Source organism: Clostridium gelidum (assembly GCF_019977655.1).
GTDB classification, from domain to species: domain Bacteria; phylum Bacillota; class Clostridia; order Clostridiales; family Clostridiaceae; genus Clostridium; species Clostridium gelidum.
In genome coordinates this window covers 3,872,549-3,930,219 of record NZ_AP024849.1, presented here as the reverse complement: position 1 = coordinate 3,930,219, position 57,671 = coordinate 3,872,549, and the positions used below count along the sequence as shown (strand labels likewise).

At 29.0% G+C, this 57,671-nt stretch carries 54 protein-coding genes, 1 other RNA gene and 1 riboswitch (1 of these 56 cut by a window edge); of the genes, 44 read left to right on the top strand and 11 right to left on the bottom strand.

Translation table 11 applies throughout. From position 1 onward, the window contains the following. Positions 1-75: 75 nt before the first annotated feature. Together psyc5s11_RS18085 and psyc5s11_RS18080 are read left to right on the top strand one after the other, a co-directional pair. Positions 76-906 (top strand): methyl-accepting chemotaxis protein, encoded by an 831-nt coding sequence (locus psyc5s11_RS18085; protein WP_224033878.1) that lies wholly within the window; start codon positions 76-78, stop codon positions 904-906. Positions 907-1,211: 305 nt separating this feature from the next. Further along, positions 1,212-2,513 (top strand): hypothetical protein, encoded by a 1,302-nt coding sequence (locus psyc5s11_RS18080; protein WP_224033877.1) that lies wholly within the window; start codon positions 1,212-1,214, stop codon positions 2,511-2,513. Positions 2,514-2,587: 74 nt separating this feature from the next. On the opposite strand, the gene psyc5s11_RS18075 is transcribed toward psyc5s11_RS18080, so the two are convergent. Next, positions 2,588-3,445 carry a YitT family protein gene (locus tag psyc5s11_RS18075; protein ID WP_224033876.1) on the bottom strand — a complete coding sequence of 286 codons (858 nt, stop codon included), beginning with the start codon at positions 3,443-3,445 and terminating at the stop codon, positions 2,588-2,590. 222 nt (positions 3,446-3,667) lie between these two features. On the opposite strand from psyc5s11_RS18075, the gene psyc5s11_RS18070 reads away from it, so the two are divergent. After that, positions 3,668-4,222: a hypothetical protein gene (locus psyc5s11_RS18070; protein ID WP_224033875.1), complete on the top strand. Its 555-nt coding sequence runs from the start codon at positions 3,668-3,670 to the stop codon at positions 4,220-4,222. Beyond that, the gene (locus psyc5s11_RS18065; RefSeq protein ID WP_224033874.1) at positions 4,197-5,861 is read left to right on the top strand and encodes a B12-binding domain-containing radical SAM protein; all 1,665 of its coding nucleotides are present in this window, start codon (positions 4,197-4,199) and stop codon (positions 5,859-5,861) included. The genes psyc5s11_RS18070 and psyc5s11_RS18065 overlap by 26 nt, the downstream gene beginning before the upstream one ends. Before the next feature lie 218 nt (positions 5,862-6,079). On the opposite strand, the gene psyc5s11_RS18060 is transcribed toward psyc5s11_RS18065, so the two are convergent. Next, entirely contained in the window at positions 6,080-6,454 is a 375-nt protein-coding gene (locus psyc5s11_RS18060; protein WP_224033873.1) for a pyridoxamine 5'-phosphate oxidase family protein, read from the bottom strand. 232 nt (positions 6,455-6,686) lie between these two features. On the opposite strand from psyc5s11_RS18060, the gene psyc5s11_RS18055 reads away from it, so the two are divergent. Then, a complete protein-coding gene (locus psyc5s11_RS18055) occupies positions 6,687-7,190 on the top strand; it encodes an RrF2 family transcriptional regulator (RefSeq protein ID WP_224033872.1) in 504 nt (167 codons plus the stop codon). 285 nt (positions 7,191-7,475) lie between these two features. Here the strand turns inward: psyc5s11_RS18055 and psyc5s11_RS18050 are convergent, their stop codons facing one another. Next, on the bottom strand, positions 7,476-8,498 hold the full coding sequence (locus psyc5s11_RS18050; RefSeq protein ID WP_224033871.1) for a spermine/spermidine synthase domain-containing protein: 1,023 nt from the start codon (positions 8,496-8,498) through the stop codon (positions 7,476-7,478). A 277-nt stretch (positions 8,499-8,775) separates the two neighbouring features. Here psyc5s11_RS18050 and psyc5s11_RS18045 point away from each other — a divergent pair, with 277 nt between their 5' ends. The 12 genes from psyc5s11_RS18045 to psyc5s11_RS17990 all read left to right on the top strand — a co-directional run bounded on the left by psyc5s11_RS18045 (position 8,776) and on the right by psyc5s11_RS17990 (position 21,877). Next, positions 8,776-9,102: an ATPase gene (locus psyc5s11_RS18045; RefSeq protein WP_224033870.1), complete on the top strand. Its 327-nt coding sequence runs from the start codon at positions 8,776-8,778 to the stop codon at positions 9,100-9,102. After that, positions 9,089-11,041 carry a V-type ATP synthase subunit I gene (locus psyc5s11_RS18040; RefSeq protein WP_224033869.1) on the top strand — a complete coding sequence of 651 codons (1,953 nt, stop codon included), beginning with the start codon at positions 9,089-9,091 and terminating at the stop codon, positions 11,039-11,041. Before psyc5s11_RS18045 ends, psyc5s11_RS18040 begins: the two co-directional genes overlap by 14 nt. Positions 11,042-11,054: 13 nt before the next feature. Further along, complete coding sequence (locus tag psyc5s11_RS18035) at positions 11,055-11,543, top strand: V-type ATP synthase subunit K (protein ID WP_224033868.1); 489 nt, start codon at positions 11,055-11,057, stop codon at positions 11,541-11,543. Between the two features lie 84 nt (positions 11,544-11,627). Further along, a complete protein-coding gene (locus tag psyc5s11_RS18030) occupies positions 11,628-12,218 on the top strand; it encodes a V-type ATP synthase subunit E (RefSeq protein ID WP_224033867.1) in 591 nt (196 codons plus the stop codon). Positions 12,219-12,230: 12 nt separating this feature from the next. After that, positions 12,231-13,232: a V-type ATP synthase subunit C gene (locus tag psyc5s11_RS18025; RefSeq protein ID WP_224033866.1), complete on the top strand. Its 1,002-nt coding sequence runs from the start codon at positions 12,231-12,233 to the stop codon at positions 13,230-13,232. Further along, positions 13,225-13,536 (top strand): V-type ATP synthase subunit F, encoded by a 312-nt coding sequence (locus psyc5s11_RS18020; protein ID WP_224033865.1) that lies wholly within the window; start codon positions 13,225-13,227, stop codon positions 13,534-13,536. The genes psyc5s11_RS18025 and psyc5s11_RS18020 overlap by 8 nt, the downstream gene beginning before the upstream one ends. Before the next feature lie 18 nt (positions 13,537-13,554). Beyond that, positions 13,555-15,333, top strand: a complete 1,779-nt coding sequence (locus psyc5s11_RS18015; RefSeq protein ID WP_224033864.1) for a V-type ATP synthase subunit A — start codon at positions 13,555-13,557, stop codon at positions 15,331-15,333. Then, complete coding sequence (locus psyc5s11_RS18010) at positions 15,326-16,705, top strand: V-type ATP synthase subunit B (RefSeq protein WP_224033863.1); 1,380 nt, start codon at positions 15,326-15,328, stop codon at positions 16,703-16,705. The genes psyc5s11_RS18015 and psyc5s11_RS18010 overlap by 8 nt, the downstream gene beginning before the upstream one ends. A gap of 3 nt (positions 16,706-16,708) precedes the next feature. Then, positions 16,709-17,350: a V-type ATP synthase subunit D gene (locus psyc5s11_RS18005; RefSeq protein WP_224033862.1), complete on the top strand. Its 642-nt coding sequence runs from the start codon at positions 16,709-16,711 to the stop codon at positions 17,348-17,350. 209 nt (positions 17,351-17,559) lie between these two features. Continuing rightward, positions 17,560-18,528, top strand: coding sequence for an MraY family glycosyltransferase (locus psyc5s11_RS18000; protein WP_224033861.1), 969 nt, complete (start codon positions 17,560-17,562; stop codon positions 18,526-18,528). 78 nt (positions 18,529-18,606) lie between these two features. After that, a riboswitch (SAM riboswitch) is annotated at positions 18,607-18,718 on the top strand. An 80-nt stretch (positions 18,719-18,798) separates the two neighbouring features. Continuing rightward, a complete protein-coding gene (locus psyc5s11_RS17995) occupies positions 18,799-19,482 on the top strand; it encodes a vitamin B12 dependent-methionine synthase activation domain-containing protein (RefSeq protein ID WP_224033860.1) in 684 nt (227 codons plus the stop codon). Further along, positions 19,472-21,877, top strand: coding sequence for a homocysteine S-methyltransferase family protein (locus psyc5s11_RS17990; RefSeq protein WP_224038222.1), 2,406 nt, complete (start codon positions 19,472-19,474; stop codon positions 21,875-21,877). Before psyc5s11_RS17995 ends, psyc5s11_RS17990 begins: the two co-directional genes overlap by 11 nt. 150 nt (positions 21,878-22,027) lie before the next feature. Here the strand turns inward: psyc5s11_RS17990 and psyc5s11_RS17985 are convergent, their stop codons facing one another. Further along, entirely contained in the window at positions 22,028-22,834 is an 807-nt protein-coding gene (locus psyc5s11_RS17985; protein WP_224033859.1) for an MBL fold metallo-hydrolase, read from the bottom strand. Between the two features lie 268 nt (positions 22,835-23,102). Here psyc5s11_RS17985 and psyc5s11_RS17980 point away from each other — a divergent pair, with 268 nt between their 5' ends. From psyc5s11_RS17980 to psyc5s11_RS17950, 7 genes are all read left to right on the top strand, one after another. Beyond that, on the top strand, positions 23,103-23,657 hold the full coding sequence (locus tag psyc5s11_RS17980; RefSeq protein ID WP_224033858.1) for an ECF transporter S component: 555 nt from the start codon (positions 23,103-23,105) through the stop codon (positions 23,655-23,657). Between the two features lie 267 nt (positions 23,658-23,924). Then, positions 23,925-24,170 (top strand): DUF1292 domain-containing protein, encoded by a 246-nt coding sequence (locus psyc5s11_RS17975; RefSeq protein WP_224033857.1) that lies wholly within the window; start codon positions 23,925-23,927, stop codon positions 24,168-24,170. A 15-nt stretch (positions 24,171-24,185) separates the two neighbouring features. Next, a complete protein-coding gene (locus psyc5s11_RS17970; RefSeq protein WP_224033856.1) occupies positions 24,186-24,584 on the top strand; it encodes a hypothetical protein in 399 nt (132 codons plus the stop codon). 58 nt (positions 24,585-24,642) lie between these two features. Further along, a non-coding RNA gene (gene ssrS, locus psyc5s11_RS17965) (6S RNA) lies at positions 24,643-24,835 on the top strand. 713 nt (positions 24,836-25,548) lie between these two features. Beyond that, entirely contained in the window at positions 25,549-25,746 is a 198-nt protein-coding gene (locus tag psyc5s11_RS17960) for a DUF896 domain-containing protein (RefSeq protein ID WP_224033855.1), read from the top strand. A 6-nt stretch (positions 25,747-25,752) separates the two neighbouring features. Further along, entirely contained in the window at positions 25,753-26,664 is a 912-nt protein-coding gene (hprK, locus tag psyc5s11_RS17955; protein ID WP_224033854.1) for an HPr(Ser) kinase/phosphatase, read from the top strand. 30 nt (positions 26,665-26,694) lie between these two features. Beyond that, positions 26,695-28,092: an aminopeptidase gene (locus psyc5s11_RS17950; RefSeq protein ID WP_224033853.1), complete on the top strand. Its 1,398-nt coding sequence runs from the start codon at positions 26,695-26,697 to the stop codon at positions 28,090-28,092. A 250-nt stretch (positions 28,093-28,342) separates the two neighbouring features. On the opposite strand, the gene psyc5s11_RS17945 is transcribed toward psyc5s11_RS17950, so the two are convergent. The 3 genes from psyc5s11_RS17945 to psyc5s11_RS17935 form a co-directional block, all read right to left on the bottom strand. Beyond that, positions 28,343-29,194: a PHP domain-containing protein gene (locus psyc5s11_RS17945; protein ID WP_224033852.1), complete on the bottom strand. Its 852-nt coding sequence runs from the start codon at positions 29,192-29,194 to the stop codon at positions 28,343-28,345. A gap of 268 nt (positions 29,195-29,462) precedes the next feature. Further along, a complete protein-coding gene (locus psyc5s11_RS17940) occupies positions 29,463-29,906 on the bottom strand; it encodes a hypothetical protein (RefSeq protein ID WP_224033851.1) in 444 nt (147 codons plus the stop codon). Between the two features lie 226 nt (positions 29,907-30,132). Beyond that, positions 30,133-30,567, bottom strand: coding sequence for an Lrp/AsnC family transcriptional regulator (locus tag psyc5s11_RS17935; protein WP_224033850.1), 435 nt, complete (start codon positions 30,565-30,567; stop codon positions 30,133-30,135). 650 nt (positions 30,568-31,217) lie between these two features. Between psyc5s11_RS17935 and psyc5s11_RS17930 the strand changes: the two genes are divergently transcribed. After that, positions 31,218-32,648, top strand: a complete 1,431-nt coding sequence (locus psyc5s11_RS17930) for an aspartate ammonia-lyase (protein ID WP_224033849.1) — start codon at positions 31,218-31,220, stop codon at positions 32,646-32,648. Positions 32,649-32,743: 95 nt separating this feature from the next. Here psyc5s11_RS17930 and psyc5s11_RS17925 read toward each other — a convergent pair whose 3' ends face one another. Continuing rightward, positions 32,744-34,870 (bottom strand): methyl-accepting chemotaxis protein, encoded by a 2,127-nt coding sequence (locus tag psyc5s11_RS17925; protein ID WP_224033848.1) that lies wholly within the window; start codon positions 34,868-34,870, stop codon positions 32,744-32,746. A 518-nt stretch (positions 34,871-35,388) separates the two neighbouring features. On the opposite strand from psyc5s11_RS17925, the gene psyc5s11_RS17920 reads away from it, so the two are divergent. The 12 genes from psyc5s11_RS17920 to psyc5s11_RS17865 all read left to right on the top strand — a co-directional run bounded on the left by psyc5s11_RS17920 (position 35,389) and on the right by psyc5s11_RS17865 (position 48,243). Further along, positions 35,389-36,519 carry an iron-containing alcohol dehydrogenase gene (locus psyc5s11_RS17920; protein ID WP_224033847.1) on the top strand — a complete coding sequence of 377 codons (1,131 nt, stop codon included), beginning with the start codon at positions 35,389-35,391 and terminating at the stop codon, positions 36,517-36,519. Between the two features lie 61 nt (positions 36,520-36,580). Beyond that, the gene (locus psyc5s11_RS17915) at positions 36,581-36,862 is read left to right on the top strand and encodes a TIGR04076 family protein (RefSeq protein WP_224033846.1); all 282 of its coding nucleotides are present in this window, start codon (positions 36,581-36,583) and stop codon (positions 36,860-36,862) included. A gap of 262 nt (positions 36,863-37,124) precedes the next feature. Further along, a complete protein-coding gene (locus tag psyc5s11_RS17910) occupies positions 37,125-38,348 on the top strand; it encodes a PucR family transcriptional regulator (RefSeq protein ID WP_224033845.1) in 1,224 nt (407 codons plus the stop codon). A gap of 279 nt (positions 38,349-38,627) precedes the next feature. Further along, positions 38,628-38,966, top strand: coding sequence for a P-II family nitrogen regulator (locus tag psyc5s11_RS17905; RefSeq protein ID WP_224033844.1), 339 nt, complete (start codon positions 38,628-38,630; stop codon positions 38,964-38,966). Between the two features lie 121 nt (positions 38,967-39,087). Continuing rightward, a complete protein-coding gene (locus psyc5s11_RS17900) occupies positions 39,088-40,206 on the top strand; it encodes an ABC transporter ATP-binding protein (protein ID WP_224033843.1) in 1,119 nt (372 codons plus the stop codon). After that, a complete protein-coding gene (locus psyc5s11_RS17895) occupies positions 40,203-41,114 on the top strand; it encodes an ABC transporter permease (protein WP_224033842.1) in 912 nt (303 codons plus the stop codon). Before psyc5s11_RS17900 ends, psyc5s11_RS17895 begins: the two co-directional genes overlap by 4 nt. Continuing rightward, positions 41,115-41,924 (top strand): ABC transporter permease, encoded by an 810-nt coding sequence (locus psyc5s11_RS17890; RefSeq protein WP_224033841.1) that lies wholly within the window; start codon positions 41,115-41,117, stop codon positions 41,922-41,924. Between the two features lie 40 nt (positions 41,925-41,964). Continuing rightward, positions 41,965-43,026 carry a polyamine ABC transporter substrate-binding protein gene (locus psyc5s11_RS17885; RefSeq protein ID WP_224033840.1) on the top strand — a complete coding sequence of 354 codons (1,062 nt, stop codon included), beginning with the start codon at positions 41,965-41,967 and terminating at the stop codon, positions 43,024-43,026. Positions 43,027-43,223: 197 nt separating this feature from the next. Then, the gene (locus tag psyc5s11_RS17880; RefSeq protein ID WP_224033839.1) at positions 43,224-44,444 is read left to right on the top strand and encodes a PucR family transcriptional regulator; all 1,221 of its coding nucleotides are present in this window, start codon (positions 43,224-43,226) and stop codon (positions 44,442-44,444) included. 281 nt (positions 44,445-44,725) lie between these two features. Continuing rightward, a complete protein-coding gene (gabT, locus tag psyc5s11_RS17875; RefSeq protein ID WP_224033838.1) occupies positions 44,726-46,066 on the top strand; it encodes a 4-aminobutyrate--2-oxoglutarate transaminase in 1,341 nt (446 codons plus the stop codon). 309 nt (positions 46,067-46,375) lie between these two features. Beyond that, positions 46,376-47,311, top strand: coding sequence for a M14 family metallopeptidase (locus psyc5s11_RS17870; RefSeq protein WP_224033837.1), 936 nt, complete (start codon positions 46,376-46,378; stop codon positions 47,309-47,311). Continuing rightward, positions 47,308-48,243, top strand: coding sequence for a M14 family metallopeptidase (locus tag psyc5s11_RS17865; protein ID WP_224033836.1), 936 nt, complete (start codon positions 47,308-47,310; stop codon positions 48,241-48,243). The genes psyc5s11_RS17870 and psyc5s11_RS17865 overlap by 4 nt, the downstream gene beginning before the upstream one ends. Before the next feature lie 106 nt (positions 48,244-48,349). Here psyc5s11_RS17865 and psyc5s11_RS17860 read toward each other — a convergent pair whose 3' ends face one another. The 3 genes from psyc5s11_RS17860 to modA form a co-directional block, all read right to left on the bottom strand. Beyond that, complete coding sequence (locus tag psyc5s11_RS17860; RefSeq protein ID WP_224033835.1) at positions 48,350-49,396, bottom strand: sulfate/molybdate ABC transporter ATP-binding protein; 1,047 nt, start codon at positions 49,394-49,396, stop codon at positions 48,350-48,352. Then, positions 49,396-50,073: a molybdate ABC transporter permease subunit gene (modB, locus tag psyc5s11_RS17855; protein WP_375541962.1), complete on the bottom strand. Its 678-nt coding sequence runs from the start codon at positions 50,071-50,073 to the stop codon at positions 49,396-49,398. The genes psyc5s11_RS17860 and modB overlap by 1 nt, the downstream gene beginning before the upstream one ends. A gap of 276 nt (positions 50,074-50,349) precedes the next feature. Then, positions 50,350-51,165 (bottom strand): molybdate ABC transporter substrate-binding protein, encoded by an 816-nt coding sequence (modA, locus tag psyc5s11_RS17850; RefSeq protein ID WP_224033834.1) that lies wholly within the window; start codon positions 51,163-51,165, stop codon positions 50,350-50,352. Positions 51,166-51,479: 314 nt separating this feature from the next. Between modA and psyc5s11_RS17845 the strand changes: the two genes are divergently transcribed. From psyc5s11_RS17845 to psyc5s11_RS17815, 7 genes are all read left to right on the top strand, one after another. Beyond that, on the top strand, positions 51,480-51,686 hold the full coding sequence (locus psyc5s11_RS17845) for a TOBE domain-containing protein (RefSeq protein WP_224033833.1): 207 nt from the start codon (positions 51,480-51,482) through the stop codon (positions 51,684-51,686). Between the two features lie 574 nt (positions 51,687-52,260). Next, positions 52,261-53,277 (top strand): FecCD family ABC transporter permease, encoded by a 1,017-nt coding sequence (locus tag psyc5s11_RS17840; RefSeq protein ID WP_224038220.1) that lies wholly within the window; start codon positions 52,261-52,263, stop codon positions 53,275-53,277. Further along, the gene (locus psyc5s11_RS17835; protein ID WP_224033832.1) at positions 53,274-54,056 is read left to right on the top strand and encodes an ABC transporter ATP-binding protein; all 783 of its coding nucleotides are present in this window, start codon (positions 53,274-53,276) and stop codon (positions 54,054-54,056) included. The genes psyc5s11_RS17840 and psyc5s11_RS17835 overlap by 4 nt, the downstream gene beginning before the upstream one ends. Before the next feature lie 94 nt (positions 54,057-54,150). Further along, positions 54,151-55,236: an ABC transporter substrate-binding protein gene (locus tag psyc5s11_RS17830; protein ID WP_224033831.1), complete on the top strand. Its 1,086-nt coding sequence runs from the start codon at positions 54,151-54,153 to the stop codon at positions 55,234-55,236. A gap of 51 nt (positions 55,237-55,287) precedes the next feature. After that, complete coding sequence (locus psyc5s11_RS17825) at positions 55,288-56,070, top strand: class I SAM-dependent methyltransferase (RefSeq protein ID WP_224033830.1); 783 nt, start codon at positions 55,288-55,290, stop codon at positions 56,068-56,070. A gap of 19 nt (positions 56,071-56,089) precedes the next feature. Then, a complete protein-coding gene (locus psyc5s11_RS17820) occupies positions 56,090-56,716 on the top strand; it encodes a class I SAM-dependent methyltransferase (RefSeq protein ID WP_224033829.1) in 627 nt (208 codons plus the stop codon). A 41-nt stretch (positions 56,717-56,757) separates the two neighbouring features. Beyond that, positions 56,758-57,671, top strand: partial view of an ATP-binding cassette domain-containing protein gene (locus tag psyc5s11_RS17815; protein WP_224033828.1) — the 5' portion only. It continues 613 nt past the right edge of the window; 914 of the gene's 1,527 nt are visible here — the first part of the coding sequence; its start codon is at positions 56,758-56,760; its stop codon lies beyond the right edge, outside the window.

Sequence of the window (57,671 nt, the reverse complement as noted above, 5' to 3'; positions counted from 1 at the left end):
GATAACTAAAAAAAGATATAATTATATATAACCTAAATTATAAAATAAAGATAGTATTATAAGGAGGAGAAGATATTGAATAAAATTTCGGACAATGATATGATAAATTTTTTCTACAATGCAATACCATCTATAGAAGTTCTTTTTGATGAGGATATATCAATGGCATTAACTGATACTGAAAAATATATATATACAAAATATAGTGAAAATCTAGTATTAAGCGCAAAAGAAGGTGAGTTAATTCCTGAGGGAGGAGCTATAATTGAGGTACTAAGAACTGGAAAGAATATAATAAAAGAAGTACCAGAACATGTATATGGAACTGCGTTTAAATCATTTGCAATTCCAATAAAAGAAGAAAATAAGATTGTTGGTGTTTTTGTAGTAGCAAAAAGTTTAGCTAAGAAAAATACTGTAATGAATATTACAAAAAATTTGTCGGAATCTCTTTCTCAAATATCAATAGGTATTAATGAAGTTGCTCAAGGAGTACAGGAATTAGCCACTATGAATCAAGAGTTGTTGATGGAAACTAAAGAGGCTAACGAAAGAACAGCAGATACTGATGAGATATTGACATTTATTCAAGGGGTTTCTTCACAAACTAATCTTTTGGGATTGAATGCTGCAATTGAAGCAGCAAGAGCTGGAGAAGCAGGAAGAGGATTTAATGTTGTTGCACAAGAAATTAGAAAATTATCTAATTCTTCAAATGAATCTATTAAAAAGATTGATTCTGTTATAAAGCATATTTCATCATCAATAAATAGTATAAATAGTAGTTTAACCAAATCAAATGATGTTTCTCAAAATCAATCAGCTGCATTAGAAGAGATAGCGGCAGCTATTTCGGAATTAAATTCTACAGCTAAAACATTAGGTGAATTAGCGAATAAGTTATAATTAAATTTAGGTATAGATAAGTGTTGCATATGGATAAAAGTTAATAATAAATATAAAGTATAGAGGATAATAATTTACTGAAAGCAATGTAAATTATTATCCTCTATATTGTTTGGCGCTTCGCCTGGCACAAAATATACTCAGAAGCTTTGGCTTGCTATTTTATTTCAACCCCCTAAGCAAGAGTTTTAAAGAGAGGTATTATTTAATCATCTTTAGAATATAAATTTAATAGAGAAATTATAGCTCATACATAATATATATATTAAGTTACTTTTTAATTAAAATAGTAAGGGGAGAGTGAAGTGAAAAGGTTTCTAAAATTCTTAATTATTTCAATTGTAATTGTTGTTTTAGCCTTTGGAGTATTCAAATTTTCTAATCAATATAAAATGAGTATTTTGAAAAATAATATTAGTTGGAGTGTGGCGTGCAAGAATTGTAAGGATTCTGTAGCTTTTGATAAAGATGGAAATAATAATACGTATATTGCTTATGATAATTATATTAAGGCTATTAAAGATGATGGAAGAGAAGAAATACTACTACAAAATAAAGAATTAAAAATAGAAAATGTAATCTTTTATAAAAATAAATTATATTTTATTTCTAAAGATAATTTGTATAAGTTTGATTTAGAAAATAGAAATTTAAAATCAATTTTAGGAAACATACCTTCTGAAGGAAAGTATTTAGATAGAAATTTAATTATAAAAGATTCAAAGTTACTTTTATCTATAGGAAGTGTTACTAATTCAGGGATAGCTTCATATGAAAATGACTATTCTTTAGATAAAATTCCTTATGATAAAAGTTCAATAGATATAACATTAAATGGATTTAATTATGGGGAAAAGAAAACAGGTGCATTTATGCCTTATGGAAATTCGTCTGAAGAAGGACAAAGGGTAAGAGCAGAAAATTTAGCAAATGCCTGCGTAGTTGAAATAAATTTAGATGATAATAGGGCATTGTTATATGCTTCAGGAATAAGAAATATTAAAGGTTGGGACTTAGATAGTGAAGGGAAATTAATTGGAATTGTTGGAGGCATGGAGAACAATAGCGACAGACCAATAAATAGAGATTTTGATTATCTGTATAAAATAGATAAAGGAAAGTGGTATGGCTGGCCAGACTTTAGTGGTGGTGACCCTATAAATTCACCTAGATTTAAAGGTGAAAAATTGGTTTCAACACTTATTGCAAATCCTCCAAATAAAATTGTTTCTGCTCCTATTCACCAATATTCAGATGTTGGAGTCATAAAGTATTTGGCTATAGATAAAGAAGGAAGAATATTAGATAAGAATACAAAAGTTTATTTTGATAGCAAAGAAAATGTTATAGCAGCAATAAACACTGACAGTATTATAGCTGATTTATTAAAATTAAAAGATCAAAGCAAGGTAAGTGGAATAAGATATTCAGAAGGTGACATTTATATATTAGATAGTGGAATAGGTTGCATTTATAAATTGCAGTCAAATAATCTTAATGCAAAATTTAATCTTCCAAGGTCAATCTGGATATTTATAGGCGTGTTTTTATTTATATTAACTTGTTTAGTAACAATGAAAGTCTATTTAAAAAATAAAAAGCTATGAAGAAAATCATACTGAGTGACATTATAAGACACTTACATTTCTGTAAGTGTCTTATATAAATTTTATAGTAAATGTTAATGTATTGCTTTTTTTGCATACTTTTTACCAGTACCTTCAACGCTTGTGATTGTAATTAGAGCATGTTCATCAAAATCAGATACAATATTTTTTAATTTTGCCACCTCGAGCCTTGATATAACTACATAGATAACATCTGTTTCATAACCACTATAAGCACCTTTTCCATCTAATAAAGTAATTCCTCTGCCAAGCCTATCCATTATTGCTTTAGAAATATCACTATTCTTATCAGAAACAATAATTACCGCTTTTGATTCTTCAAGACCTTCAACAGTTATATCTATAGTCTTAAATGCAATAAAATATGCTATTAAAGAATACATGGCCCTATCCCAACCAAATAAAAAACCTGAAATTCCTAATATAAAGAAATTAATAAACATAACTATTTCTCCAATAGAAAATGCACTTTTTTTTTCTAGAAGAATAGCAACAATTTCTGTTCCATCCAAAGAACCACCATTTCTTATAATTAAACCTACACCCACTCCTAATATAATGCCTCCAAATATAGTGGCTAGAAGTGTATCTTGTGTTACACCTGAAACCGGATGTAGTAAAGTTACACCTATTGAAAAACATATTACTGAAAATATAGTTGAAAGAGCAAAGGTCTTACCTATTTGTCTGTAACCTATAATTACAAAAGGTAAATTTAATACCACTATAAATACCCCTAATTGAATACTGGTTAAGTGACTTGCCATTATTGATATTCCAGTTATTCCACCATCAATTATATTATTAGGTATTAAAAATATTTCAAGAGCCATTGCTGCTAAAATTGAGCCTAATATCATAAAGAAGACTCTACTAAGTTTAATTAAAATTTTGTTGCTTTTTTTTGTCATCTAATTCCTCCCTTGTTTAAATAAGATATTTAATACGTTGTTAAATGTATATCACTTAAATTATAACATGGAGTCAAACACTATATTTCTACTAATTCAAATGTTTTCACTTTATTAACTTTTCGAGATATATTCATTATTATGGAAATAAATGTTAAAATATATTTATAAAGTAATTTTTGGATATGAGCTAAATTTAATTAATAAGATGGAGGGGACGTTATGGGGAAAACATTAGTAATTGATTTGGAAGATGTTATTTTGGAAGGAGATATATTAGATGTTGGAGAAAAAAACTTTGGGATTATATATAATATATCAAAGGAAGCGGAGGACGAATTATCTTTAGATTATGTATCTAGTGATACTAAGATAGAATTGAAAGAACGAAAATATGATGCATGCACATTTTTCTTTGATTTAAACAAGATATGGACTAGCATAGAAAAAGAAAAATTAATTAAGGAAATAAGTTCATATTTAAAAGAATTTGGCGAAATATTTATTTGGGATATAAATAAGGAAAGGGGAAAGGTGTTTAATAATAAAATAAAGGTTATATTGCCTAATGAGAAAATTAAAGAATTTACATTTAGAAATTTAAATGTCCTTTTAAGCTCAAATATTGAAGAAATAAAAAAAATCCTTGAAAAATATTTCGAAATAGAGGAAACTAAAGCATGGGAAGATGTTTTTTTTATAAAAGGCAAAAAAATAGGCACAAAAGTTAACGAAGAGGAGAAAATTAAATATGAAGGTACTGATTACAGCAATTGATTCTAAATTTATTCACAGCAATTTAGCTGTTAGATATTTGAAGAATTTTACAAAGGATCTTGATTATGAAGCTAAGATAAAAGAATTAACTATAAATGATAGAGAAGAAAGAATATTAGAAGAAATAATTAAAGAAAAGCCAGATATTGTTGCATTTTCAACTTATATTTGGAATGTTGAACTTATTTCAAGAGTTTCTAATTTAATAAAACGAGTAAATCCCAAAATAGAAATTCTTTATGGTGGACCAGAAGTTTCTTTTGATTCAAGAACTTTTCTTAATAACAATGTAGGAGAATATGTTATTGAGGGGGAAGGCGAAAAAAGTTATAGAGATTTTATTTTATATAAACTAGGAAAAATAAAATTAGAAAATGTTAAGGGGCTTCATTATAAAGTTGACAACGTAGTTTATTCTAATGAAAAGCGACCACTTATGTCTATGGATGAAATAGCATTTCCCTATGAAGAAGATGAAGATCTAAGTAATAAAATTGTATATTATGAAGCTTCAAGGGGTTGCCCGTTTAATTGTAAATATTGCCTTTCATCTACAAGTCATGGAGTTAGATTTTTAGATATTGATAGAGTTTTAAATGACTTAATGTATTTTATAAATAAAAAAGTTAGATTAGTCAAATTTGTTGATCGTACATTTAATTGCAATTCTAAATTTGCTATGGCAATATGGGACTTCTTAATAAAACAAGATACAAATACTCAATTTCATTTTGAAATATCAGCAGATATATTAAAGGATGAAGAAATAAAACTTTTAGCAAATGCTCCAAAGGGGAGATTTAGATTTGAAGTTGGAGTACAAACAACAAATGATGATGTTTTAAAAAATATAAATAGATTTGTTAATTTTAGTGATATAAAAGAAAAAGTTTTAGAAATTGAGTCATTAAAAAATATAGACCAGCATTTAGATTTGATAGCAGGACTTCCAGGAGAAGATTATGACTCTTTTAAAAAGTCTTTTAATGATATGTATGAAATAAAACCAGAGGAAATCCAACTTGGCTTTTTAAAACTATTAAAAGGTTCTTCTATGAGAGAAGAATCAGATAAATACGGAATGGAATATTCACCATATCCACCATATGAAATTTTGAAAACAGATAAGCTCTCATATGAAGAGCTGTTAAAGCTTAAAAAAGTAGAAGAGATGGTAGATAAATATTATAATTCTCTAAAATTTAATTACATAATTAAATATTTTGAGGGAAAATTTGAGAAACCTTTTGATTTTTATTATAGTTTAGGAATGTTCTTTGAAAATAAAGGATACTTTAATAGAAATATTGGGAATGCAGAGTATTATAAAGTATTTTTAGATTTTAATGAAACTGTATTAAATGATAGTAATAAATATTTAAATGAAATAGTTAGATTTAATTATTTAATATTTAACAAAAAACGTGGATTACCAGAGTTTTTAAGAAGTGATATGGAAAAAGAAGAAGAAAAGAGCATTAAAGAAAAACTAAGAGAACAATATTCATTTAAAGAATATCATTTGGAAAAATTCGGTATCAATTTAGAAAAGTATATTTCAAGCAATGAGACAATAGAAGAAGATTCATATTATGTGTTTAACAATAATAATGAGTATGTTTATTTGCAGAATATATAAAGTTTCACTTATATATTCAAGGGGCACAATGTCCAGGAGTGTGCAGCCGCTATCTCACAATTGAAGAAAAGCAGATATGCCAAATTTTAAATTTGGCATAGTCGCTTTAATTTCTTTAATATTGTTGAAAAAATCTTTAAGATATACGATGATTAATATTTTATTATATTTCAAAGTTTTTTTGACAGAGCGTTAGATTAGTTAATAAAATACAAAATTTAAAGCATTTGCTTTGCTGATGTAACTGTTATCTCTAAAACCCTAGTTAAAAAAGAAAACTTTTTCTTCATCATATCAAATTCTGAACCTGATGCGAGGTATTTTGCAGTACCTTCAATGGCGAAGCCTGTTCCTTGGTAATCTTTATAACCTAAAACTTCTTTACTACCTAAAGCAATCTTTACTTTATTATTTTGATTTACATTTTTTTCTGTTCTATTCATTGCATATGCAGGAATTAAAATTCTTTCATCAGATGTTACAACTAAATATGAGTTCCAAGTGTTAACCATATGTGGTTCATCTACCCCCCATGATACTATTGAAACCACACCTTCTTTTTTTATTACATCAAAAAACTTATCTGTAAGCATTATATATTTCCTCCTAAAAATTTATTAAACAATACATATAATTATTGTGGATAATGAATATCGTGGATAAGCATTGTCTATAATTATTATATGTTGGCTTTTTAGAAAAGTCAATAACTAATAAGTATATTAAGGATAAATATTATCTATAATTAAATCGTATATATTGACTAATAAAAAATAATGAAGTATTATGTGGAAAGATTATCTTGTTACAAGGAGGTTGATTGTATTGCAATTTTCCATAGGAGTAGAGTATGCATTACATTGTTTATTATATATGGTGGATATTCCATCAGGAAAGGCTGTTGGAATTAAAGATTTAGCTGCATTTCAAGGAGTTTCAGAAACTTATTTATCAAAAGTATATACAAAATTAAGGAAAGCAGAGATTGTGAAGTCAATTCCAGGTGTTAATGGGGGATATGAGTTAGCACGTCTTCCTAAAAACATAACATTTTGGGATATAGTCGAGGCAGTAGAGGGGACGACCCCGTTATTTCAATGTGCAGAGATTAGGCAAAAAGAGATATTATTAGATAAAAATAACTTACCTGATACATATACAAAATGTCCTTGCTTAATAAAAGTTGTAATGTTAGAAGCGGAAGACCAGATGAGACAGTATTTGAATAATAAGACTTTAGGATGGCTACATGAACAAGTTAGTAATAAGATTCCCAAAGAGCATGGAAAAGCAACAATTGAATGGTTCAATAATATTAAATTACGATAAATTTAAGATGCTTAAGGTATTTGATAGCAGGACTTCCAGGAGAAGATTATGAATATTTAAAGAAGTCCTTTAATGAAGTTTTAATAAGACTCTGTTAGACAAAATGTTGATATGGGTATCTATATTTATATAAACAACTTTCTTTATTTGTGCATTAGTAGAATTTTGTGAATTATGCGTAATTGCAGAAAATTAACACCCTGGCATATAAATATTAATGGCCAAGGTGTTTTTTTCACAGGATAAGGAGTTCTAAGTGCTAAAGAACTGAGAACCCTCTTTATTCTATTGTCCGAGTATCTCTCTCAAAACATCTTTATCATGTATGAGATTAAGCAATTCATCTTCCGTTCTTATGACGTCATTTCTTGTTTTGAAGTACCTGTTTACTTTTTTTGCGAATTTCTTAGAATCTACGTCAATGGAAGAGATAAAATCGATTATGTCTTTGCCTTCATACACGGTATAAAGGTATGGGGCTATAATGTATTTAAGGTCGTAGAGCATGGAGTCTTCTATCCAAAAGTCCATATGAGGGAAGTTTATCTTCTTCTCCATAAGTTTTGTGTAAAATTCTAAACCATCTTCAGTAGATTCCCAAAAGTCCACATACACATAATCGAACTGGTTCAGGAACTCTTCATTGTAGTAGTCAAAAGCATTGCCATGAATGACTTCAAGTTTCTTATCAGTTTTAAACTGCGGTCTGATGTACTTTTCAAACAAATCGATGACGTCCTGGTTTAATTCAACTATGGTTACACTTTCTACCTCGTCTTTTAGTAGCCAAAGATATGGGAGGACACCGATGCCAAGTCCCATAGTCATACATTTCCCATGCCCTTTTTCAATTCCATCTCCCATGCTTTCTATTTCACTGATGGCAGGGGACATCCATACTTTATTACTGCCTTCTTTTAGGACTGGCAAATCAATGTCTGTGTCAAAGTATCCGATGGGATGTTGGTGGAACAGGTATTTTCCCATGGGTTTATGGAAGTTCATAGGAATTAAAGTTCTTTTCTTAATGGTGGCTTTCTCATACCTGACGGTCTCGGAATACACGCTGTCAAGTTTGATTTCCTTATAATACGGATTCTCAGTTAGGATTTTCAAATCGTATTTCAACCCATCATAAGGAACATGGTATTTTTTTAGTATTTTTATCAGTTCTTTTTCTTTCTGCGGAGTAAGAACCTTCTCCGTATAATCAAGAATAGATGTGATGTAGTCATTCACATCCACCATGGATAGTATAAGATTCTTCATTGCTATATCTAGTTCTGTATTTCTTTCAAATTTAATCATGTATTACCTCGAATCTACGTAAATTATAATAAATACGTTTATTTTTGATAATACCATAATTTCCACAATTTTTACAAGTATCAATTATTGCCCAAAAGTTATATTCTTGACTGAATAGTTACTAAAATAAATCGATTTTCATCTTAAGGTTTAAAATATTGAAAAAAATAGTAGAAAAGTGTATAATAAAGTCTATGACGTAATTAATACTATATAAAGCATTGATTACTTTTATTTTTACAATTATATGACTGAGACATAAACGGGAGGTGATATTTTGGCATTAGAAGCAATAAAAGAAATTAAAAATTCTGAAACTAAGGCTGAAGAAATTGTTAAAAGTGCAACTTCAGAGGCAAAAGATATTGTTCAAAAAGCTATAGAAAAATCGCAGAATCAGTATGATGATGTTATGCTTAAGGCAAAAGATAAAGCAAATGAGATTATTAATGAAGCTATTGATAACGGTAAAACGTCAGCCGGCAATATTTTAGAAAAAGGCAAAAAAGAATGTGAAGATATACTCAATGTAGCTGTAGATAAAAAAAATGATGCTGTTAAATTAGTGGCTGAGAGGATAGTGAAAATTCATGGCAATAGTTAAAATGAATAAATTCACTTTGTTAGCCTTTGAATCAAAGAAAGATGAACTACTTGGGGCTCTGCAAGCATTTTCAAATGCTGAGTTTATTAATCTACAAGATGAAAAGCTACTAGAAAATAATGATGTTCTTAGAAATTTAAATATGGATCAAGTTGACTCTGATATAGCAAAGTGGGAAGATCAATTATCAAAAGTTAAATTTACAATGCAGTTTTTGGAGAAATATGTGCCTAAAAAATCATTAATAAAGTCTTTATGTCAAGAAAAGCTTTCTTTAACTATGCCAGAACTTGAAACTAAAGCTTTAGGCAGCAACTGGAAAGAAATATATGAAGAAGTAAAACAAAAAGATGATGAACTAGTAGCACTAGAAAATGAAGAGACAAAATTAAAAGGGAGTGTTCAAAGTTTAAAGCCCTATGAAGCTTTTGATTCACCTTTAGGAGTTTTGAAAGATTTAGATAAAACTTCTTATTTTTTGGGAAGTGTTGAAACTAAATATGAAGAAACACTTAACATAGAATTAAATGATTGTTATTTAGAAATAGTATCTAAAGATGATCAGGATACATATTTTTTTATGTTAACTAATAAAGATAATGAAAAAGTAGTAGAAGATGCACTTAAAAGAATTGGATTTACTCCTTTTAAGTTTGAAGAAGAAGAAACACCTTTAAAGTTAATTTATGATTATAATGAAAGAATTTCGCTAATTGATGCAAATAAATTTATATTAAAAGAAAAACTAGCTGGGTTTGAGGAACAATTAAAAATTATTCATTTAGTTTATGAATATTATAACAATTTAGTTTCTAGAAAGACTATTAGTAGTAACTTCTTGAAAACAGAAAGTACTTCTGTTATACAAGGTTGGGTACCAATTAATCAAAATCAAAAATTTACTACAATAGCTAAAGACGTATTAGGTGATGATTATTATTTAAATTTTGAAGATGTAAAAGAAGAAGAAATTGACCAGGTTCCTATATTGCTAGAAAATAATGATTTAAATGAATCATTTGAGGCTGTAACAGGAATGTATAGCTTACCTAAGTATAACGATATAGATCCAACGCCACTTGTTACACCGTTTTACTTGATATTCTTTGGAATGATGGTTGCAGATGCAGGCTATGGATTATTAATGTTAATAGGAACTCTTTTAGCACTTAAATTCTTCCATTTCGATGATGCAATGAAGAAAATGGTTAAATTTTTCATGTACTTGAGTTTTCCTACCATTTTATTTGGTTTAATGTATGGATCAGTCTTTGGTAATTTGATTAAATTCAAAGGCTTAATTGATACAGGAAAAGATTTTATGACCATATTAGTATTGTCACTTGTATTTGGAGTTATACAAATATTTTTTGGACTCGGAATAAAAGCGTACGTATTAATTAAGGTGGGTAAACCATTAGAAGCACTTATGGATGTAGGATCTTGGGCTATAACTTTATTGTCTCTCGGTGGAATTGGGGCAGGATCAATGCTAAATATTCCAATACTCAAAACAATATGTATTATTGGAGCAATAATAGGTGCAGTACTTATAGTAGTTACTCAAGGAAGAGCTGCAGAATCAATAGGCGGTAAAATAGGTCAAGGACTCTATGAACTATATGGAATTACAAGTTATTTAGGTGATTTAGTATCATATACAAGACTTATGGCCATAGGTTTATCAGGAGGTTCTATAGCGGGTGCCATTAATATGATTATAAAAATGGTTCCAGGGCCAATTGGAATATTTATTATAGGACCATTATTATTTATAATATTCCAAACTGTAAATTTATTATTATCATTATTAAGTGGATATGTTCATACACTTAGACTTACTTATGTTGAATACTTTTCAAAGTTTTATGATGGTGGGGGAAGAGCATTTAAACCATTTGAAACAACAAACAAATATATTAATTTAAAAAGAGATTAGGAGGAAATTAAAAATGGAAATGAGTTTAATTCAGTTTCTTATGGACAATAACGGAGGATTTATTTTAGGGGCATTAGGGGTAGCGTTAGCTGTTGGAATGTCAGGTATAGGATCAGCTAAAGGTGTTGGTATAGCAGGTGAGGCTGCTGCTGGATTATTATGTGAGCAACCAGAAAAATTTGGTAAAGCATTAATTCTTCAATTATTACCAGGTACACAAGGTCTTTATGGATTTGTTATAGGATTACTTGTATTTTTTAAATTAAGTCCAGAAACAACAGTTGCCCAAGGTATGTATTTATTATTTGCATGTATGCCAATAGCTATAGCAGGATTATGGTCAGGAATTGCTCAAGGTAAAGTATCTGCAGCTGGTATGCAAATATTAGCAAAAAAACCAGAACACACAACTAAGGGACTTGTTCTTGCAGCAATGGTTGAAACATATGCACTACTTGGATTCGTTGTATCATTCTTATTAGTAAATGGTGTATTTAAATAAGGTATATTAAAAAATAGTGAGTCAAAGATGCGATGTATATTTTGCGAATATTTTAAATATGCCTAAGATTAGGATGTGAATATAATGTCTAACATAAATAATTTAACTTCTAAAATAATAAAAGATGCAGAAGACAAAAAAGAAGTTATAATACAAACAGCTGAAAAGGAAAAAAATAGAATACTTAGCAAGAAACAAGTAGAAGCTAGCACTGCTGAAAAGATTATTATAGAAAAAGCTGAAAGAGAAGCTGTTTCAAGAAAAGAAAGAATAATTTCAGGTGCAAAATTGCAAGCAAGAAATGAAAAACTAGAAGCAAAGCAAGAAGTTATAAGAGAAATTTTTGAAAGCAGTATAGAAACTCTTTGTAATTTGTCAAAAGATGATTTTAAAGAATTTGTTAAAGAATCAATATTAAATAGTGATATTGTAGGAGAACAAAATATAATTTTAAATGATTCTAGTAAGAAAATTATTAATAAAACTTTCTTAGCTGTAATAAATAAGGAACTTGGAGCAAAGGCAAGTGTAATTCTAAGTGAAGAAACTAGAAATTTCAAAGGTGGATTTATATTAGAGAAAGATGGCATAGAAATAAATAATACTTTTGAAGCTTTAGTTAATTCATTAAAGGATGATTTAAGCATCGATGTAGCAATCATGCTGTTTAATTAAGGAGGCTAACTAATGGATAAAATGATATTTAGTCAAGTTATACCAAGAATTAGAGTATATGAGACAAAACTCCTTGATAAATCAAAAATTGACAGAATGATTGATTCAAATTCTGCAGATGAAGCTTTAAAAGTGCTTCAAGAAACAGAGTATGGAATTTTTTTGAGCAATGTTAAAAGAGCACAGGATTATGAAATAGTATTAAGTGAAGAATTGAAAAGATTGTTTAATGTAATGTATGACATAAGTCCAATAAAAGCTCTTGTTGACTTAATGAGTATTAAGTATGATTATCAAAACATAAAAGTAATTTTAAAAGGTATGTTTCTTAAAAAAGATTTATCTTATTTGCTAATTCCTGTTGGATCTATTGAAGTTTCAAAATTAAAGAACTCAATAGAAAATGATGATATGGGAGATTTACCTTTAGTTATGAGAGCAGCTATTGAAAAAGCTACATATGAATTTGAAAATACTAAAGATCCTCAAATGATTGATATTATTTTAGATAAATATATGTTTAAAGCAATAATACAAATTAAGAATGAAATAAAAGATGCTTTTATTGATAAATATGTAGTAGCACTTATTGACTCTACAAATTTAAAAACTCTTTTAAGAGTAAAAAAGCAAAATAAAGGTAGAAATTTTTTTGCATTAGTTATTATTGAAGGTGGATCTATAGATAAAGATAAACTTTTAGGTATGCTAAATGATTCGGTTCAAAATATATCTACTAAACTTGCCTCTAGTGATTATGCTGAGTTTGTAAAAAATGGTATTGAGTATTATACACAAACAAGTTCAGTAAGTTTGCTTGAAAAATTAGTTGATAATTATATAATGGATATGATGAAAAATGCAAAAATCATACCTTTTGGTGTTGAACCGATTCTTGCTTATATTTATGCTAAAGAAACAGAACTAAAAATCATAAGAATTATAATGGTTGGCAAACTCAATAATATTTCTAGTGAAGTAGTAAGAGAAAGGTTGCGTGAGAGTTATGTCTAAGAAGATAGGTGTAGTTGGAGATAGAGACTCGGTTTTAGCATTTAAAGCTTTAGGAATAGATGTGTTCCCAGTAAGAGAATTTGATGAAGCTAAAAGAACTGTTGATAAATTAGCTATGGATGATTATGCAGTTATCTTTGTAACTGAACATGTAGCTCAAGGTATACAAGAAACCATTGAAAGATATACTAGAAAAATGCTTCCTGCCATAATATTAATTCCGAGCAATCAAGGAACATTAAATATAGGGATGCAAAAAATTAGTGATAACGTAGAAAAAGCTGTAGGTGTTAATATTTTATAGAAAGGTGGGGTTGAAAAGTTGAAGACTGGAAAGATAATTAAAGTTTCAGGGCCTTTAGTAGTTGCTGAAGGTATGGATGAAGCTAATATATATGACGTTTGTAAGGTTGGACAAAATGGACTTATCGGGGAAATCATTGAAATGAGAGGCGATAAAGCATCGATTCAAGTATATGAAGAAACATCAGGCGTAGGACCTGGAGATCCAGTTGTAACTACTGGAGAACCACTAAGCGTTGAACTTGGACCAGGACTTATTGAATCAATGTTTGATGGAATACAAAGACCATTAGATGCATTTATGGAGGCAGCTCAGTCTAATTTCTTAAAAAAGGGTATCTCAGTTCCATCGTTAAATAGAATTAAAAAATGGAAGTTTAATCCTACTGTAAAAGTTGGAGACGAAGTTGTAGCTGGAGATGTTATTGGAACAGTTCAAGAAACGGCTGTTGTTTTGCAAAAGATAATGGTACCAATAGGTATTTTTGGTAATATTAAGGAAATCAAAGACGGCGAGTTTACAGTTACTGAAACTATTTGTGTTGTTGAAACTACAAATGGTGATAGAGAAGTAACTTTAATGCAAAAATGGCCAGTAAGAAAAGGTAGACCATATGCTTCAAAAATGAATCCGGTTGAACCAATGCTTACAGGACAAAGGGTTATAGATACTTTCTTCCCTGTTGCAAAAGGTGGAGCAGCTGCAATTCCAGGTCCATTTGGAGCTGGTAAAACAGTTACTCAACATCAAATTGCTAAATGGGGAGACGCTGAAATAGTTGTTTATGTTGGTTGCGGAGAACGTGGTAATGAAATGACTGACGTTTTAAATGAGTTTCCGGAATTAATTGATCCGAAAACTGGTGAAAGCTTAATGAAAAGAACTGTTCTTATAGCTAATACTTCAAATATGCCAGTTGCAGCTAGAGAAGCTTCAATATATACAGGTATTACAATAGCTGAATACTTCAGAGATATGGGATATTCAGTATCAATTATGGCAGACTCAACTTCAAGATGGGCAGAAGCTTTAAGAGAAATGTCTGGTAGACTTGAAGAAATGCCTGGTGATGAAGGATATCCAGCTTATCTTGGATCAAGAATTGCTGAATATTATGAAAGAGCTGGATTGGTTGAGTGTTTAGGTAATGATAATCGAATTGGATCAATTACAGCAATTGGTGCGGTATCACCTCCAGGAGGAGATATTTCAGAACCAGTTTCACAATCTACCTTAAGAATTGTTAAAGTATTCTGGGGATTAGATGCTAACCTTGCTTATCAAAGACATTTTCCAGCAATTAATTGGTTGAGTTCATATTCATTATATGCAGATACTGTTGATAAGTGGATGAATAAAAATGTTCATGAAGACTTTGGTAGCTTAAGATTAGAGGCTATGACTTTACTTCAAGAAGAGGCTAGTCTTCAAGAAATAGTAAGACTTGTTGGTGTTGATTCACTTTCTGAAAAGGATAGATTAAAACTTGATGTTGCTAAGTCAATAAGAGAGGATTATTTGCAACAAAACAGTTTCAATGAAGTTGATACTTATACTTCATTAAATAAACAATATAAGATGTTAAAGCTTATTATGGAATATAAAAGAAAAGCGCAAATCGCTCTTGAAGCTGGGGTTTATTTAAATGATATTTTATCTCTTGAAGATTTAAAAGATAGAATTGCAAGAAGTAAATACATACATGAAAATGATTTGGATAAGATTGATCAAATTTCTGCAGATTTAAAAGCTGCAATTGATGAATTAATAAACAAAGGAGGGGTAGCAAATGATTAAGGAATATAAAACAGTTACTGAAGTTGTTGGCCCTTTGATGATTGTTGAAGGTGTTGAAGGCGTTAAATATGATGAGCTAGTGGAAATAGAATTACAAACTGGTGAAATGCGGCGAGGAAAGGTTCTTGAAATTAATGGATCAAAAGCAATGGTTCAAATTTTTGAAGGATCTACTGGTATAAACTTAAAAGGAACTAAAGTTAAATTTTTAGGTAAGCCACTTGAAATTGGTGTATCAGAAGATATGTTAGGTAGAGTTTTTGATGGTATGGGTAGACCTAAGGACAATGGTCCAAATATAATACCTGAAAAAAGATTAGATATAAATGGTGAAGCTATTAATCCAGTGGCTAGAGATTATCCATCAGAATTTATTCAAACAGGTGTTTCTGCTATTGATGGACTTAATACATTAGTTAGAGGGCAAAAGTTACCTATTTTTTCAGGATCAGGACTTCCACATGCTTATCTTGCAGCACAAATTGCAAAACAAGCAAAAGTTTTAAACTCAGATTCTAAGTTTGCAGTTGTATTCGCAGCTATAGGTATAACTTTCGAAGAAGCACAATTTTTCGTAGATGAATTTAAGGAAACAGGCGCTATTGATAGATCAGTTTTGTTTATGAATCTTGCATCTGACCCAGCTATTGAAAGAATAGCTACTCCAAGAATGGCACTTACAACAGCTGAATATTTAGCTTATGAACTTGGAATGCACGTACTTGTTATAATGACTGATATTACAAACTATGCAGAAGCATTAAGAGAAATTTCAGCAGCAAGAAAAGAAGTTCCAGGAAGACGTGGATACCCAGGATATTTATATACTGACCTTTCTACATTATATGAAAGAGCAGGAAGAATAAAAGGAAAACTAGGTTCAATCACTCAAATCCCAATACTTACAATGCCAGAAGATGATAAAACTCATCCAATTCCAGATTTAACTGGATATATTACAGAAGGTCAAATTATCCTTTCAAGAGAATTATATAAGAAGGGTATAATGCCTCCTATAGATGTGTTGCCATCACTTTCAAGACTTAAAGATAAAGGTATTGGAAAGGGAAAGACTAGAGAAGATCATGCAGATACTATGAATCAATTATTTGCATCATATTCTCAAGGTAAGCAAGCAAAAGAATTATCAGCAATCTTAGGGGAATCAGCGCTGTCAGATACTGATAAAAAATTAGCTAAATTTGCAGAAGCTTTTGAAACAGAATATATATCACAAGGCTTTAATACAAATAGAACAATCGAAGAAACTCTAGACTTAGGATGGAAATTATTAAAGATGATTCCAAAATCTGAGCTTAAGAGAATTAGAGATGAATATCTTGAGAAATATATGCCAAGAGAGGAAGAATAGTCTATGGCAAAGCTAAACGTCAATCCTACTAGAATGGAACTCTCTAAATTAAAAAAGACATTAGTTACATCAACTAGAAGTCATAAGCTTTTAAAAGATAAGCAAGATGAGTTAATGAGGCAATTTATTAATCTTGTCAAACATAATAATAACCTTAGAAAAGAAGTGGAAGAAAAGCTAGAAGGCTCACTTAAAGATTTTGTTATGGCAAGAGCTGTAATGAGCTTTGAATTCTTAGAAGAAGCAATTGTTTATCCTAAAGAACACATTACAGTTGATGTTAAAGAAAAAAATATAATGAGTGTATCTGTTCCTGTAATGAACTTCAAAAGGCAACTTGAAGGAGATGAAGGAAGCATATATCCTTACGGATTTGCAAATACTTCTTCAGAACTTGACGATACACTTTCAAAACTATATGGAATACTTCCACAGCTTCTAGAACTTGCAGAAGTAGAAAAATCTTGTCAGCTTATGGCTGATGAAATTGAGAAGACTAGAAGACGAGTTAACGCTCTTGAATATAGAACAATTCCAGATCTTGAGGAAACTATAAAGTATATTAGAATGAGATTAGATGAAAATGAAAGAGCTTCTATAACTAGATTAATGAAAGTTAAGAGTATGATTGAACAAAGAGGATAATCATCACTCAGAAGTTGCTCCAAAATGATTTTTTAAAAGTCATTTTGGGAGCGACTTTTTTATGTTTAAGGTGAAATATTCTATTTAAACCTTAATAATTTTGTAATTGATATAAAATATTTTTAATAGTATAATCAAATAGGTAGTAAAATGAAGTGGAAGACTTGGATATAATTTACTGCCATAGACTTAACTAAGGAGTAATACAGATGAATTATATATTAGCAATGGTAGTTTCACTTTTAGCATCATTAATTACCATGCCTTTTCTTATGAAAATATCTGATAAATTGCAATTTACAGATAAGCCTAATAAAAGAAAACAACATAAAAAGCCAACACCTTTGTGTGGTGGAATAGCTTTATATATAGGCTTTTTTGTTTCCTATTTTATATTTGCAAAAGTTGAGTTAATGCAACAACTGACTGTGTTTGTAGCATCGACAATGATAGTTTTAATTGGACTAATAGATGACTGGTACAAGACAAAGGGAAAAGAGTTTCCTATATTCCCAAGACTAGTTATTCAATTGTTAGCAGCAATTTTAGTTTTTAAAGCAAATTTTATTTTTTCGGGATTTACCAATCCATTTACAGGTGAACTTATTAGATTAAATGAGACAATACAATTTGGGCTTACAATAACTTGGATATTTGGAGTGACAACTGTAATAAATTGGTCTGATGGAATGGATGGATTAGCAGGAGGATTATCTTTAATATCTGCTATAACATTTTTTGCAGCAGCAATAATATTAAACCAAACTGAATCAACACAATTTGAATCAGCAGTAGTATCCATAATATTAGTTGGAGCTATTTTAGGATTTTTATACTATAATAAATTTCCGGCAAGGGTATTTATGGGAGATTCGGGAGCAAACTTTTTAGGATTCATTTTAAGTATTACAGCATTAGATGGAGCATTTAAGTCGGCAACTGTAATGAGTCTTTTCATACCAATATTAGCATTGGCAGTGCCAATATTTGATAACTTGTTTGTCATTTTTAAAAGATTTTCAGAAGGAAAACCAGTATATCAAGCAGATAGAAGTCAAATACATTTTAGATTAGAGAAAAAAGGATTTACGACTGTGCAAGTTGTAAATTACATAATGTTAATGAGTTTTACTTTTAGTGCTATTTCTATAATTTTATTATTAGTAAAAACACGATAAAAAAGTAAATTTGTATTTTAAACATTTGCAAATGCTTTACAAACAAAATTTTATAATATATAATAATCTAAATATAAGAACTTATCAAGAGTGGTGGAGGGACTGGCCCGAAGAAACCCAGCAACCGATGTATTTTTATAAAAATATATAAGGTGCTAAATCCTGCAGTGTAAGAACTGATAGATAAGGTGTTTAAGAGCTGTTAAGCCTAAAGGAATACCTTTAGGCTTTTTTTGTTACTGTCAAAAATGGAAGGTGGTGAAGCAATAGATGGATGCTTTTGAACTTGAGATAAATAAAGAAGAGGTACTTAGATACCTTGGTTACAAAGGTCAAGATATAGATGAGAATCTAAATAAAACAATTGAAGAATGTAGAGAAGAAATAAAAAAAGTAATAACACCTAGAGTTATTTATAGTTATAAAAATATAAAGATAAGTGATGATGGAGTAGAGGTTATTACTACTAATTTGATTTTAAATGGCAAAGATATAAAAGAGCATTTAAAGAATTCAACAGAATGTGTATTAATGGCAGTAACATTAGGTAATGACATTGAAAGACAAACAAGATTATATGAAAAAACGAACTTAACAAAAGCATTAATATTAGATGCTTGTGCTACAACAGCAGTAGAAGAAGTTTGTGATATAGTAGAAAATAGTGTTAAAGAAAAGGCTATTTTAGATGGAATGAATATAACATTTAGATATAGTCCAGGTTATGGAGATTTACCTTTAGATGTTCAAAATGCTTTCTTAAGAGCATTAGATGCTCAAAAGAAAATAGGGCTTACAGTATCAGAAAACAATTTGTTATTTCCTAGGAAATCTGTTACAGCAATAATAGGAATAGTGAATAGTGGAATAGAAAAGAAAAAAAAGAGCTGCAAAGAATGTAATAATTATGAAAATTGTAGTTTTAGGAAAGAGGGAGAAAGTTGTGGGGCTTAAGGAATATATAAAAAATAACATATTAATATTTGATGGAGCAATGGGAACAATGCTTCAAAAAAAGGGATTAAAGCTTGGAGAGAATCCAGAAGTTTTAAATTTAAACGAACCAGCTATAATAGAAGAAATTCATAAAGAATACATAGATAGTGGAGCAAATGTAATAACAACTAATACTTTTGGAGCAAATGAACTTAAATTGAAGCTTTGCAATTTAGAAGTTGAAGAAGTTGTCGATGCTGCTGTTTCTATTGCTAAAAAAGCAAAGGGTAATGGTAATACATATATTGCTTTAGATATTGGACCAATAGGGGAACTTTTAGAACCTATGGGAACTCTAAGCTTTGATAGGGCTTATGAAATTTTCAAACGGCAAGTAGTTCAAGGGGTCAAATCTGGAGTAGATATAATTTTACTTGAGACAATGACTGATTTATACGAACTTAAGGCAGCAATACTTGCAGTAAAGGAAAATTCAGAATTACCTGTGTTTGCTACAATGACGTTTGAAGAAAATTCAAGAACATTTACAGGATGTTCTCCAGAAGCTATGGTATTGGTTTTGGAAGGATTAGGAGTAGATGCACTTGGGGTTAATTGTTCACTTGGACCAAAACAATTAAAGCCTATTATTGAAGAGATATGTAATTTAGCACATATTCCTGTAATGGTGCAACCTAATGCAGGTCTTCCAACATTATCAATAGGAAATGAGACAAAATTCGATGTGACAAAGGAAGAATTTGCAGATACTTTGTGTGGTCTTATTGATTTAGGTGTTAGAGTAATTGGTGGTTGTTGTGGAACAACTCCAGACTATATAAGAGAATTATGCGTTCGCGTAAAAGGTAAAAAGCTTGAACCTGTAGAAAATAAAAATTATGCTGCAATTTGTACACCATCAAAGGTTGTAAGAATAGATGGGGTTAGAATAATAGGTGAAAGAATTAATCCAACTGGTAAGAAATTATTTAAAGAAGCATTAAAAAATGAAGATTTAGATTATATTTTAAAGCAAGCTATTTCTCAAGTAGAAGCCGGTGCTCATATTTTGGATGTTAATGTGGGATTGCCTGAAATTGATGAGCCTAAGATGATGCATAAGGTAGTTAAAGAAATACAAGGAATAATGGATATTCCTCTTCAAATAGATTCATCAGATGTAGAAGCAATAGAAACTGGACTTAGATATTATAATGGAAAACCTATATTAAATTCAGTAAATGGGGAAGAGAAGGTTTTAAACAAAATACTTCCTCTAGTAAAAAAATATGGAGCAAGTGTTGTTGGATTAACTTTAGATGATAATGGGATTCCGCTTAAAGCAGAAGAGAGATTTGCAATAGCAGAAAAGATAGTAAAGAGGGCAGCGGAATATGGAATAAAAAAAGAAGATGTATTTATTGATTGCTTAGTACTTACTGTATCAGCGCAACAAGAAGAGGTTCAAGAAACATTAAAAGCTGTAAGAATGGTAAAAGAAAAATTAGGTGTTAAAACTGTACTTGGAGTTTCTAACATATCTTTTGGACTTCCAAATAGAGAGTTAATAAATGAGACATTTTTAGCATTAGCACTTGCAAATGGATTGGATTTGCCTATAATGAGCCCTAATGCAAGTGGAATGACTAGAGTTATAGATTCTTATAATGTTTTATACAATCACGATAAGAGTGCAGAAGTTTATATTAAAAATTATGCTAATATTGATTTAAATAGAGAAGCTACTACAAAGAATAGTAAGAATTCAAATAATGTAGATGATTCTAATTTAGAGCATGATTTGAAATATATAGTTGTTAAAGGGCTAAAAGAAGAAGCAAAACAAGCAACTATAGAGCTTTTAAAGGAATATAAAGAACTTGAAATAGTTAACAAATTTTTAATTCCAGCTTTAGATGTAGTAGGAGATAAGTATGAAAAGGGAGAATTATTCTTACCTCAATTAATACAAGCTGCGGAAACTGTAAAAAATGCATTTACTGTTCTAAAAGCTGAAATAGCTAAGAGTAACTCTGAATCTATCTCAAAGGGTAAGATAATAATTGCAACCGTAAAAGGTGATATTCATGATATAGGAAAGAATATAGTAAAAGTTATTTTAGAAAACTACGGATATGAAATGATAGATTTAGGTAAAGATGTACCTATTGAAACGGTTGTTTCAGAAGCTAAAAAGCATGAGGTATCTTTGATTGGATTAAGTGCTCTTATGACAACAACAGTTAGAAGCATGGAGGAAACAATAAAGGCTTTAAGAATTGATGGTTATAATGGTAAAATATTTGTTGGTGGAGCAGTACTAACAGCAGAATCAGCTGATAGAATAGGGGCTGATTTCTATGCAAAAGATGCAAAAGAATCGGTGGAAATTGCAAAGAAAGTATTGTCTTAATATTATAATTTAATACTTGCTTAGAAATATAAAAATACTTTTAGCAATATTAGAATTTTAAGGTTACTACTAATCAATAAAAATGGAAGGTATGCAATTGTTTTAGAAAAGCATACCTTCCATTTTTTTGAGTATTTAAAATGTGGATATCTATATTAGATCTATTACATCTAAATCATCAGGCATATAGATATTGCCATCAAATTCTTCTTTGCCTTCAGCTATGTATAAATCTTTTCTATGCTCTAAATTTTTATCTTCTGTGTGATATAAAATAACATTTTTAACTTTCAATTCTTTAGCATTTCTACATGCATCTTTTGCAGTGGCATGATGTTTTTCATAGGGTTTAAATATTTCTCTTTGAGAATAAAGACAAAATGCTTCATGGAATAGATAATCTACATTTTCACTATAGATTTTTATATTTTCTCTATAAGGTTCATCTCCTAAAAACGTTAAAGATTTACCATTTGATAATATAGTCTTAAATCCATGTTGAAGATCTTTAGTACTATGTATATCAAAAAAAGTAGTAGTTCTATTTAATATGGTAGTTGTATAATTGTTCTCAATTTCATTAAATATGATTCGAATATCAAATAGCTTTAAGAATTTTTTTTGAAGAACAAATGAACAAATTGATCTTATTGCAGTAATTGAAGTTTCATGACAATAAATATTTAAGTTTCCAGTATATTTATCATTTAATATACTCTGAGCTACAGCCCGAATAACCCAAACACTGCCTAATATGTGATCGTTGTGATTATGTGATATGAACATATTATGTATTTGGGCAATAGATATATTTAATTTCTCTAAATTTGATAGTATGGTATTACCTCCACCAGCGTCAATAAGAAAATGTTCCTCGTCTTTTGATAACGTGAAACATGTATTGTAACACTTTGTAACCATAGCAGAACCAGTACCAAGTATATTTATTTTTTCCATTTTTTTAATCTCCTCGTCTTGAATATGTAATTTTAAAGATAATATCATAAGAATTATTTTATTTCTTTAATGTATAAATATAACTTATAAAGCTAATTATATTATAAAAGGTGTACAAAATAAATACAACATTATAGGAAGAAATTAAAATTTATTTAAAGAAAGCATACATAAAATTGTACATAGTTTATAAAAAATATTTACTTGCGGAGATATATAATATATACTAGTGTATATACAGTAGAGAGATGAGGAGGAAATAAAATAAATGAATATTAAAATTAAACAAATGGTATATGCAGGATTACTTACTGCACTCGCAATTATAATTCCTATTCAATTTGGATTTTTAAAGATTATTATTCCACCATTTACAGCAACATTAGCTGCACATGTACCAATGATGTTATCAATGCTTATATCACCAGCAGTTGCAATTGTAGTTGGAATTGGTTCTACAATTGGATTTGTATTATCAGGAACACCAGCACCAGTAGTAGCAAGAGCAGCAACACATATTGTTGTGGGATATATTGGAGCAAAAATAATTATGAAAAATCATAGTTATACTAAAGCAGCAATTATTACAGCACCTATTCACGGCATACTAGAAATGTTAGTGGTAATACCTTTTATAGGGTTTAATGTCTACCAATTATTAATAGTAACAGCTGTTGGAGCTATCTTGCATCATTCTGCTGATAGTGTAATAGCATATGCAATAGTGAAGGCAGTGGCAAAAGCGAGAAATAAAGATATTTATAGTGTTTTTGGAGAGTTTAAATTACAGCAAGATATATTACAATTAGAAAACACAAAGTAAATAAGAATTTTCATATGAATTTTGAATCAAAAAGCTCAATGCGATATATTGAAAATGCATTGAGCTTATTTTTTTATGTGTAAGAAAAATATAATTTTTAGTGGTTAGGAATATACATATAATGAACTCACTATGAATTATAAATTGTGAATTAATACAGAAAATTAGAAAAATAATCACAATTATTAGAGAAAATATTAAAAAAATATAGACAAAAACATGAAATATCATATAATAAAGTTAGAAATAAAAGATGAGGTGAACGTTTTGGAAGAAAAAGAAATAATGTCATTCAAAGATGAAGATGGAAATAAAGTTGATTTTGAGGCAATAGCAAAGGTTTATTTAGGAGAACAAGGTTATTTATTATTATCACCAGTAGATGAAGGAAGCGAAGACATGTTTGCTTTTAGAGTAGATGTAGATGAAGATGGTAATGAAGAATTGAATGCTGTAGAAGATGATAAAGAGTTTGAAGAAATAAAAAAAGAATATAAAAAGTTATTATACTAAGTAGAGGTGAGATAAATGAAAAGTTCAGAAATAATAAACTATTTAGAAGATAATGATTTAGCAGACATAGAAGAATTAAAACTAAAAAGTAATTATACAATAATAAGATTTTATTATGACTTTGATAAAGAAGAGCTAAGTTCAGCAAAAGCTTATTCAACTGAAGAAAGTGATTTTGAGCCAGAAAGTGATGAATGGTATAAAGAATACTATATTCCATATTTAAGAGATATTGCAGTAGACAATGTAGAATCTATAATTGAAGAGATAATGGAAGAATTTGAAATAGAATCTAAGTATAAAGAACTTGGAATGGATAGTGGGGAAGCTAGTTATTTCAAGTTTATAGCAGCATTTTCAGATGAATTAACTGATAATGAAATGGAGGATATTTTAAGCGATTACTATGGATAGAAATCTATTATTAAAATATTCTTGAAAATATAAAAAGTTATGATATAATTAAATTATAGAATTCCTGAGATGCACGTAAAGCTTATAATGTTCAACCTACATGATATTATCGGGATTTGCAATATATTCATATATGTCGGGCTTCGTTTATATCACTTAATGTGACAGAAGATGGCAGAAGTGAATTGAGTTTAACCCACCTGCGAGGCGCAGGTATTGAACATATAGGTGAACGACATGTTGGGAACTATGATTGAATTCAACACCTCAGTAATGAGGTGTTTTTTTACGCATAAGATAAGTATAGAATTTTTAAAGCATGAAAGCTTAATTAAATCTAACTTTCATGCTTTAATTTTATTGAATTTGAATAGAAAATTTAAAACTTTATTATCTTCAAGCACTTTGATATAAACAATATTAATAATAAAAGCGTTTATTCTAAGCGGCTATATCTTTAAGCAATTTGGAATTATGTTGTTTGTGATTATATGCAGAAAATAATTCTTTTTGATATAAAACAATATGCTTGTCCAAATTTTGAGATAAGATAATTATAAAGTTATTTCTTGGTGAGAAGAACAATAACAACATATTAAGAAAGGTTTTCCTAAATAAGATATTGCATTTAAGTTTCAAAAGTACCAAAAATTTCATAATTACACCTCTTTTTTTCATACTTGGTCGTTGATATGTATTTATTATAAACAACAAAGTGAAATTTGTAAAAATATTTCATATTACAATTACTGACAAAGATTGGCAGAGATGTAGCAAAAAGTAGCTTTAAATATATTTTTCTATTTATTCCGTGGTACATAAGAACATAATTGTATATATTTTACATAAATAGTGTTCGACATTAAGTAGAAGAAAAAAATTATTATGTCGAAAATTTTCGTATTGATTATATTCTTTTAAGTGATAAAATTATTCATATATAGATTGAAAGGATGAAAATATAATGGACGTTCAAAATATAAAAATAGAAGATGCTGTGGAAAAGATTAATTTATTATACAAGCTTAGTCAAGAAAGAGAACTTACAAAAGAAGAAAAAGAGTTACAAGGAAAACTTAGAAAAAGATATTTAGAAAATGTTAGAAGAAATTTTAAATCACAATTAGATGGAATAGAACCTAAAAATGGGAAAAAAGGATGATAGAAGATGAGTGTTTTAGTTAAAAAGCTAATAGATGATTTAAATCTAGAAGTGTTAGTAGAAGGCAAAGACGAGGTAGAGATTTCAGTAAATGATATCAATAGACCAGGACTACAATTAGCAGGTTTTTATAATTATTTTGCTCCAGAGAGAATACAAATTATAGGAAAAGCAGAATGGAGTTTCTTAGATTATATGCAAATTGAACTGCGAAAGAAAAGAGTAAAAAAATATTTTAGTTTTGATATAAATTGTTTAATAATAACTAGAGGATTGGAACCACATCCTGAATTTATAAGAGAAGCAAAAAAACATAAAATATGGTTTCTTAGAAGTAATCTAGTAAGTACACAATTTATAAGTAAAACAACATTATATTTAGCAGATAAACTTGCGCCAGAAACAAGACTACATGGAGTTTTAGTAGATGTTTCTGGTATCGGGATATTAATTACTGGGGAAAGTGGAATAGGAAAAAGTGAAGTTGCATTAGAACTTATAAAAAGAGGACATAGACTTGTAACTGATGATGCTGTTGACATAAAAGAAATAGATGGACAACTAATAGGAACATCTCCTAAAATAACTATAGGTATGTTAGAGGTTAGAGGAATTGGAATTATTGATGTCACAACGCTGTATGGATTAAGTTCAGTAGTTCAGCAGAAAGAAATAAAATTGGTTATGCATTTTGAACATTGGAAAGATGATAATGATTATGATAGACTAGGAATTGATAATGAATATATGAACATACTAGGAAGTGACGTGAAAAAATTAACGGTGCCAATTAGACCAGGTAGAAATATTGCAGTGATTATAGAAGCAGCAGCAGTTAACTATAGATATGCACTAATGTCTAAAATAACACCAGTTGATGTAATAGAAAGTAGAATGAATGATCTTAATGGTATATAAATAAATATTATAAAAAAAGGAGTAATAATTATGAAAAATGAAGAAAAAGATTTAAATAAGAATGCATGGAGTAAATACAATAATAAACAGGTTAAAGAGGTATTTGAATTTTGTGAAGGTTATAAAAATTTTATGTCAACATGCAAAACTGAAAGAGAATGTGTTAAAGAAGCAATAAAACTTGCAAAAACTGAAGGATATAAGGACATAGAAGATTTTATACGCGATAACAAAAAGTTGCAACCAGGGGATAAAGTTTTTGCAAATAATAAAGGGAAAACAGTTGCTTTATTTATTATAGGAAAAGAGTCAATAGAAAAGGGCTTGAAAATACTCGGAGCTCATATTGATTCACCAAGATTAGATTTAAAACAAAATCCACTTTATGAAGATAGTGAATTAGTGCTACTTGATACACATTATTATGGTGGAATTAAGAAATATCAATGGGTTACATTGCCATTAGCACTACATGGAGTAGTGGTAAAGAAAGATAAAACTGTAATAGATATTTGTATTGGTGAAGATGAAAGTGATCCTGTTGTTGGAGTATCTGATCTTTTAGTTCATTTAGCTGGAGAGCAAATGGGTAAAAAAGGTGACAAGGTAATTGAAGGTGAAGATCTTAATGTATTAGTTGGAAGTATACCATTAAAAGGAACAAAAAAAGAAGCTGTTAAAGCTAATATATTAAAAATACTTAAAGAAAAGTATGATTTTGAAGAAGAAGACTTTTTATCAGCTGAAATAGAAATTGTTCCAGCAGGAAAAGCTAGAGATTATGGATTAGATAGAAGTATGGTAATGGCTTATGGACATGATGATAGAGTGTGCTCATATACTTCGCTACTAGCTATGTTTGAAATAAAAGAAACAGATAAGACTTGTTGTTGCCTTTTAGTTGATAAAGAAGAAGTGGGAAGCATTGGAGCTACAGGAATGCAATCAAGATTCTTTGAAAATATAGTTGCAGAAATTATTGATAGAGTTGAAGGATATTCAGATCTTAAATTAAGAAGATGTCTTACTAATTCAAAGATGTTATCATCAGATGTTAGTGCAGCTTTTGATCCTAATTATCCAGCTGTAATGGAAAAGAAAAATGCAGCATTCTTTGGTCATGGTATGGTATTTAACAAATATACTGGAGCTAGAGGAAAATCAGGCTGTAACGATGCTAATGCTGAATATATGGCAGAGCTTAGAGGTATAATGGAGAAACATGATGTTTCAATTCAAACAGCAGAACTTGGTAAGGTTGATGTTGGTGGCGGTGGAACTATTGCTTACATATTAGCTCAATACAATATGGAAGTAATAGATTGTGGAGTTGCACTTCATAATATGCATGCCCCATGGGAAGTTGCAAGTAAAGTTGATATATTTGAAACAATGAAAGGTTATAGAGCTTTCTTAATAGAAGCATAGTTATGCGATTCGATATCCGCCGAAATAAGGTGGCAAGCATTTGCTCCAGTTACTGAAGATTCTACAAAATCATGATTAAGTTATATCCATAATATGAGTATAACCTAGGAGTTAGATATATATTAGAAATCTATAACATAAAAAAATATATATAAAAAGAGATATTATAAAATGACTTAATAAAGTTACTTTATTATATCTCTTTTACATGAAATTTTATAAAATTATCTATAAATTTCGGTATATATTATTATTGGAAGTTAGACGTTATAGGTATATCTAAGGCAGAAAGTAATTTTGATAAATATTCATATGGTAGTTCCACGGAACCTATATCTCCATGACGAGTATCTGTTTTTAAATTGCCATGAAAATCAGAACCACAAGAAATTAGTAAATTATTTTCATTTGCTAATTTTATAAATTTGTGGTTTTCTTCATCTGTATTTTGATAATAAATAGACTCCACGCCATTAAAATTCATTTCTAAGAACTCATTAATACTAGAATTAAAAATAAATTTAGGATGTGCTAAAAATACAATAGCATTATATTTTTTTAGAAGTTTTACTCCATCAATAGTAGATAATTTTAAAGTGGGAACATAAGCTTTGCATGACTTACCAATAAAATTATCAAAAACTTCGTCAACAGTGTAAGGATAACCACATTTAATTATTTCCCTAGCAATATGAGGTCTTGCAATAGTATCCTTAGCATCTTTAAAAATTTTATCAAAATTAACTTCTATATTAAATGTCTCTTTAAGTTTATGAACTATTATTTTTGCTCGAATAATTCGATGATCTTTAATCTTTGCTAATTCATCTATAAGTTCTACATTTTTATAGCTATCATCTTTAAAGAAACCTAAAATGTGGATGCTCTCATTATTATACTGAGTTGATAATTCGATACCGGGAATTAAAGTGATATCATATTTAAGACTTTCTTCAATAGCTTCATTTAAGCCACCTAGAGTATCATGATCAGTTATAGCTAAGTATTTTACATTATTTTTATAAGCTCTTTGAACAACTTCTATAGGGGATATAACTCCATCAGAAGAAGTTGTATGAACATGAAAATCAACTTTAAGCATTAATATATCCTCCAATTGTTAAATTATAATAATTACAATTTTTGAATAATCTAAATTGGAATCATTATAATAGTATAATACCATGAATTAGTTGATAAGAGTATAGGAATTAGGCAAATGATAAAAAGAATCAAGCTGTAATTCTAGTGATGACTATCCAGTATTATGATTTGATTAGAAAGAAGTGAAATTTAAGAAACAGTCTAAGTTTCAAGTGAAACAGTAGACTGTTATTTTACATAATGAATAAGTTTTAATCCTTGAAATTTTAATTGTTCTTATTATATAAAGCATAGTAGCAATAAAATTCGATTTTTTTGCTTGCAAGAATATATGTCATAGAGGCAAATTGAAAAAATGTCATAAGTGCTATAAAGTAGCTGATAAGTGTAAGAGGAATGCTACCATTAGACAAACTAAAACTTTCACTCACATATTTAACAGATATAAGCCCCCCGATTAGAGGAAGTATAGCAATTTTCTTATATCCACTTTTGATAACATGTAAAATCATGAATATTACACCTATTTCTACAATACATTTAAGGATATCTCCATCCAGATATTCTACACCCATAATTGAAAATGCAACATATAACAGAATAGTTATAACTCTAAAACCTATTAATACGGCTTGTATAATATTTAAATTCCTTCTGCTTCTTGTAATTAATTCTGGTTCGGGAAGTTTTTCTTTAAGTGTTTCCTCCATAATTACCTCCTTGTACTTCTGTAAATTATTAAATTTACTATACAATCATATCATAGTTATTACATATGTTCCATCATAAGAATATAATGTAATTTAATGCTAAAATAACAATATGTCATTTTTATATTGACTAACTTGCAGGTAAAACTCTGCAGGTTATTTTTATTACCAAATTTATGGATTAGCAACATTAAGGAGATAGATATTAATTAAATACTCAGCCATATTAAGACACACCTATTCCTCTATGTTCAACTGCTGTAGAAAAAACTATTTGAGTTTCTGTGTTTCCAAACTTTTGGAGTTTTCCAATAAAAGCATCTAACTCTAAAGTTGTATGATAAGCTACCTTAATTAACATAGAATATTTTCCTGTTATACAATTACATTCAAGGACATTTGCGCATTGAGCTATAAAAGGATAAAACTCTGTTTTTTGGGTTGGTGTCATTTCTAAATTAATAAATGCTTTAATATTATATCCAAGTTTTAAAGGATCTACTTGCGCTGTATATCCTGTGATAACTCCTGAGTTCTCTAATTTTTCAATACGTGCTGATACTGCTGGTGTTGATAAAAATACTTCCTCGGCTAAATGCTTAAGGGGATACCTAGCATTTTTTTGTAAAAGTTCGATAATTTTAAAATCAATTTTATCCATGTAATATACCTCTATTCTTTATAATTTTATGTTATTAAATTTAGTGATAAAAAAGCATATCAAAACAATACTTTGTTTTTGATACGCTTCTTTGCGCTATTTTATTAATTTATTTTAAACTTGATTTTTAAGATTAAAACATTTGAAGAAATGTCTGTTGCATAATTATCAAATTACTATTTATATTTTAAAGTCTTTAATCAAAATATACAAGCCTTTTTTACTATGTTGATTAAGAATATTAACTCTTTTTGTCCGACAGAAGTTAGAAGTAACTTTGTATATTATTAATTTTTGCTTTTAATAAGAATAATAGTTAAAAATAGTCATGTGTTTTAGTTTAATCTATAAATATGAGGTGAATATTATGATATTAACGAATTATATATTAATTTTTAAAAATTTAATTCGTATTATCTGTAAAAATATATACTTTATAATATTAAGCATATTTGCATATTAATTATTTTTAATTAAGTATGTTATATTCATTTATAGTTTTTATTCACAATTTTAAAAAAATATTTACATTGATTTTAAAGCATGATAATCTTCAATATGTTCAGAGGATTAGTAATAAAATACAATTTAAATTTATTTTGGATTTAAAATATTAAAAATTATAAAATTATAGAAATGGGGAGTTTTATATGAAAATGCGAATGGAATTTGATTCAATAGGAAGTATGGAAATACCAATGGACTCTTATTATGGAATTCAATCTTTGAGAGCAAGTATGAATTTTCAAATCACAAACAAGACAATTCACAGTGATCTTATAGTAAGTCTTGCAGAAGTAAAGAAAGCTGCTGCTATTACAAATAGAAATGCAAATCTTTTAGAGACTACTATTGCTAATGCAATAATAAATGCATGTGATGAAATAATTTGTGGTAAGTTACACACAGAATTTATAGTTGATCCAATTCAAGGTGGCGCAGGTACTTCTGCAAATATGAATGCTAATGAAGTTATTGCAAATCGTGCTATTGAATTGCTTGGTGGTACAAAAGGTGATTATGACATCATACATCCAAATGATCATGTAAATATGGCTCAATCAACTAATGATGTTTTTCCAACTGCCGGAAAACTTACAGTTTTAAAAATGATACCAAAAGCCATTTCAGAACTTCAACGTTTATATAATGCACTTGAACTAAAGTCTTTAGAATTTAACAATGTTATTAAAATGGGGCGTACTCAAATGCAAGATGCAGTTCCAATTAGACTTGGTCAATCATTTCATGCTTTTGCTTCAATGATAAAACGTGATATTAACCGCTTAAAAGAAGCTGAAAAAGAAATGCTAACTGTAAATATTGGAGGTACAGCTATTGGAACATCAATAAATGTAAGCGCTGAATATTTATATAACATTACAGCTAATTTAAATAAAGTAAGTGGATTTAATATAGTACAATCAAAAGATTTAATTGATGCAACTCAAAATCTAGATGGATTTGTAAGTGTTTCGGGAATTTTAAAAACATCTGCAGTTAATCTTTCTAAAATGGCAAATGATTTAAGATTATTATCAAGTGGACCTAAAACAGGGTTTTCTGAAATCAATCTACCACCAATGCAAAATGGGTCATCAATTATGCCTGGTAAAGTAAATCCTGTTATTTTAGAGGTGGTTTCTCAAGTTGCTTTTAACATCATTGGTAATGATTTTACAATAACTATGGCAGCAGAAGCTGGGCAATTAGAACTAAATGCTTTTGAACCTGTTCTGTTTTATAACTTATTTGAATCTATAGAAACTCTTAAAAATGCTACTATGACTTTAGTAGATAACTGTATTTCGGGGATTACTGCCAATGAAGACAGATGTAAAGAGCTTTTAGACAGTAGCATAGGAATTGTAACAGCTCTGTGTCCTTATATTGGATATAAAAAGGCTGCTGATATTTCTAAAAAATCATTAAAATGTGGAATTCCTATTAAAGAACTTGTGTTAAAAGAAGGAATATTAGCAGCTGAAGAATTAGAAAAAATATTAGATCCACTTTCAATGACACAATTAAATTACTTATCAATTTTAGAATCAAAACCTAAAGTTAATAAAGCAATATAAATCAAACTATTCAGATAAAATATTATTATATAGAAGGGACTATTGCAAATGATTTTGCAATAGTCCCTTTTCTATATTTTTATAAATAATTAAGATTAAAATTTAAATTGGTCAAAGCTTTCATTTAATTCAGTTGATAAAGTACTAACTTTTTTAGCTGAATTCGCAACTACAGAACTTGCAGAACTTAATTCTTCAGATGAGGCATAAATTTCCTGAGTAGTTGCTGAAATTTCTTCAGATACGGAAGAAATATTGGATATATTATTTACTAAAGAATCTTTTTCACTATCTAGAGCAACGAAATCTTTAGCAATTGAGTACATTGTAGGTATCATTTTTTCAACTGAATCAGAAATATCTTTAAAAACAGTTATTGTATCATTGACAACAAGAGTTTGAGTTTTAATATCAGTATGAATATTGTTTGTATTAATTACTATTTCATTTGTATTTTGTATAACCTTTGCTACAATGGTATATATTTTTTGAGCAGAATCTTTACTCATTTCTGCAAGATTTCTTATCTCATTAGCAACAACAGAAAATCCTCTTCCGGCCTCTCCAGCTCGAGCAGCTTCAATTGCAGCATTTAAAGATAAGAGATTAGTTTGTTGTGAAATATTATTAATTAAAGCTGTCATTTCATTAATGTCTTTAATATCGTTTGTTACTATGTTTAAAGATATAGTGAAATTTTCAAAATTATTGTTAAGTGATTCTATAGAACTTATTAAGGCTTCAAGTTCTATATTGCCCTTTTTAGCTTTATCTCCAATAGTGGAGGAGCTTATAGTAACATTATTAACTTGTTCTGTAATTGTTGAAATTCTTTTTCCGAATTCATTTAAATTAAGAGTACTATTTGCTAAATTAATAGTTTGATTTTCAGCACCTTGAGAAATTTCACTAATTGCTTTAGCTATAGTTTGAATTAAAGAGGATAGTTCTTCTGATATTGATGAAAGCTCACTAGATTCATTATTAAGATCTGATGAATGTGATTTAAGTGTATAAATACTTTTGTTAAGAGAATATTGAATCTCTCCTAAGGAGTTACACATTATACCAGTCTCAGATTTTTTATTTAAATATTTAGCATCTATTTTTGTAGAAAAATTGCCTTTAGCAAAATCTTTCATTATATTTGCGACATATAAAATATCTTTAGAAATTTTGGATATTACAAATATTAAGGTTAAAGATATTAGCATTAAACTTATAATCCCTAAAATAATATTTATTATTTTTAAACTACTAAAGGTGTTTAACAAATCTTTTTTATCTACTGTAGATATAATGCACCATCCAGTAGTTGGAACTATAGAATAGGACAAAATCTGCTGCGTATCATCACAAACAACATCTTTAGAACCGCTTTTACCTAAAGAAATTAAATTAACTAAATCATCAACATTTGATCCATCAGTATTTTTTAATAAATCAGTAATGTTTTTCCCCTTTTGAACATAAGAATTATTAGAATACCCTAAGAGTTTACCATTTGAATTAACTACAAATGCTTTACCCGAATTCAAAAAGGATATTTTCTTGCTAATATTAGATAATTCATCACCAAATTTAAAGGCAACAAGAACATCAATATGATTATTAATATCTCTAATAGGTGCAGATATGGCAATTACAGAACTATTATTAAGACTATTAAGGAAAGGTTCCGAAACATAAGAAGATCCAGAAGATGCTTTTTTAAAATAATCAGAATCTTTTATATCTATAACTGCACCATTTGTTAGTGTCAATTTTCCATCAGAAGTTGCAATTCCCATATCGGAATATTTTTGAAATTTCTTTTCGTTTACTAGGATTTTTAGTTTATCTTCTAGGGATGTATTTGGATTGGATATAAACGGATTATTTGCTAGACTTTCAACAGATTTTATTTGATTAGTCATAATATCATTTATATCTTGTGCAGTAATATTACTTATTTGACTAATTAAATCTTTGCTATTAGAATAAAGGACTCTTTGTCCTAAATAGTATGTGCAAATTGTCAGCGTCAATAATGTTATTATTACAACTGGCAAAACTCTTAAGAGAACTTTAAAGCTAATTGAATCTTTATTAAAGTTAAAGAAAAGTTTACTGTATTTAAGTGAATTTTTATCACTTTTAGTAATATTATTATTAAATTTGAAAAAGTTTATGAGCTTTTTTATATATATTTTGTCTCGATTGAATTTAATTAAAAATTTCATATGTGTATTCTCCTTCTACTAATAAAATTAAGTTAAAAAACAGTTGGAGTTTATAAACATAGAAGTTTTATATGAAATTAATAATAATAAGTTATAAAAAATATCAATAATTAAACAATATATTTAATAATATAATGATTTATCAATTAACTTATTAATATAATAAGTTAATATTATAAAAAAGTACACATAAATTTATATAATTGTATAAAAATTTGAAAATCAAATAAATATATAACAAAATACTATATAAAAATAAATAATAAAATATAAAGTTATTTCTTTAAGAGATATTAAGAATTTCATGGAATAATCAAATTCATTTAGTTGAAATCATAGAAGAAAAGATTAACTATATTGTGCACACTGCACTGAAATATTGTTATAAAAGATAATAGATTTATATATTTTAATATGCTACCATTAAGTAGACAAAGGTGTCTTTATTAAAAAGATGCCTTTATTTTTATGTGCCTTATTAAAAATATTTTACATATGTGTGAGGAGGATTATTAAATATGAAATTTAATTATAATTTGCCAATAAATCTTTTATTCGGAAGAGGGAGAATAAATGAAGTAGGTAGTGAAGTCGCTAAGTATGGAAAGAAAGCTCTTATAGTAACAGGTAGAGGTAGTACAAAGAAAAGTGGTTTACTTGATAAAGCAGTGAATTTATTAAAGGAAGCAAATATTGAATGTGAAATTTTTGATAAGGTAGAACAAAATCCACTTATTACAACAGTATATGATGGTGTAGATGTTATAAAAGAAACAGGCTGCGATGTTGTTTTAGGAATTGGTGGTGGTAGTATAATGGATGCAGCTAAAAGCATTGCATTTTCTGCTAAAAATCCTGGGGATATATCAGAATATATATTTGGAATAAAGCAAGGAAGTGAAGCATTACCTATAATTTTGGTACCAACAACATGTGGAACTGGAAGTGAAGGAAACTGTTTTTCTGTTCTTACTAATCCAGAAACTAAGGATAAGAAATCTCTTAGAACAAATTCAATTATTGCAAAAGCATCAATTATTGATCCAGAGCTTATGATTACAATGCCTAAGCACATACTTGCATCTGTTGGCTTTGATGCATTAGCACATAATATGGAAGCGTATGTATCAAAAATAGGACAACCATTAACAGATATGAAAGCTCTTTATGGAATAAAATTATTAGCACAAAATTTAACTAAAGTATACAATGATACAACTGATTTGGACGCATGGGAAAATGTAACTTTAGCTAGTACTTTAGGTGGTATGGTAATTGGAGTAGCAGGGGTAACAGCACCTCATGGTATGGAACATCCAGCAAGTGGGCTTTGTGATATTGTTCATGGTAAAGGTCTTGCAGCACTTACACCAATAATTGTTGAGGCGTCATGGGATAGTGATATAGAAAAATATAGTGATATATCAAAGTTATTAGGAGGCGCTGATGCAAGAGATTGTGCAGATGTTATAAGAGAATTTCTTCAAAAGATTAATTTGAAAGTGACTTTAGGTGAACTTGGAATTGGAGAAAAGGATGTGCAGTGGATGGCAGAAAATTGTATGAAAGTCTCAAAACCAAGTATCGTAAATCACCCTAGAGAATTTACTTTGGAGGAAATTAAGGATATTTATTATAAATCATTATAGGTAATTAACAATGCACATTGTGAATTGTAAACTGTGCATTGAAAAAAAAGGAGTGTTAATTATGAGCGAATTTAAAGAGTGTAAGGTAAAATTAGTTGTAAAAAGTTCAAAGTGTGAGTTGTACAAGGCAGGAGATAAAATTTATTTAGATGGAGCCGTGTTAAATAAAGAAAAATCAGCTAATGTTTGCTTAACAGCAATAAATGCTTTTTATCCTTTTATATATGCAGCACGAAAGAGAGTAACAGCAGAGCAAATGGGATTTGATGAATTGACATTTCAATGCCCTGACTGTCCTGAAACTGTAGAATTTACAATAATACAATATGAAGAAGAACAATAATAGTTCAGGGAATCATTATATTGTGAATATATTTTTAGGTTATGGAAAATTACAATTCCATAGCCTTTTTTAGATTACTAAAAATTCGCATAATTTTGCAAATATATATAGTAATATGATAATATAAAAAATATAAGAACTTTAGGCACATGGAATTGTTATTTTTTGATTGTGCCTTATACAGAAGAAGAGAAATTTTTTACATATGAATATAACATGTGTAAATTTATTTGTATCTTCACAGGGGGATGTGAGTGATGCTATGTCAATTATAGTAAAAGATATTCAAAAATTAGAATCTCTTAAAGAAATGGAATTAGTAGCAGGAAAGATAGGATTGGAAAGAAATGTAGAATGGATATATGTAGCAGAATGTTTTGAAGATCCGTTAGAAGGAATTAAGTGGTTACAAGGTGGAGAAATAGTATTTATTACTGGTGTTGGTATGAAAGGTGATATGAGTGTATTAACAAAGCTTATTAAAGGAATTAGTGAAAAGAATGGTTCGGGCTTAATAGTAAATATAGGGCCATACATTGACGATATCCCACAAGAAGCAATTAATCTTGCAAATGAAATTGAATTTCCTTTATTTACACTACCTTGGAAAGTAAAATTAGTCGAGATTTCTCAAGAAATAAGCAATGCAATTGTATTGTCACGTATTGAAGAAAATTCACTAAATCACTTTTTGAGTAATATTCTTTTTGGAGATGGTGAATTAGAAGGTGAAACAATAGAGAAAGCTGCTTATTTTGGATATAATTTAGATGGTGAATGTTGCATATGTGTTATAGATATTGATGGATTTGAAAAATTTTTAAAAACAAAGAAATTGGAAGATGAAATAAGTATATCTAAACTTAAGATTACATTTAGAAAAATAGTTCAAGACATATTAGAAAAATATGCATTAAAAGTTCCAATTATTGATAAGGATGATGCAGTAATATTTTTTAGCAAATGTGAAGAAAATTACATGAATAGATTGGACAAGGCTTTAAAAGAAATAAAAGAGGTAATAAAAAAACGTATAGATGGAATTTCGGTAAGTGTAGGAATAGGTAATTCTTATAAGGATTTAAAAATGATGAAGCAATCATTAAATGAGGCAGAACTAGCTATTAATAGTGCAAAGTGCCAAGGATTAGATGATACAATTACTAAATATAAAGATATAGGAATTTATGGACTTCTTTTTAGTATTAAAAATAAGAAAGTATTAGAAAATTATTATTTAGATGTTTTAGGTCCAATTACAGAAAGTGATAATACAACCAAGGATATTAGTTCAATTCAACTATTAGAAACTTATTTAAATGAAAATTGTAATATTACAGTTACAGCAGAAAAACTATTTTTACATAGAAATACTTTAAAATATCGTATAAAGAAAATAGAAGACCTATTAAATTGCGATTTACATAACTTTGATCATTGTATAAATGTGAAAATTGCATTATACATTAATAAGATTTTAAAGTAAAGTAAAATGTTTTGGTCAATATGGACAAAAATATTAGAATGTATGGATATAGAAAAGATTAAAATAAAGTATTATTATATAGATAAGTTAAAAAACAAGAAACAAAGATGTTTATTGAATGTTAATAGAGAAATATGAATTAAAAAAGGAAAAAGTTATAAAATTTAAAATAGTGTAAAGACAAAGGAGTCTATCATATATTTAATGTGATAGGCTCCAATTTTTGGATAAAACCAATGAATTTTATACAACTAAAAAATAAAGATTGAGGTGGATATTATGAAAAAAGTAGAAATAATTACAAGACCAGATAAACTAGAAGGATTAAAAGAACTTTTAACTGCTCATAATTGTCATGGAATGACTGTATCTACAGTTATGGGATGCGGCACACAAAGAGGATATGTTGCTGAAATGAATTTGCCAGAATTAAACATAAATTTATTACCTAAGATATTTGTTATGACAGTAATTGAAGACAGTGAATTAGATAAAGTACTAACTGATATTTATGAAGCACTGGGAACTGGTACTGTTGGTGATGGTAAAGTTTTTGTTTACGATGTTGTAGAAGTAATGAGAATACGTACAGGAGAAAGAGGAGAAAAAGCATTATAACTTATGAAGAATTTAATATATAAATAGCCAAAGGCGGTTAATATACTTTAACTGTTTTTGGCTATTTTTATTTTAGTAAAGTTATATGCATCCTCAGAGAACAATAAGGAGTGTGGAAAATATGAGTGAACCAATTGTATCTATTGTAAATGTCGAAAAATTTTATGGTGATAATAAAGTTGTTAAAAACTTAAACATGAATATTGAAGAAGGGGAATTCCTAACAATGCTTGGGCCATCAGGCTGTGGAAAGACTACAACATTAAGGATGATAGCGGGTTTTGAAGATGCTACTTCAGGAATAATTAAAGTTGAAAATGAAAGAGTTGAAGATAAAGAACCATATGAACGTAATGTAAATACAGTGTTTCAAAATTATGCTTTATTCCCTCACATGACAGTATTTGACAATATTGCATATGGCTTAAATATAAAAAAAGTACCAAAAGCAGAAGTCAAGGAAAGAGTAAATGAAATACTTGAATTAGTGCAATTGACAGGATTTGAAAAAAGAAAGCCTGATCAAATGTCTGGTGGACAAAAGCAACGTGTTGCCATTGCTAGAGCATTGGTAAATAGACCTAAAGTATTACTATTAGATGAACCACTCGGAGCATTAGACTTAAAACTTAGAAAACAAATGCAAGTAGAACTTAAAAGATTACAAAGAAAGTTGAAAACAACCTTTGTTTATGTAACTCATGATCAAGAAGAAGCATTAACTATGAGCGATAGAATCGCAATTATGAATGGTGGTTATTTAGAACAAATTGGAACACCTGATGAAATATATGAGCATCCAAAGACTAAATTTGTAGCAAGTTTTATAGGAGAATCTAACATTTTAGAAGGCGTTGTTACTAAAATAGAAAATGGAAAGCTAATAATTGCTGCTGAGTGTGGAAACATACAAACTGAGGATAATGGATTTTCAGTTAATGAAACTTTATATGTATCAATAAGACCGGAAAATATGAAATATTCAAAGACACCAGTAGATGGATTTTCACTTCCAGGAGTTGTAAAAGATCATATTTATGTTGGTGCATTAATAAAAACTATGGTTGTCCTTTCTAACGGAGATGAGATAAAAGTAAATAGATTCCCAAATTCGGAAAAACTAAAAGAAAATGAAGTTGTTTATTTATATTGGGATGAAAATGGAGGAGTTCCTATAAAGCGTAATGATGATAAATTAGTAGATTTATTAGATAAGACGCAAAAGGAGGGAATTAAATGAAAAAGGGAAGAGCAGTTGATGAATCAATTAAAAATAAAAAGAGTAAGAGAAAGCTAAAAAGTAAAATAGCACCTACACTTTCAATGGTTGGACCAATTTCTTTTTGGATGACAATCTTTGTAATTGTTCCTTTGATATATGTAGGTTTCATGAGCTTTATGACAAGAGGAACTTATGGAGGAATAGAATATAAATTTACATTAGAAAATTATAAAACAATTTTTGATCCACTGTATTTTAAAGTAATTTTAAACTCAATTGGAATTGCACTTGGTTCTTCTATAATTTGTATTTTGATAGGATATCCATTTGCTTATTATCTTACAAAACAACCAATTAAAAAACGTGGAGCACTTATTATGTTAATAATGATACCATTTTGGACTAGCTCCATGGTAAGAACTTATAGTTGGGTTATTCTTTTGCATGCATCAGGAATAGTAAATAAATTCTTAATGGCAATTGGATTAACAAAAGAACCATTGCAATTATTATACAATGATTATGCGGTTACTTTAGGTATAGTATATGTCTTGTTACCATTTGCAATCTTACCACTTTACAGTGCTATTGAAAAACTTGATAAATCATTAATAGAAGCATCAAATGATCTTGGTGCAAAACCATATAAAACATTTATGAAAGTAACGCTTCCACTTACGTCATCAGGAATTTTTGCTAGTGTTATTTTAACATTCATTCCATCACTTGGATACTATTTTACTGCTGATGTTTTAGGTGGAGGAAAAACTTTGATGATTGGTAACTTAATTAAAAATCAATTTACTACAGCTAAAAATTGGCCTTTTGGTGCAGCTATATCATTAGTATTGATTGCTATTACGTTATTAGTATTATACTTGTATAGCCGTATTGGAGATCTAGATGATCTGGGGGTGGCAAAATAAATGACTAAAAGAGAAAGAAGAAAAAAAATTAAAAGCTTAAGTTCTTCAATATTTTCAATGTTAGTTTATTCGTATATATACATACCTGTTATTATTTTGATAATATTTTCATTCAATAATGAAAAGGCGAATACGCATTGGGTAGGATTCACTACTGAATGGTATGTGAAGTTATTTCATGATTCAGAATTGTTATCTATATTTGGAAATACATTAATTATTGCTGTAATTAGTACAATTCTAGCAGTTATTATAGGAACCATAGGCGCAGTGGGGCTAACTAGGTTTAATTTTAAAGGTAAATCAGTTATAAATAATGCACTATATGTTCCAATTGTTATACCAGAAATTGTTTTAGCAGTTGCATTATTATCAATATTTAGTGCAATAAGTTTTCCACTTGGAATGTTAACTCTTATTTTAGGACATACAACATTAACAGTTCCATTTGTTATCATTACCATAAAATCAAGATTAAGTGGTTTTGATCAATCTGTTGAAGAAGCTTCAATGGATTTAGGGGCAAATAGAAGAACAACATTTTTAAAAGTAACATTGCCAATGATAATGCCTGGTGTAATGTCAGGTGGATTTTTAGCATTTACACTTTCCTTAGATGATTTAATAATAAGTAATTTTATTGCAGGTACAAAGACTATGACTTTCCCAGTTAAAGTATATTCAATGGTTAAGTCAGGAATATCACCAGAGGTAAATGCACTTACGACAATTATTATTGGATTATTCTTATTAGGATTATTAGTGTCAAAATTATTAGAAAAGAAAAGAGCAAAAAAAATTAGTTGTTAAAAAGTATATAATGCTTTAATTATTAAGGAGGAATTAGATTATGAAAAAGTTATTATCAATAGTTTCAATTATGTTATTAATGGTTTCGTTTGTAGGGTGCGGAAAGAAAGAAGACAAGACAGCTGGGGGCTATGCAAAGGAATTAAATCTATTTATTTGGTCAGAGTATGTATCAGATGATGCAATAAAAGGATTTGAAGACAAGTATGGTATTAAAGTTAATGTAAGTTATTTTACATCTACTGATGAAATGAATGCTAAGTTAATGTCAGGTAATGGTAAGGACTATGACCTTGTACAAGCTGGTAATAGTCAAGTAGAAAACTTAATAAATCAAAAATATATACAAGAATTAGACTTTAATAATATCACTAATATAAAAAATCTTAATAAATCAGCTCTTAACCAAGAATTTGATCCAGAGCAAAAGTATTCAGTTGAATATCTTTCATCATACACTGTAATTGGCTATAACAAAAAGACATGTCCTGTAGAAATTAAATCTGTGAAGGATTTATTGAATCCAGCACTTAAAGGTACAATGGTTTCTATTACATCTTCTAGAAGAATAATGGCACTAATTTTAGACTCTTTAGGATATGATCCAAATACAAAAGATGAAAATCAAATTAAAGAAGCTACTGATTTCCTAAAGCAAATGAAAGAAAATGTAAAAATATTTGATGGAGATGCTCCAAGAAAATCTTTATTAAATGGCGAATGTAGTGTTGCTTTAATATATAACGGTGATTTAGCAATTGCTATGAATGAACAACCAGACACATATGCAGTTGCAAATATTAATACTGGTTATGTAAGAGCAAGTAATCAATGGTGTATTCCTACAGGGGTAGCACATAAAAAAGAAGCAGAGTTATTCATTAACTATATGTTAGAACCAGAGGTTATGGCAAAAAATCTTGATGTATATCCATATAATTGTCCGAATGATGAAGCACTTAAAGTTGTAAGCGAACAATATAAGAAAAATCCAGCGCTTAATTTATCAGAAGAAACAATGAAAAAGGCTGTTTCTGTAAAAGATGTTGGAGAAACAGAAGTTGTTTATGATAAATACTGGTCAGAATTTATGAGTAAATAGTTTTTACAAGAACTAGTAATATTAAGTATATAAGGCACATTTAAAAAAATAAAAGTCAATATGCTAAAAAGTCAGAAGATGAGTAAAGCTTTGTAACATATAGCTTATCATCTTCTGATTTTTATTTATTAATATTAAAAAACATACATTGCATAATTGATTTATTAGTTTATATGAATTAGAAAGAGGTGATTATCATGTCAATTATGGTAAAAGATATATTGAAATTAGAAACCCTCAAAGGAATAGAATTAGTTGGTGGGAAATCAGGTATAGAAAAATGTGTAGAGTGGATATATGTAGCAGAATGTTTTGAAGATCCTTTAGAAGGTATTAAGTGGCTCCAAGGTGGAGAAATTGTATTTATTACCGGTGTTGGGATGAAGGGAAATATCACTGCATTAACAAAACTTATTGAAGGGATTAGTGAAAAAAGGGGTGTTGGTCTAATTGTAAATGTAGGTAAATATATAAATAATATTCCAGATGAGTCTATTAAAGTTGCAGATAAATTAGAAATTCCATTATTTACATTGCCATGGGAAGTAAAATTGGTAGAAGTTTCTAAGGAAATAAGTAATGCTATTATCTTGTCACGTATTGAAGAAAATTCTATGAATCATTTTTTAAGTAATATATTATTTGGCGATGGAGACTTAGAAGGAAATGCTACTCAGAAGGCTAATTATTTTGGATATAACCTAGATGGAAAGTGTTGCATATGTGTTATACACATAGATGAATTTGAAAAATTTCTAAGTGTAAAAAAAATAGATGATGATATAAGTGTATCAAAAATTAAAATTACATTTAGAAAGGTAGTACAAGGTATATTAGAGAAATATGCGTTGAAAGTTCCTATTATTGATCATGAGCATGAGATTATATTTTTTTATAGAGCAGAAGAAAATTCTATGAATAGACTAGAAAAGGCTCTGAAAGAGATACAGGAAGCGATAATAGAACGTGTAAATGGACTTTCAGTAAGTGTGGGTATTGGAAATGCGTATGAAGATTTAAAAATGATGAAACAATCATTAAATGAAGCACAATTAGCTATAGATAGTGGAAAATGCCAAGGATTAAATAATACAATTAGAAAATATAAAGAAATAGGAATTTATAGACTCCTTTTTAGTATTGAAAATAGAATTGTATTAGAGAATTATTATTTAGATATTTTAGGGCCAATTATAGAAAATAATAAAAATAAAGATATTCTTTCAGTTCAAATATTAGAGACTTATTTAAGTGAGAATTGTAATCTTACAAGTACAGCGGAAAAATTATTTATGCATAGAAATACTTTAAAATATCGTATAAAAAAAATAGAAGAAGCATTGGACTGTGATTTGCATAATTTTGAACAATGCATGAAGGTGAAAATGGCATTATATATTAGCAAAATGTTAAAATAGCAAAAGATTCATTGGTCAACATGAACAAAAATATTATGGTTCTTGGACATAGAAAAGAAAATTAGAAAGGACTATTATATAAATATATTAAGAGATACAAAACAAAGATGTTTGGAGAGTTAGAACAAGCAATCAAAAATTACCTAAATTGAATTTAAATAATAAATAAGTAGACAATGGAGTCTTTTGTGCATAGAAGCATGGAGACTTTTTTTCTTTATAAATTTAAAAAACTAAATTTTAAATTAAGAAATAATAAATATAAATTGGAGGGTTCAACAATGATTAAAGAAACAAATGTAAAATTAATAACATCTATACCAGGACCAAAGTCAAAGGAATTAATAGAAGAAAGAAAGAAGTATGTAGCAGATGGAGTATCTATGTCAGTAGATATAGCTGTAGAAGAAGCTAAGGGAGCGCTTCTTAAGGATGTTGATGGAAATGTATTTCTTGATTTTGCAGCAGGAATTGGAGTTCAAAATGTAGGGCACTGTGATGATGAAGTAATAGGAGCTATAAAAGAGCAAGTAGATAAATATATACATCCTTGTTTTCATGTAGCTACTTATGAGCCATATGTAAAACTTGCTAAGAAACTTACAGAAATAACTGTAGGAAACTATGAAAAAAAAGTAATGCTTGCAAATAGTGGAGCAGAAGCTTTAGAGAATGCTATAAAAGTAGCTAAGACTTATACTAAGAAAATAGGAATACTTTCAGCTACTGGTTCTTTCCATGGACGTACAAATATGACTATGTCTATAACAAGTAAATATAAACCTTATAAAAATGGTTTTGGACCATTTGCACCAGAAACTTATAAATTTGATTATCCATATTCATATAGAGCACCACTAGGAGTTTCACCAGAGGATTATGCAGACGAATGTCTTGAAAAATTAAGAACCATGCTTAAAACAACAATATCTCCAGATATGATAGCTTGTTTAATTGTTGAACCACTACAAGGTGAAGGTGGATTTGTAGTGCCATCTGCAAAATATATGCAAGGCTTGCAAGAAATATGTAATAAAAATGGTATAGTATTTATAGTTGATGAGGTACAAGCTGGATTTGCTAGAACAGGAAAGATGTTTGCTCATGAACATTATGGTATTGAACCAGATATAATAACCATGTCAAAATCAATAGCAGCAGGAGTTCCATTAAGTGCAGTAGTTGGCAGAAAAGAAATAATGGATTCAGCTTGTATTGGTGGAATTGGTGGAACTTATGGTGGAAGCCCACTTGCATGTGTTGCTGCACTTAAAGTAATTGAAAAAATAGAAAAAGAAGATTTATGTGAGAAATCACTTAAACTTGGAGGATACATTACTGGAAGACTTAATGAAATGAAAGAAAAATATGATGTTATAGGTGATGTAAGAGGATTAGGTTCTATGATAGGATTAGAATTTGTAAAAGACAGAACATCAAAGGAGCCAGCAGCAGATTTAGTAAAAACAGTAATTAAGAAATGTTATGAAAAAGGAGTTATACTATTAGGAGCAGGAATTTTAAGCAATGTAATTCGTTTCTTACCACCATTAGTTATGACAGAAGAACAAGTTAAATATGGAATGGATGCATTAGAAGAAGCAATTGGTGAAAGTATATAATTTAAGTAGAAGAAAATTATATTTAGTAGAGCCTAATATAGATGCTAATTTTTAATAAACAAAGCTATAGTGAAAGAAAAAGATTATATGAGTATAAGCAATTGACAATAAAATTTTGAAGTAGTAATATTAAGTTAAGGCAAAGAAGCTCGAAAGTGAGATTCTTTGCCTATTTTTTTGCGTAAAAGATAATTTTTTTACATTTAAAATAAATATTGATTATAATCACTATATATTTTGCGTTGAAGCTTAAAAAACATATTGATAAATTTAATGAAAAAGCAATAAGCTAAGGAGATGATGGGCAATATGATAGAGACAGTAGTATCTATAGGACTAGCCGTTGATGAAAAGATGATAATAAAGAAAAATAGGATTCAACCTGCAAATTTAAAAGGAAATGAGAAAAGGATATGTGTTATAACAGGCATCCATGGAGATGAACTTGAAGGTCAATATGTATGTTATGAGTTCATTAGAAAAATAAATGAAAATATTGAGCTTTTAAATGGCATAGTTGATATATATCCTGCACTAAATCCACTTGGAATAGATTCCGTACATAGAGGAATGCCGACTTTTGATTTGGACATGAATAGAATATTTCCAGGCTCAGAAAATGGTGCTATGGCAGAACATGTTGCAGCAAAGATTATAGAAGATATAGATGGCGCGGATATGTGTATTGATTTACATTCTAGCAATATATTTTTGAGAGAAAGTCCTCAAGTTAGAGTTAGTGAACATATAGCAGAAAAATTAGTACCTTATGCAAAATTATTAAATATAGATTTTATTTGGGTGCATCCAGTATCAACAGTTCTTGAATCAACTTTAACATGTAACTTAAACAATAGAGATATACCAACATTACTTGTAGAAATGGGTGTTGGAATGAAAATAACAAAAGAATATGGAGATCAATTAATAAAAGGAATATTTAATTTAATGAAAGAAATGGGTATATGGAAAGGTGAAGTTTCACACGTTAAAGAGCCTATTATATCAACAGAAAAAGAAGTTGAATTTATTAATGCTAAAACTTCAGGAATTTTTATGTCTTGTGTAGCTAATTTAGATGAAATTAAAAGAGGAAATCCTATTGGAGAAATTTTAAATCCTCTAACTGGTGAAATAGAGGAAAAAGTAATATCTCCTTGTGATGGAATGATTTTTACATTAAGAGAATATCCAGTAGTTTATGAGGGATCTCTTATTGCAAGAGTATTTGGAGGTATAAAATGAAAAAAGAAATATTATTTACATTAAAATCACCTCATAGAGATGATATGCGCATTGCTGGATATAGGTTTGGAAAAGGGGACAAAGCAGCCTGTATAGTAGGAGCAATTAGAGGCAATGAAATACAACAGTTGTATACTTGTTCTCAATTAATAAAAACTCTAACAAAACTTGAATATAGGGGAGCAATTACTAAAAATCGTGAGATTCTTGTAATTCCATGTGTAAATCCTCATTCTATGAATATAGGAAAAAGATTTTGGACAATGGATAATACTGATATAAATAGAATGTTTCCAGGAAATATTAATGGTGAAACAACTGAAAAAATTGCAAGTGGCATTTTTGAGCAAGTTAAGGAATACGCATATGGAATTCAGTTTACCAGTTTTTATATGCCAGGAGACTTTATACCTCATATAAGAATGATGGAGACTGGATACCAAAGTCCAAGCCTTGCAAATCTTTTTGGACTTCAATATGTACTTACTCGTAAACCTAAACCATTCGATACAACAACACTAAATTATAACTGGCAACTATGGAATACAAATGCATTTTCATTATACACAAACGCAACAGATCAAATTGATGAGATATCAGCAAAACATGCAGTAGTAGCTGTTTTAAGGTTTTTAACTAGAATGGGAGTAATAAAATACAATAGTCATAGTGGTTATATTGCAAGTGTGCTACAAGAAGAAGATTTATTATCAGTTAAAACTACAACAGGAGGAATATATAGAAGACTAAAAAATCCAGGAGATGGAGTTGAAAGAGGAGATGTTCTTGGAGAAATAATTCATCCTTATGAAGGTGAAGTCATAGAAAAAATTATATCTCCAACTGATGGAATAATATTTTTTGCACATACATCACCATTAGTAATGGAAGATGTGGTGGTATATAAAATAATTAGAAGACTTCATGAATAAATACATAAGTTATTTTTAGATAATTTTGAAGCGAAAATAGGCTGATAAATAGAACCTTGAAATGAATTTTTCGAATTATTTCAAGGTCCTAATAATATACGATTTATTAAAAATAGAAAATATTATCTTTGGGAAAAGTTAAGTAAACTGTATCTTTTAAAGATAATTTCATATTCTTTTTTTCAACTTTATATTCAATTATATTAGCTAAGGGATTAGTATCATTTTTCATGTAAACAGTAAATTCAAAGGGATTTTCTATAATATTGTCAATTATATAAGGAAAAGTGTTTATCATTTCATTATTTTCACGCGTTACTATATCATGTGCTCTTATACAAATATATTGAACATTTTCAGGAACTTCATTATTAACAATATATTCATGTCCCCAATTTTCAGCATAAATAGTATATTTACCAGTCTTTTTAGCCTTTGATATGTTTTTGCAACCTGTTAAAGTTGCTTCAGAAAGAGTTTTAGGAGCTTTAAATAAATCCTTTTTCTCTCGTTTTTCTAAAGAAACTCCATTTTCATAAACAATTATATCATCACAAACTCTATAAGCTTCAGCTATATCATGAGTAACAAAAATAATATTACCACTATACTCTTTTACTATAGACATTAATTCTTTTTCTAAATTATTTCTTAAATGTTGATCTAAGGCAGAGAAGGGTTCATCTAAAAGTAAAACATCAGGAGACGTTATAAGTGCTCTAGCTAAAGCTACTCTTTGTTGCTGCCCACCAGATAATTGCCAAGGATAATGTTTTTCAAGACCTCCAATACCAAATCGTTCTATATATTCTTTGCTTAAGGATTTTTTTTGTTCTTTTTTCATTTCAGAAATACCTATTTCAATATTATCAATTATATTCATATTAGGAAACAGCGCATAATTTTGAAATAGGTAACCTATCTTTCTTTTTTGAGGACTTAAACTAATAGCTTTTTTTGAATCAAAGAAAATTTTATCATTTACAATTATTTCTCCAATCGACGGAGTAATTAAACCAGAAATGCATTTTAAACTCATACTTTTACCGGAACCAGATGCTCCTAAAAACCCTAACACACCATTTTTATGTTCAAAATCAACCTTTAAATCAAATGAAGGAAGATGTTTTTCTATGTTTATATGTAACGACATTATTTAGTCCTCCTTCCCATAAGTTTAAGCTGAATTTCTGACCAATAGTTTAATATTAAAATTAGAAATAAGGATAAAGTAACAATTATAATAACCCAAAGCATTGCTTTTTGCATATCTCCACCTTCAGCGGCAAAGAAGATAGCAAGAGGCATTGTTTGGGTTCTTCCTGGAATATTCCCAGCTATCATTAAGGTTGCACCGAATTCACCCATAGCTCTTGCAAATGATAGAACAAGTCCACCTACAATACCTGGCATGGCTAAGGGAATAGCAATTTTATGAAATATTTTAAATTCACTAAGACCAAGAGTCCTGGCGGCAGAAAGGATATTAATATCTATTTGCTCAAAAGCAGAACGTGTAGTTCTATACATCATTGGGAATGAAACTACTATGGCAGCAAGTACTGTGGCTGACCAACTGAAAATTATAGAAGTATTAAAAAGTTCTAATAACTTACCTACAGGACCATTTTTACCACAAAGGAGTAATAAAAAGAAGCCTACAACAGTTGGAGGAAGAATTAGAGGTAAAGTAAATAATCCATCAATAAGTCCTTTAGATTTTCCTTTGAAATTTGACATCCAATAAGATATTGTAATACCTAAAAAGAATGTTATTATTGTTGAAATAGTGGCAGTTTTTATAGAAATCCATAAAGGCGCATAATCCATATTAATTCCTCCTTTAAATTTATTTTAAGATAAAATTACTGACCTGTAAATAAATATATAACATAAGGCACATTCAAAAAATAAACAGAATATATTGGGTCTGTTACTTTTTGAATGTGCCTAAATTAATATTTTGCATTGAAACTTAAAGGAAACTCGGCCACAGACCTTCGCTGAGTAAGTTCGAGTAGTCAAATGTATAAGGAAGTTAACTCGTATGCACGAGTTAACTAAGTTCGAGGATCCAAATATAAAATTTGGACTCTCACTTATCACTTATGCGATACCATAACCATATTTTTCAAATATTGTTTTGCAAGTATCAGTATATAAGAAATCTTCAAAGGCTTTTGCTACATCTGGATTTTTACTAGCTTTAATTACGCCTACAGGATATGTTATAGGTGAGTGTTTGTCATCAGCTATTGTCTCAATAATCTTAACATCACTACTACTTAACGCATCACTTTTGTAAACAAATCCAACTTCAGCATTTCCAGAAGCTGACCAGGCTAGTACTTCTTTTACATCCTTAGCAAAAACTAGCTTTGATGATACAGCATCTTTAAGCCCAAGTTTTTCAAAAACCTCATCAGCATATTTTCCAGCAGGAACACTTTTTGGTTCGCCAACGGCAATCTTTTTAACTTTATCACTAGTTAAGTCTGAAACACCACTTAATGTAGTATCTTTTGGTCCAACTAAAACCAAATCATTTTTAACTAAATCCTTTTTAGTATTTTCAAGAAGTAAAGATTTGTCCTCAAGTGCTTTCATTTGACTTTGACCAGCTGAAATAAAAATATCACAAGGAGCTCCTTGTTCTATTTGCTGTTGAAGTGAACCGGATGCACCAAAATTAACAGTTAGAGTTACATTTGGTTTAACCTTTTTAAATTCAGTTTGTATATCTGTCATTGCTTCTTTTAAACTAGCAGCGGCAGATATGTTTAGTTCTACTGGAGATTCAGTAGCTTTAGTTGCGGTATTCTCTTTTTGTGAAGACGACGTGTCTTTTGGAGTCCCACAACCAACCATTAATATAGATAACATTAAAATTATTAAAGTAGAAAATACAAATTTCTTTTTCATAAATAAAACCTCCCATTCATAATTTTTAATTAATAGTTATGTTTAGTTATGTTTAGTTATGTTTTACAAACATTTTCATTATGGTAACATTAATTAAAAAAAAATGCAACATATTCATGACTGTGTAAACAATTTATCGCATTTATTATAATAATGTAAAATAATAAGCCGAAATAAAGGAAAATATTATATTACTATGTATATTAAAAAGAATAATGTATGAAATGGTAAAATTATAATTTACATTAATATTTTTATATTATACAATAAATACAATCAGTATTGATTAAATTTAAATTTAGGAGGAAAAAATAATGAAATTAAGTGCTAGAAATCAATTGGTTGGTAAAATTATTGAAATAAAAGAAGGTGCAGTAAATGCAGCGGTAAAAATAGAAATTTCTAAAGATATTGTTATTTCTTCAACTATTTCTATGGAGGCTGTAAAAGAATTAGGATTAAAAGTAGGATCGGAAGCTACTGCAGTAATTAAAGCTACATCAGTTATGATTATGGCTTAAATAATAACATAATAAAAGAGAATGTCTTAATTTTAATTTAAGATATTCTCTTTTTTTCATTTTTTCTAAAGATACATAATTTTAATAAACAATTATATGAGCACAAACTTTATAAGTTTCAGCTATATCATTAGTAATAAAAATAACATTACCACTATAATAATTTAATGATATTTGCAACTGTGGAAGTTTTTATAGAAATGCATAAGGTAATTGCTACTGCTCATGTAATACTTTTCGGCAACATATGGAAAAGAACATATTGATATAATAAATTAAAACTTTGTAAAACATATTGACAAACTATAGCTAAATGTTGTTATATATAAAATATAGTTATGTTATGTTGCTTTTTGATGTGTTTTGTCTCAAAGAGTTTATTATAAGATCTCAATGAGGAGAATACAGAAATGTATAAATATCATTGGGGTCTTTTTTCATGGTTGAAATTATATTTAAGACTGTAATTTCAAAAGTACTCAAATAAGAAAAAATATATTGGGGGGGGATATTAGTGCAAATAATTAAAAATTCATCAGAAAAAATTAATCCAACAGATAAAAAATCACTGTTAATGTTTAAATCTAAAAATCATATTATGACTATTCTTGTTATTTTATCAATTATAGTATTTTTTACTTCTTTTACTGTAGGAAGATATGCAATTCCTTTAGATGAACTTGCAAATGTTTTTTTATCTAAAATTTTTGGATTGCAAAAAACTTGGCCAGATACAATAGAAACTGTATTGCTTAATGTAAGACTTCCAAGAGTTTTAGCGGCTATGATTATAGGAGCTGCTTTGTCTTTAGCTGGTGCAACTTATCAAGGCTTATTTAAAAATCCTATGGTATCACCAGATATATTAGGAGCATCTGCTGGTGCAGGTTTTGGCGCTTCTATAGCGATTTTATTGTCTTTTAATATTTTAGGAATACAAGTTTCTGCATTTATATTTGGAATGGGTGCTGTAATGCTAACTTACATAATTAGTACGATAATTGGTCGTAATAATAATGCGATTTTAGTATTAGTGCTTACAGGAATGGTAGTTTCGACACTTTTTTCATCATTTATATCAATGACAAAGTATGTAGCGGATCCAAATAGCAAATTACCAGCTATAACTTTTTGGTTAATGGGTGGGCTTTCATCAATAAATTCAAAAGATGTGTTAATTCTAACTATTACAGTTCTTTTAGGAGCAGTACCTTTATATTTAATAAGGTGGAAGTTAAATGTTTTATCTTTTGGAGAAGAAGAAGCTAAGGCTTTAGGGATTGATACTTTCAAAATTAGAATTATAGTTATATTCTGCTCAACTCTTATGACAGCTGCATGTGTATCACTAAGTGGAATGATTGGTTGGGTGGGGTTAATTATACCTCATTTTGCAAGAATGCTTGTAGGTCCTAATTATAAAATATTAATTCCAACGTCCATATTAATCGGAAGTACATATCTTCTTATTGTTGACGATATAGCGAGAAGTTTATTTTCTATAGAAATACCTCTTGGTATATTAACTTCACTTATAGGTGCACCTTTCTTTATATTTATGCTTTTGAAAGGAAAGAGGGGATGGATATGAAGCTAGATATTATAAATGTATCTTGTGGCTACGGAAAAAGTACAATAGTAAAAGATATATCGATGAGTGTTGAAAGTGGAGAAATACTTTGTTTACTTGGACCTAACGGGGTAGGGAAAACAACTTTTTTTAAAACAATACTTGGTTTTTTAAAACTACAGACTGGCAAAATATTGCTTGATGGTCAAGACATTAATAATTGGTCAAAGAAGAAATTGGCAGAAGCAATAGGATATGTTCCACAAGCACATACTCCGCCTTTTCCTTTTAGTGTAATTGATGTAATTATAATGGGGAGAACTGCTCATATTGGAATGTTTGAATCCCCTTCAAAAAAAGATAAAGAAATTGCAGAGGAAGCAATGGATACCTTAAATATATCTTATTTAAAGGATAAAATATACACTGAAATAAGCGGTGGTGAAAGACAAATGGTATTAATAGCTAGGGCATTAACTCAACAACCTAAAATACTTGTTATGGATGAGCCTACTTCAAATTTAGACTTTGGAAATCAAGTAAAGGTACTTAAGGAAATAAATAAATTATCTCAAAAGGGACTTGGAATTATTATGACATCGCATTTCCCAGATCATGCTTTCTTATGTTGTACTAAAGTTGCCTTAATGCAGAAAAATAATACATTTACTATTGGAGCTGTGGATGAAGTAGTAACAGAAGTAAACTTAAAAATGGCTTACGGTGTGGATGTAAAGATAACTAGTGTAATAAATAATAAAGGTGAGAAGATTAAAGCTTGTGTGCCAATGATAAATTAACATTATTGCTAATATGCAGTAATGTAATTATAGATTATTTATAAGATGACTGATAATATGTCAAGATAAAATTAAAAATAAAGGATGTGTATTTATGAAAAGAAGTAGTAAGTTCATTTTAATTATTGGTTTCTTAATAATTTTTTTAGTAACTGGATGTAGTAATAGCACTTCACCTAAAAAAACAGAAGAAAAAGCTCCACAGACGCAAACAATCACTGATGCTTCTGGAAAAACAATAGAAGTACCACTTAAGATAGAAAAGATAGGGGATGCATGGCAAGCTCATAATGAGGTTTTATGTATGCTAGGAGCAGGGGATAAGATTGTCGCAACGATACTTACAGAAAAAGCAAGACCATGGTTGTACAAAGTAAATCCTAAAATGAAAAATGCAATAACAGTATTTGAGCCAACTAGTGTTAACACAGAAGAACTTATAAAAACAAAACCAGATATTGTATTTACACCTTTAAATGATAAAAATGTAAATAAAATATCAGATTTGGGTATTCCTACTGTTCAATTAAATTTTACTGATTTTAATGGTTTAAAAGATTGTTTCAAACTTACAGGAAATATTCTTGGGGATGATGCAAAAAAAAGATCAGATGAATATATAACATACTTAGATAATAAACTTGATTCTATAACAAGTATTACATCTAAAATACCAAAAGAACAAAAGCCTAAAGTACTACATGTAACATCATTATCACCAATTACTGTAGATGGAAGCAAAACAATAATTGATGCATGGATAGATGTAGCTGGTGGAATAAATGCAGCTGGAGAAGTAAGTGGAAATAATAAAGAAGTATCCATGGAACAAGTATTACAATGGAATCCAGATATTATCATATTAAGTAGTAACACTTTAATGAAAGTAAGCAATGGGAAAAAGAATATAGATGAGTTATTAACGGATGAAGCATGGAAACATGTTAATGCTGTTAAAAATAGCAAAGTATATTTTAATCCAGATGGAGCTTTTTATTGGGATAGATATAGTGCAGAAGAAGCTTTGCAAATTCAATGGGCTGCAAAAACTATAAATCCTGACAAATTTCAAAATATAGATATAGTCAAAGAAACTAGACATTTTTATAAGACATTTTTAAATTATGATCTTTCAGAAGAAGAAGCTAATAAAATTATTAATGATGAACCACCTGCATAATAAATAAAGTTGAAACATATTAAGGTAAATAAATATGAGAGGATGCTGGATATGAATATACAAGAAAAAATAAATAATTACTGGTCAAAAAGAGCTGACAAATTTAGTGAATGCAGACTTAAAGATTTAGAAGGATCTCAACGAAAAATTTGGACAAACATTATCAGGGAACTAATTCCAAATGGAGATAAACTTCGTGCTTTGGATGTGGGTACTGGAGCAGGATTTTATGCTTTTTTGTTAGCTGATTTAGGATTTAATGTAACAGCGATTGATTATTCACATAATATGATTGAAAATGCTATAAACAATTCCAAAGAACTTGGTTATAGTAACATAAAGTTTCTCCAAATGGATGCACAGGATTTGAAGTTTGATGACAGTAGTTTTGATTTTATAATATCACGTAATGTTACATGGACTTTGCCGGATCCTAAAAAAGCCTACGAGGAATGGTGTAGAGTTCTTTCGTCTGGAGGCAAGATAATGAATTTTGATGCAAATTATGCTCAAGGTTTTAAGTTAGCTGATGATAAAGGGATGGACTATAAAGAAATGCAAAATTGGATACCAAGTTCGTATAATAGGACAATGCAGAGTGAAGATTTGATACTTGAACGTAATGATTTTGCAAAACAACTTTATATATCTAATTTTGTAAGGCCACAGTGGGATGTTGATATACTTATTAAAAATGGTATTAATAGAATAACTATTGATACTGAAATTAGTAAGAAAATATATGTTGATGAGCAAGATAAAGAAAAAAGAAATGGTAATAACTTTGGTTCGGATTCTAATATGTTTATGGTGTGTGCTATAAAAGAGTTTTAATTAAGGGAGGTATGTAATTATGAATAAAGCTAATGAGTTTGATGAAATAGCTCAAAATGTATTTTTACCCATATATCCGCTTATAGCTGATCAAATAAAAAGAGAAACAAAAATTGATAAGGGAGTTTGTTTAGATATAGGATGTGGAGGTGGACATCTAGGTTTTGCTTTAATGAAAATAACTAATCTTGATGTAATATTTTTAGATAATAATAGTGATGCTTTACATATTGCTAAGAAAAGAAGTGAAGACCTTGGTGTTAAGCAAAGTTCAAATACTATTTTAGGAGATGTTCAAAATATTCCTATAGAGGATGAGAGTATTAATTTGATTATTAGCAGAGGTTCTTTATGGTTTTGGGAGGACAAGAAAAAAAGTATAGAAGAAATATATAGGGTATTAATAAATGATGGGATTGCATATATTGGTTGTGGTTTTGGTGATGAAGAAACAAAAAAACAAGTGTATGAAAAAATGAAAGAAATAGATGGAGAAGATTGGTCAAAAAGAAGAAAAACATTTACTGATGGAAATGATGCAGAATTTTTCAGTGGAATTTTAAAGGAAATAGGAATTAAAAACTTTAATATTAAAGATGATGAAGAAGGATTATGGATAATAATAAAAAAGACTATGGCAAATTAAAATAAAAGTTTAAGATTGCCAAGGATAGAGGGGGGAGTAATTTGAAATTTGTCACATTTTCAGGACCACCATCATCAGGGAAAACTGCAGTTATTTTAAAAGTTATTGATTGTTTGAAAAGTGCAGAAAGCAAATTTGGAGTTATAAAATTTGATTGCCTTACAACATATGATGATGTGCTTTATAAAAAAGCTGGAGTTGAAGTTATGGTTGGATTATCAGGGAATCTCTGCCCAGATCATTTTTATATTAGTAATATTGATGACTGTGTTAAATATGGTGTAGAAAAAGGTTTGGATTTATTAATAAGTGAAAGTGCAGGGCTTTGCAATAGATGCTCACCTCATATAAAAGATGTTTTAGCTGTATGCGTAATTGATAGTCTGTCAGGAGTAAATACGCCTAAAAAAATAGGTCCAATGCTTAAATTTGCAGACATAATAGTAATTACAAAAGGAGATATAATATCTCAAGCTGAAAGAGAAGTTTTTACTTTTATGGTAAAGTCGGCAAATCCAAAAGCAAAAATACTATATGTTAATGGCCTTACTGGTCAAGGAGCTTATGAATTAAGTTTGAGTATAAAAGAGGCAAAAGAAGTAGAAGATCTTGAAGGGAAAAAACTTAGATTTACAATGCCATCGGCATTATGTTCATATTGTCTTGGAGAAACAATAATAGGAGAAGATTATCAAACAGGAAACACAAAAAAAATTAATTTCCAAGAAATAAAATGTAAGTCAAGTCCTGTAAGTAGTTATTCTTTAGATGAAAATGATGAAATGATTGAAAAAGAGGATACAATTATTAAATCTATAACAATACTTGGCGGACATGATAAGAATGGAGACGCAGAAAATATTGAATTAACAATTAATGTAGGTGAAGTAATTTGTATAGTTGGTCCCACAGGGTCTGGAAAGAGTCGATTGCTTGAAGATATAGAGTGTATGGC

Coding starts and splice junctions, on each gene's coding strand:
- psyc5s11_RS17840 (WP_224038220.1), top strand. CDS start 52,261: ATGTTTAAATCTAAAAATCATATTATGACTATTCTTGTTATTTTATCA.
- psyc5s11_RS17985 (WP_224033859.1), bottom strand. CDS start 22,834: ATGGAAAAAATAAATATACTTGGTACTGGTTCTGCTATGGTTACAAAG.
- psyc5s11_RS18030 (WP_224033867.1), top strand. CDS start 11,628: ATGTCTAACATAAATAATTTAACTTCTAAAATAATAAAAGATGCAGAA.
- psyc5s11_RS17930 (WP_224033849.1), top strand. CDS start 31,218: ATGAAAATGCGAATGGAATTTGATTCAATAGGAAGTATGGAAATACCA.
- psyc5s11_RS18065 (WP_224033874.1), top strand. CDS start 4,197: ATGAAGGTACTGATTACAGCAATTGATTCTAAATTTATTCACAGCAAT.
- psyc5s11_RS17885 (WP_224033840.1), top strand. CDS start 41,965: ATGAAAAAGTTATTATCAATAGTTTCAATTATGTTATTAATGGTTTCG.
- psyc5s11_RS17880 (WP_224033839.1), top strand. CDS start 43,224: ATGTCAATTATGGTAAAAGATATATTGAAATTAGAAACCCTCAAAGGA.
- psyc5s11_RS17915 (WP_224033846.1), top strand. CDS start 36,581: ATGAGCGAATTTAAAGAGTGTAAGGTAAAATTAGTTGTAAAAAGTTCA.
- psyc5s11_RS17830 (WP_224033831.1), top strand. CDS start 54,151: ATGAAAAGAAGTAGTAAGTTCATTTTAATTATTGGTTTCTTAATAATT.
- psyc5s11_RS17950 (WP_224033853.1), top strand. CDS start 26,695: ATGAAAAATGAAGAAAAAGATTTAAATAAGAATGCATGGAGTAAATAC.
- psyc5s11_RS17980 (WP_224033858.1), top strand. CDS start 23,103: ATGAATATTAAAATTAAACAAATGGTATATGCAGGATTACTTACTGCA.
- psyc5s11_RS17920 (WP_224033847.1), top strand. CDS start 35,389: ATGAAATTTAATTATAATTTGCCAATAAATCTTTTATTCGGAAGAGGG.
- modA (WP_224033834.1), bottom strand. CDS start 51,165: ATGAAAAAGAAATTTGTATTTTCTACTTTAATAATTTTAATGTTATCT.
- gabT (WP_224033838.1), top strand. CDS start 44,726: ATGATTAAAGAAACAAATGTAAAATTAATAACATCTATACCAGGACCA.
- psyc5s11_RS18025 (WP_224033866.1), top strand. CDS start 12,231: ATGGATAAAATGATATTTAGTCAAGTTATACCAAGAATTAGAGTATAT.
- psyc5s11_RS17945 (WP_224033852.1), bottom strand. CDS start 29,194: ATGCTTAAAGTTGATTTTCATGTTCATACAACTTCTTCTGATGGAGTT.
- psyc5s11_RS17910 (WP_224033845.1), top strand. CDS start 37,125: ATGTCAATTATAGTAAAAGATATTCAAAAATTAGAATCTCTTAAAGAA.
- psyc5s11_RS17895 (WP_224033842.1), top strand. CDS start 40,203: ATGAAAAAGGGAAGAGCAGTTGATGAATCAATTAAAAATAAAAAGAGT.
- psyc5s11_RS17935 (WP_224033850.1), bottom strand. CDS start 30,567: ATGGATAAAATTGATTTTAAAATTATCGAACTTTTACAAAAAAATGCT.
- hprK (WP_224033854.1), top strand. CDS start 25,753: ATGAGTGTTTTAGTTAAAAAGCTAATAGATGATTTAAATCTAGAAGTG.
- psyc5s11_RS18005 (WP_224033862.1), top strand. CDS start 16,709: ATGGCAAAGCTAAACGTCAATCCTACTAGAATGGAACTCTCTAAATTA.
- psyc5s11_RS17865 (WP_224033836.1), top strand. CDS start 47,308: ATGAAAAAAGAAATATTATTTACATTAAAATCACCTCATAGAGATGAT.
- psyc5s11_RS17905 (WP_224033844.1), top strand. CDS start 38,628: ATGAAAAAAGTAGAAATAATTACAAGACCAGATAAACTAGAAGGATTA.
- psyc5s11_RS18070 (WP_224033875.1), top strand. CDS start 3,668: ATGGGGAAAACATTAGTAATTGATTTGGAAGATGTTATTTTGGAAGGA.
- psyc5s11_RS17835 (WP_224033832.1), top strand. CDS start 53,274: ATGAAGCTAGATATTATAAATGTATCTTGTGGCTACGGAAAAAGTACA.
- psyc5s11_RS17900 (WP_224033843.1), top strand. CDS start 39,088: ATGAGTGAACCAATTGTATCTATTGTAAATGTCGAAAAATTTTATGGT.
- psyc5s11_RS17825 (WP_224033830.1), top strand. CDS start 55,288: ATGAATATACAAGAAAAAATAAATAATTACTGGTCAAAAAGAGCTGAC.
- psyc5s11_RS17820 (WP_224033829.1), top strand. CDS start 56,090: ATGAATAAAGCTAATGAGTTTGATGAAATAGCTCAAAATGTATTTTTA.
- psyc5s11_RS18060 (WP_224033873.1), bottom strand. CDS start 6,454: ATGCTTACAGATAAGTTTTTTGATGTAATAAAAAAAGAAGGTGTGGTT.
- psyc5s11_RS18020 (WP_224033865.1), top strand. CDS start 13,225: ATGTCTAAGAAGATAGGTGTAGTTGGAGATAGAGACTCGGTTTTAGCA.
- psyc5s11_RS17890 (WP_224033841.1), top strand. CDS start 41,115: ATGACTAAAAGAGAAAGAAGAAAAAAAATTAAAAGCTTAAGTTCTTCA.
- psyc5s11_RS17995 (WP_224033860.1), top strand. CDS start 18,799: ATGGATGCTTTTGAACTTGAGATAAATAAAGAAGAGGTACTTAGATAC.
- psyc5s11_RS17860 (WP_224033835.1), bottom strand. CDS start 49,396: ATGTCGTTACATATAAACATAGAAAAACATCTTCCTTCATTTGATTTA.
- psyc5s11_RS17940 (WP_224033851.1), bottom strand. CDS start 29,906: ATGGAGGAAACACTTAAAGAAAAACTTCCCGAACCAGAATTAATTACA.
- psyc5s11_RS17845 (WP_224033833.1), top strand. CDS start 51,480: ATGAAATTAAGTGCTAGAAATCAATTGGTTGGTAAAATTATTGAAATA.
- psyc5s11_RS18075 (WP_224033876.1), bottom strand. CDS start 3,445: ATGACAAAAAAAAGCAACAAAATTTTAATTAAACTTAGTAGAGTCTTC.
- psyc5s11_RS18035 (WP_224033868.1), top strand. CDS start 11,055: ATGGAAATGAGTTTAATTCAGTTTCTTATGGACAATAACGGAGGATTT.
- psyc5s11_RS17960 (WP_224033855.1), top strand. CDS start 25,549: ATGGACGTTCAAAATATAAAAATAGAAGATGCTGTGGAAAAGATTAAT.
- psyc5s11_RS18010 (WP_224033863.1), top strand. CDS start 15,326: ATGATTAAGGAATATAAAACAGTTACTGAAGTTGTTGGCCCTTTGATG.
- psyc5s11_RS18040 (WP_224033869.1), top strand. CDS start 9,089: ATGGCAATAGTTAAAATGAATAAATTCACTTTGTTAGCCTTTGAATCA.
- psyc5s11_RS17870 (WP_224033837.1), top strand. CDS start 46,376: ATGATAGAGACAGTAGTATCTATAGGACTAGCCGTTGATGAAAAGATG.
- psyc5s11_RS18000 (WP_224033861.1), top strand. CDS start 17,560: ATGAATTATATATTAGCAATGGTAGTTTCACTTTTAGCATCATTAATT.
- psyc5s11_RS17925 (WP_224033848.1), bottom strand. CDS start 34,870: ATGAAATTTTTAATTAAATTCAATCGAGACAAAATATATATAAAAAAG.
- psyc5s11_RS17970 (WP_224033856.1), top strand. CDS start 24,186: ATGAAAAGTTCAGAAATAATAAACTATTTAGAAGATAATGATTTAGCA.
- modB (WP_375541962.1), bottom strand. CDS start 50,073: ATGGATTATGCGCCTTTATGGATTTCTATAAAAACTGCCACTATTTCA.
- psyc5s11_RS18050 (WP_224033871.1), bottom strand. CDS start 8,498: ATGATTAAATTTGAAAGAAATACAGAACTAGATATAGCAATGAAGAAT.